This window comes from Flavobacterium gillisiae (genome assembly GCF_900107635.1).
In the GTDB taxonomy this organism is placed as follows: domain Bacteria; phylum Bacteroidota; class Bacteroidia; order Flavobacteriales; family Flavobacteriaceae; genus Flavobacterium; species Flavobacterium gillisiae.
The window spans coordinates 57,672-115,342 of record NZ_FNRD01000014.1 but is presented as its reverse complement, the minus strand read 5'-3'; the positions used below and the strand labels follow the sequence as shown (position 1 = coordinate 115,342).

The window sequence follows — 57,671 nt, the reverse complement described above, 5'->3', positions numbered from 1 at the left end:
ATTAATTCAAAATAAAAATATATTTAATCAAACTGAAAAAATAGACAATGAAACGCACAATTAAAAAAGTTGCAGTAATCGGATCCGGAATTATGGGTTCGGGAATTGCTTGCCATTTTGCCAATATTGGTGTCGAAGTTTTACTTCTCGATATCGTTCCTAGAGAACTTACTGAAGTAGAGACAAAGAAAGGATTGACATTAGAAAGTAAAATTGTTCGCAATCGCTTAGTAAATGAGCATTTAAACAATGCTTTAAAATCGAAACCCTCTCCTATTTACAGCCAAAAATTCGCAAACCGAATTACAACTGGAAACACCACGGACGATATGGCAAAAATTGCCGACGTTGATTGGATTATAGAAGTAGTTGTAGAAAGATTAGATATCAAAAAATTAGTATTTGAACAAGTAGAAAAATACCGTAAACCGGGTACTTTGATTACTTCAAATACATCAGGAATTCCTATTCACTTTATGAGTGAAGGAAGAAGTGAAGATTTCCAGAAACACTTCTGTGGGACTCACTTTTTTAACCCTGCACGTTACTTAAAATTATTCGAAATTATTCCTGGTCCACAAACTTCATCTGAAGTATTGGATTTCCTTACTATATATGGAGAGAAATTTTTAGGAAAAACTTCGGTTGTTGCTAAAGACACTCCAGCTTTCATCGGAAACCGTGTTGGAATTTATGGTATTCAAAGTTTATTCCATTTGGTTAAAGAAATGGGCTTAACGATTGAAGAAGTAGATAAATTGACTGGTCCAGTTATCGGTCGTCCAAAATCGGCTACTTTTAGAACAGTGGATGTGGTAGGATTAGATACTTTAGTTCATGTTGCGAACGGTATCTATGAAAACTGTCCAAATGACGAACAACATGAATTGTTCAAATTACCAGATTTCGTCAATAAAATGATGGAAAATAAATGGCTAGGTAGTAAAACAGGACAAGGTTTCTACAAAAAAGTAGGAAAAGAAATCCTGACTTTAGACTTAGACACCTTAGAATATAGAGCAGCTAAAAAAGCGTCATTCGCTACACTTGAATTAACAAAATCTATTGATAAGCCTATCAATCGTTTTAAAGTTCTTGTAAAAGGAAAAGACAAAGCAGGTGAATTTTACCGCAAGAGTTTTGCAGGTATGTTTGCTTACGTATCGAATAGAATACCTGAAATCTCAGATGAATTATACAAAATCGATGATGCTATGAAAGCTGGTTTCGGTTGGGAAAATGGTCCGTTCGAAATTTGGGATGCCATTGGAGTAGAAAAAGGGATAGCTATTATGAAAGCGGAAGGTCTTGAACCAGCTGCTTGGGTAAATGAGATGCTAGCTGCAGGAAACAAAAGTTTTTACACTGTTAAAGATGGTGCTACTAATTTTTACAACATTCCTACAAAAGCACAAACTAAAATTCCAGGTCAAGATGATTTTATCATCCTGAACAACATTCGCGAAAGCAAAAAAATATGGAGTAACAGTGGTGGTGTGATCACTGACTTAGGTGATGGAATCATCAACTTAGAGTTCCTATCAAAAATGAATACTATTGGTGGTGATGTTTTACAAGCGATCAATAAAGCAATTGACTTAGCCGAAAAAGAATACCAAGGATTAGTTATTGGTAATCAAGCAGGAAACTTCTCTGTTGGAGCAAATATCGGTATGATCTTTATGATGGCGGTGGAGCAAGAATATGATGAGTTGAATATGGCAATCAAAATGTTCCAAGACACCATGATGCGTGTACGTTACTCTTCTATTCCAGTAGTAGTAGCACCACACGGAATGACTTTTGGTGGTGGATGCGAAATGAGCTTACACGCTGATAAAGTGGTCGCTGCTGCAGAAACATACATGGGACTTGTTGAGTTTGGTGTAGGTGTGATTCCTGGTGGTGGTGGTTCTAAGGAACTAGCATTGCGTGCATCAGACTTATTCCATAAAAATGATGTAGAGCTTAATGTATTGCAAGAGTATTTCTTGACTATCGCTATGGCAAAAGTATCAACTTCAGGTTACGAAGCTTTTGATACGGGACTTTTACAACACGGTAAAGATATTATTGTGGTAAATAAAGACCGTCAAATCGCCGAAGCGAAGAAACATGCTTTACTTATGGCCGAAGCGGGTTATACACAACCTATCCGCAGAACGGACGTAAAAGTATTAGGAAAACAAGCTTTAGGGATGTTCTTAGTAGGTACAGACCAAATGGAAGCTGGAAAATACATTTCTGAGCACGATAAGAAAATTGCTAACAAACTAGCTTATGTAATGGCTGGTGGTGATTTATCTGAGGCAACATTAGTATCAGAACAATACCTATTGGATCTGGAACGTGAAGCATTCTTATCACTTTGTACGGAAAGAAAAACATTGGAAAGAATCCAGTTTATGTTAACCAAAGGGAAACCGCTAAGAAATTAGATTTAAGTACCAAGAATTAAGTATTAAGTAACGAGACCTAGAAAAATGCATCAATTTGAAAAATTAAAGATTTGGCAAAAAGCAATGGATATTGCTGTTGATGTTTATAAAGTCACTTCAGAATTACCTTATGATGAAAAATTTAACTTAACACATCAAATTAAAAAATGCGCAGTTTCGATTCCTTCAAATATTGCTGAAGGTTCAGGAAGAAATTCAAATAATGAATTTGTACATTTTCTTGGTATTGCAAATGGTTCAACTTATGAATTAATGACTCAATTGATAATTTCAAAACGCTTAGAGTTAGTTGAAGAGGAAAAAGTTACTCCAATTATCAATAATTTGATAGAAGTCAGTAATATGAATTTTGCACTTCAAAAATCGCTAAAAACTAATAACAAATAACGGTTGGAAAATCTTAATACTTAATTCTCCAATCTTAATACTTTATAACAATGAAAACAGCCTATATAGTAAAAGCATACAGAACAGCCGTAGGAAAAGCTCCTAAAGGGGTGTTCAGATTTAAAAGACCTGATGAGTTAGCAGCAGAAACTATTGAATTCATGATGAATGAATTACCAGATTTTGACAAAACTCGTATTGATGATGTTATGGTAGGAAATGCCATGCCTGAAGCAGAACAAGGCTTAAATGTAGCACGTTTAATCTCGTTAATGGGACTAAAAGTGGAAGATGTTCCTGGAGTAACAGTAAATAGATATTGTGCTTCTGGATTAGAAACAATAGGAATGGCTACTGCCAAAATACAGTCAGGAATGGCACATTGTATTATTGCTGGTGGTGCTGAAAGCATGAGTTTTATTCCAATGGGAGGTTACAAACCAACTCCGGATTATGCTGTAGCAAAAGCAGGAAACGAAGATTACTACTGGGGAATGGGTTTAACAGCCGAAGCAGTCGCACAACAATTTAAAGTTTCAAGAGAAGATCAAGATGAGTTTGCTTACAACTCTCATATGAAAGCTCTAAAAGCACAAGCAGAGGGGAAATTTGACAAACAAATTGTTCCAATCACTGTAGAACAAACGTTTCTTAATGAAAACGGAAAAAAAGAAACAAAGTCATACGTAGTAAACAAAGATGAAGGACCTAGAGCAGGAACGTCAAAAGAAGCTTTGGCTGGACTACGACCTGTTTTTGAAGCTGGAGGAAGTGTAACAGCAGGTAACTCTTCACAAATGAGTGATGGTGCTGCTTTTGTACTTGTTATGAGTGAAGAAATGGTAAAAGAATTAAACCTAGAGCCAATTGCAAGACTAGTAAACTTTGCTTCTGCAGGTGTTGAGCCAAGAATCATGGGAATAGGACCGGTAAAAGCAATACCAAAAGTATTGAAACAAGCAGGTTTAACTATCAATGATATTGACTTAATCGAATTGAATGAAGCATTCGCTTCTCAATCATTAGCAGTAATAAGAGAACTTAACTTGAACCCTGATATTATCAACGTAAATGGTGGGGCAATTGCAATGGGTCATCCACTAGGATGTACTGGAGCTAAATTGTCAGTTCAACTATTTGACGAAATGAAACGTCGTGGTAACAAATACGGAATCGTTACCATGTGTGTAGGAACTGGTCAAGGAAGTGCTGGGGTTTATGAACTTATGTAATTTGATTATAAGATAATAGAGACAAGATTCACTAGATAAGATGTTTTGTTTAAACGACGATTTATAGATATTAGTTTAGGTTCTTCGTTTGAATTGCAAACTCAATTATTGATCGCTTGTCAAAACGAATATCTGTCAAAGGATAAAACTGAAGAAATAGAAAACAAAATAATTGAATTTCAAAAGATGACTATAGGATTCATTAGTAAGTTAGACGCTAGTCTTTCTTCTTGATTCTTTCATCTTTTACCTAAAAAAACAAAAAAAATGAGCGACGTAACTAGAGGAGGTCAATTCCTTGTAAAAGAAACTAAGTGCGAAGATATCTTCACTCCTGAGGATTTTTCGGAAGAACAATTAATGATGCGTGATTCTGTAAAAGAATTCGTAGACAAAGAATTATGGGCACATAAAGATCGTTTTGAGAAAAAAGATTACGCTTATACAGAGGAATGTATGAAAAAAGCCGGAGACTTAGGTCTTTTAGGTGTTGCTGTTCCTGAAGCTTACGGTGGATTAGGAATGGGATTTGTATCAACGATGTTGGTTTGTGATTATATTTCTGGTGCAACGGGATCTTTCTCAACTGCGTTTGGAGCACACACAGGGATTGGTACTATGCCAATTACTTTATATGGTACTGAAGAACAAAAACAAAAATATGTTCCTAAATTAGCTTCTGGTGAATGGTTTGGTGCATACTGTTTGACTGAGCCAGGTGCTGGATCAGATGCTAATTCAGGAAAAACGAAAGCAGTTTTATCTGAAGATGGTAAATACTACTCCATCACTGGACAAAAAATGTGGATCTCGAATGCAGGTTTCTGTAGCGTTTTTATCGTTTTTGCACGTATTGGCGATGATAAAAATATTACTGGATTCATTGTTGAAAATACTGCTGATAACGGTATCTCAATGGGTGAAGAAGAGCATAAATTAGGAATTCGCTCTTCATCTACACGTCAAGTTTTCTTTAGCGAAACGAAAGTTCCTGTTGAAAACATGTTGTCTGAAAGAGGAAATGGATTCAAAATCGCTATGAATGCTTTAAATGTTGGACGTATTAAATTAGCAGCAGCTTGTTTAGATGCTCAAAGGAGAGTAATCTCTTCTTCTGTTAACTACGCCAACGAAAGAATTCAATTTAACACTCCTATTTCACAGTTTGGAGCGATTAGATCTAAATTAGCTGATATGGCAACTAGCTGTTATGCTGGTGAAAGTGCTTCTTATAGAGCAGCAAAAAACATCGAAGACAGAATTATTGCACGTGAAGCAGAAGGTTCTACTCATCAAGATGCTGAATTGAAAGGTGTTGAAGAATATGCTATTGAGTGTTCAATCCTTAAGGTAGCTGTTTCTGAAGACGTTCAAGCGTGTTCTGATGAAGGAATTCAAATTTTTGGTGGAATGGGATTCTCTGAAGACACTCCAATGGAAAGTGCTTGGAGAGATGCTCGTATCGCTCGTATCTATGAAGGTACTAACGAAATTAACAGAATGCTATCTGTAGGAATGTTGATTAAAAAAGCAATGAAAGGACACGTAGATTTATTAGGACCTGCTACTAAAGTAGCTGAAGAATTAATGGGTATACCTTCTTTTGAAACTCCAGATTACTCTGAGTTATTTGCTGAAGAAAAAGAAATGGTAGGTAAATTGAAAAAAGCTTTCTTAATGGTTGCTGGTAGTGCAGTTCAAAAATTTGGAACTGATTTAGACTCTCACCAACAAATTTTAATGGCAGCTTCAGATATGTTGATCGAAATCTACATGGCTGAAAGTACGATCCTTAGAACGGAGAAATTAGCTAAAAAAGAAGGTGAAGATAAAGTACAAGAGCAAATTGCTATGGCAAAACTATACTTGTATCAAGCAGTAGATATCGTTACTCTAAAAGGAAAAGAAAGTGTTATTTCTTTTGTTGAAGGAGACGAACAACGTATGATGCTTATGGGATTAAGACGTTTCACTAAATATACAAATATGCCAAATATTGTAGGTTTAAGAGAGACTATTACTTCTAAATTAGTTGCAGAAAATGCATATTGCTTTTAAGCAAAGAAGATAGTTTTTAGTTAAATTTTATTTGTTAAAAAACCGCAATCATCGCTGATTGCGGTTTTTATTTTTTTCACATTGTCCATTGGTTTGTTTATGGAAATGGTTAAAACCAAATAATTCAAAACATAACCCCAATATCATAAGAATAAAATCTTGGACTAATCTTCATTAGTAAAGCCATGAATATATAGACCGAATTTAACTAGTTTTAAAAAAGACAAACCCGTTAAAATAAAGTCAAACACTTATTAATTCTATTAATTAAAGAGAGCACACTTATGTCAAGTTTGACTTTCCTACTTTACAATCCATAAAGGCACTTCTAGATCTTGATTAAAAAGCTCCTCAGTAACACTTCCTACAAGTAAAGAAGAGAACGTATTTCTACCTTTGTCTCCCACAATTATAAGATCTACTTTGGAAGCTTCGGCTTTAACACGCAGTTTTTCTGCAACCCCACTATCTCTACCTGGAATAATCTCTGTAGTCAAGGTCCCTTTGTATCCAATCTTTTTTATAAATTTCTCATACTTCTCCTTTAAATGACTTTCTATCTTCATGTCAAGGTGTTCTTTTGGAATGTACGGAGAGAATTGAACTGGCACACTGTATACGTGTACTGCTTTTACTTTAGCCCCAGTGGTACTCTGCAAGTTTTCAGCCACTTCAAAAACCTTATGAGAAGCACTTGAAAAATCTGTTCCAGCCCAAATATTGCTAATCACCGGTTTCGCACCTTTAGGTATAGAAAGTATATTACATTTAAGCAAACGCAGTAATTTTCCGCTCACCACTCCAGTACCTTTTATTTTATTTTTATTTCCGATTAAAGCAAGCTGTACCTCATATTTATTTACAATATAATTAATCAGCGATTCTGAATATGGGTCCTCTGAAATCAGAACTTCCCACTCGGCTGAAGATGTAAACTTTTCTTCAACTTTTTCATTTAACTCATCCCCTATTATTTCGTCAAGGTTAATGTCCTTTAACTGCTCTTCAAATAATTCTGAGATTTCATATTTTTTGATATTATGTACAAAGTACACTTTTTTAACCTTAAGAGTATCTGCAATAAATGATGCATATTCAATTAAAGTGTTATCAATATCTGAAAGGTCTAAAGCGACCAAGATGTTTTTAATTTCAGTCATTAGTAGGATTATTTAATTTGTTGTGGTGATTAGTGTTTTGTTTTTTAACGATGTCAGAAACAATTTCCTCGTAATTTTCAAGTTCTTTTTGGGATTCTCTCTTCTTAAGTTTGTTAAAATCTTCATTTAAACCTTTATAAAGTGAAAAGCACATAACTATTAAAATCACTGCAAATGGCAATCCGGTTACAATTGTGGCCGTTTGAAGCGCCTGTAATCCTCCACCTATTAAAAGAACTGCAGCTACACCACCTTCAGCAAGAGCCCAAAATATTCTTTGTCCTACCGGTGCATCAATTTTTCCTCCAGAAGTTAAATTATCTACCACCAAAGATCCTGAATCTGAAGAGGTAATAAAGAATCCGGCAATTAAAATTACAGCGATAATGTTAAGATAAAATGAGAAAGGATAATCTTCTAAAAACACAAACAAGGCAGTAGCAACGTTATCATTTACTGCTTTTACAATAGTATCGTCTCCAAGAAGCACTTGATGTAATGCTGTACTTCCAAAAGCAGAGATCCATAAAAAAGTCACAAGTGACGGTACTAATAAAACTCCTAAGATAAACTCACGTACCGTACGCCCTTTAGAAATACGAGCAATAAACATTCCTACAAATGGAGACCAAGCAATCCACCATCCCCAGTAAAAAACGGTCCAAGCGTTTTGCCAATTCGTTCCTGTGTAACTTTCTGTCCATGTAGCAACTTCAAGAAAGCCAGATAAGTAACTCCCTGTATTTTGTACAAAAGATTTAAAAATAAAGATGGTTGGTCCTAATATCAATACTATAAGAAGAAATAGCACTGCTACTCTCATATTCCATTCACTCAAAACTCGTACTCCTTTATCTACTCCCAAAACAACTGAAACAGTAGCAATTGATGTTATTACGGCAATTAAAATGATTTGAGTTTGTACACCACTATCTATTCCAAATAAGTGCTGTAATCCTGCTGCAATTTGTTGAACTCCCATTCCTAAAGAAGTAGCTAGTCCAAATAAAGTCGCCAGTACAGCAAAGATATCTATGGCATCTCCAATTTTTCCGTAAATTTTGTCTCCCAAATAAGGATAAAAAATTGATCTGATGGTAAGTGGAAGACCACGAGAATAGGTGAAATACGCCAAGGACAAACCTACCAATGCATAAACTGCCCAAGCGTGAAAACCCCAGTGTAAAAATGTAAATTTCATAGCTTCCTTGGCTGCTTCAGCAGTTCCGCCTTCTGCCATCGGTGGACTAAGAAAATGATATACAGGCTCTGAAATACTCCAAAACAATAATCCAATTCCCATTCCCGCACTAAATAACATTGCGAACCAGGAAAGTGTTTTAAATTCCGGTTTTGCATTTTGCCCTCCAATCCTTAAATGCCCAAATTTACTGAAGGCCAGATAAATCATAAATATTAGAAAAACATTTACACTTAGTATAAAAAACCAGCCTGCTTTATTTGCAACATAATTCTGCGTTGCTGTAAAAAATTGTTCTGCCCCGTCTTTAAACATTAGGGTTAATGCTATTATGATAATGATTGTAATCGCTGATGTAAAAAACACAGGCCCATTTACTTCTAACCCAAAAATGGATTTTCTCTCATCACTTCTTATAATTTTCTTAGCCATAAATCATCTTGTTTTTTGATGTAATTTAATTTCTTTGAGAGTTCGAAACTCTCCATTTATATATAAAACCTAAAAATAGTGCCCAATATTAATCTTAAAACTTATTTCACAAAGGGCTTTTGTATTGCCTTTGAAAAATTGTTTAAAAATTTTCGCTAAACCAGATGGGAACGTACACCTATTCTTCTAACAGAGGCTAAAACTCGTTTCACATTCACCTAAAAATCAGTAAATAGCGCGCTTTTATCTGCATCAAAGCAAATCATAGTACCTAAAATGGCTAAATGCCCTTGTAGGTCTAGCAAAAAAATAACTTTAAATGAGTAAATGATTAAAGATCTTTAATCGGTGTCAACCTGTTTAATTAAACAGTCTTAAAAAAGCAAAATATTGGAATGCAAATTTAGTAAAAAAAGAGCCGTTACAACCCATAAATAGACATTAGAAAAACTCACAGAGAATACCATAACTATAGAAACAGAATAATGAACAATTTACATTTATTCTATTAAAAAGTTCATTAATAACAGTTAACGCGCTCGTTACAAAAGTACTTTATAACCCAATTTGAGCAATAAAAAGTATTAATACCAGGAATAAGCACACTTATAAAACGCCAAAAAGAGAACGTTACTACTTATTTAGCGTACAAATAATAATCAAAATAGAAATACTTACGACTGTATATAAGTAACCATTTATAAATACACACAATTTGTGAGATAATCCTAATAAAAATTTAATAGTGATTTAATTTATGGATAGTAATTTTATACGTAATTTTATATAATAATTGTAACCCACATACTATCATGAAAAAAATCATACTTTCAATCGCGCTTATAATTGCTGTAATTATTGGTTGTAAAACCAACAGCGGCTCCAGTGATGCTAAAAAATTAATTATTGCTTTTGAAGCAAAAAGCAACAGTAACGTTTCTGGTACAGCCACTTTTATTGAGAAAAATGGCAAAGTTACTTTCGTAGCTAAATTAGCAGGGTTAAAACCAGGAATTCATGCCATTCATATCCATGAAAAATCTGATTGTTCAGCTGCAGATGGAAGTTCAGCTGGCGGGCATTGGAACCCTACCTTCAAAAAACACGGAAAATGGGGCGTGGGCGAATACCATAAAGGAGACATAGGGAATTTCACGGCTGACACTAAAGGTAATGGAACGATAACTATAACTACAGATCAATGGAATATTGGTTCAGGAGATCCTACAAAAGATATTTTAGGCAAAGGATTAATTGTACATGAAGGATCTGATGACTTTGTATCGCAACCTTCTGGTAATGCCGGAGCAAGAGTAGCATGTTCAGCTATCATCAAGTAATTTACTAGTATAAATATGCCTATACTTATTTTAAAATAACGGTAGGCATATTTTATTTTTATTTAATCCCAAGACAATAAAATAACATAGCTTTGTACTATTAAAAATAAACAATGATTAACCCTTCAGCATCCGGTTGGATAGATAAGTATTTTTCAAAACAAAAGAACAAGGAACAAATTGTTTACGAGAGTCCTGCTTTGTTTTACATCAATATTAGAAAAACAGGATTCATATACGGTCATATTGTTTCTTTTGAAACCACCGTTCCTATAACAACGAAGGGCTGGGTTCAAAATGAAATCCCAAAGGTCGCTTTGTTAAATACACTTTATGCTATTTATGGATTAAGTACCCGTGACAACAATCCAGATAATTTTCTATCTAAAGCCTTAGACTTCTATAATGAGATGACTCCTCAAGGGTATAATTTGCTAAAAAAAATATTGCCTGATAGTCCGCCTTCTTTAAATTTGGAAAAAATAATTGATGATCGAGTTCAAACTAACATTGACATCATCAGCAAAAACTTTTCTCATATTGTAACGAATGCTTTACTTTTTATAGATGTTTTGGCTTTTCGCCAATATTTAATTCATGGTCAAATACCCGAGAAATATCTAAAAAAAATAGAAGAAGCAGTCATTAGCATTGTTTCTCTTGCTTTAAAAACCAAATCCAATAAATCCAAGTATGACGATTTATTAAATAAGTTGTTTGAAGCCTCAGTACGCTATAGCAAATTTTCAAAAGTAAGTGTTCAAAATCTGGAAGAACTCAATCTGAAATATTTTGAATCTGAATTAGAGAAATATTATCTAATTGATATGGCGGGAATGGCACTGTGGAGTGATGGAAAGATTGAAAATGAAGAAGCTTACTTTTTGCACAAATTAGCAGAATTGATTTCAGTTCCTGACTCCTTTGTAACGGAAAGCATCAACAATACCGATGCTTTTATCACAAAACATAAAAGCAAAATTCCTTATTTCAACTATTCGAATCCAGTTAAACATTTTTATGACCAAACTACTCAAAGTGTAATCACATTAATTACACGAAACAAAAATCGATTGGTCAAAGAAATTGTTCAAAGTAGAGATTTAATGATTCTTTTAGGAATCTCTACAAGGAGAGACTTGGATGAAAGAGAAAAGAAAAAGGTAAAAAAGCAGCTATTGGAAATTTGCAAAACCATTCCGTCCCTCACTATATTTTTGCTCCCTGGAGGTAGCTTGCTATTGCCTATCCTTATCAAATTTATTCCAAAATTACTTCCTTCGGCTTTCAATGAAAATTCAGATATAGATATAGATTAAATAAAAAAATCGCCCTAAGGCGATTTTTTTTATTTTTAGAACTTCAATTGAAAAACTTCATCCAACTCTTTGTTGGAACTAATATTTACATTTAAGTCGGTTACAAAACCTGAGTTTAAACCGTAAACCCAACCGTGAATACTTAAATCTTGGCCGTTTTTCCATGCAGATTGAACGATTGAAGTTTTAGATAAATCAAAAACTTGTTCTTTAATATTAATTTCAACAAAAGCATTGAAACGTTCTGTTTCATCTTCGATAGAATCTAAATAGTCATTATGTAAACGATAAACATCTTTAATATGACGAATCCAGTTGTCGATAATACCAATAGACTGATTACCCATAGCCGCTTTAACTCCACCACATCCATAATGTCCACAAACAATAACATGCTTTACCTTTAATACATTAACTGCATAGTCTAGTACGCTTAGCATATTCATATCAGAGTGAACAACCATGTTAGCAATGTTTCTATGTACAAAAACTTCACCCGGTTTAGCACCGATAATTTCATTTGCTGGCACACGACTGTCTGAACAACCAATCCATAATAATGGTGGTGTTTGCCCTTTAGCCAAATCTGCAAAATAATTTGGATCTACAGCTAATGCTTTTTCAACCCATTCTTTATTATTTTCTAATATTTTTTTATAAAAATCACTCATTTTTCTTTATGTTTTAAAATTTATAACTAGCTCTATAATTTACTAAAATTAAGAGTATTAATTAATCGTCAATTTTTTTTGTTTAATTATTTTCTAAAGTCTCAGTAGCTACTTCTTTTTTTACCATTTTTCTTTTTGCAACATCATAATAATGTTCAAAAGAAACATGATTAGCACTATCAGGTGAGTTTTCTAAATCGTATGCTTCTTTGAAGCCTTTAAGTTTTACTTTAATGTTCTCTTCTTTAGCACGGGTTTCTTTAAACTCTTTAATCAAATCTAAAATATCATGCGCAATATAAACAGTGTCAGCAGCATTTATAATTACTTTAGAATTTTCTGGAATATCATTTAATGTGCTTTTTATAGCTGCTTTATTTAAAAAAGAAACTTCTTGGGCTAAATCAATATGAATAATATCTCCATCAACATACTCCTCTTTTTTAAAGCTATAAGCTCTTTTAAGATTCCCTTTTAAGATAAAAATAATACTAATTACGATACCTAACGCTACTCCTTTTAATAAATCAGTTGTAACAACCGCAACTAAAGTAGCTACAAAAGGTATAAATTGGTATTTTCCTTTTTCCCAAAAATGTTTAAAAGTAGCTGGCTTAGCTAATTTATATCCTACTAAAATTAAAATTGTAGCCAGTGTTGCTAATGGTATTTTATTAAGAATAACTGGAATAACTAATACACTTATTAAAAGTAAAACTCCGTGAATGATAGCAGACATTTTTGATTTTGCACCAGCTGCATTATTAGCAGATGTACGTACTACCACAGATGTCATAGGTAAACCACCTATTAATGCACTCACAATATTACCAATACCTTGTGCTTTAAGCTCTACATTAGTATCTGTATATCTTTTTTGATCATCCATTCTATCAGAAGCTTCAATACATAATAATGTTTCGATAGAAGCGACTATGGCAATGGTCAAACCTACAACCCATACTTTAGGATTTGTGAAACCTGAAAAATTAGGTGTAACTATGATTGACTTTAGTTCATCAAAAGAGGTAGGAACTGGCAACGAAACTAAATGTTCTTTAGATATTGCTAATGAGCTTCCTGATGAAATGAAAATTTCATTTAAAATAATCCCAGCGACTACAGCAATTAAGGCACCTGGAACTAATTTCAACTTCTTTAAAAAAGGTACTTTATCCCAAGAAATAAGAATGATTAAGGAAACTACCGTAATTACAATAGCACCTAATTGAACGTGATTAAAAACTTCAAATAATGAAGAGAAAGAGTTACCGCCATTTGCTTGCACAAAAGATTGATCTCCTTCAAAATCAGCATCATAACCAAAGGCATGAGGTAATTGTTTTAGAATAATAATAAGTCCAATTCCGGCAAGCATCCCTTCAATTACATTTGTTGGGAAGTAATTAGAGATACTACCTGCCTTTATAAACCCTAAACCAAGTTGAATAAACCCTGAAATTAAAACTGCCGTTAAAAAAATATCAAAAGCACCAAAATCAGTGATTGCTGTTAATATAATAGCTGTTAAACCAGCTGCTGGTCCAGAAACACTAAGGTGTGATTTACTTAAATACCCTACTACAATTCCACCAATAATACCGGAAATAATTCCTGAGAATAAAGGTGCACCAGAAGCCATCGCAATTCCTAAACACAATGGGAGCGCCACCAAAAAAACCACTAAACCAGATGCGAAATCAGATTTAAGGTTGGCAAAAAGATTAATTTTCTTTGTCATAATACTACAATAATTTATACGTAAACTGTTCACAACATTTTTAAATGAAACAGTTATTTTTTTAAAAAATACAATCGGAAGTATTAAGCCAAGTTAGGTGGAGGGGAAAATATAGTGGCCGAAATCTTATCGTGTTTAGAGAGATTTACAGAATGGATAAGGCTTGATTTATTATGCTTTCCCAATAAGAATCCAAGTTCTATTTCAGTGTGGTAAGCAAAAACTTTAACCTCTTTTTGAGTATGTTCCTCTTCAGATAAACTAAAAAAAACAGAGGTGTCGCACGACTTCTCTATCATCGTCACTATTGCTGGCGTTGCTAGAAAAGCTATAAATAAGAATAAAAAAATGCGAGCTATAAATTTCATTATTACAAAAGTATGATTAAACTTCTCAATTTGGAACTAAGGAGAAATAAATTTGTTAAAATTTAACATTTACAAAAAAACCAAAATAATATGTAACTACTATTTTGGTTTTTATATATTAATAAACTGAAAAGGGAATCTGTTATTCTTCTAACCAAGCTTGCATCATCCAGATTGTTTTCTCTTGCTCAGCAATAAAGTCACTCATCATGGCATTAGAACCTTCATCATTAACCAATGCTGCTTTATTTAAAATTTCTCTTTCTAAAATTAATAGATGAGACAATGAATTCACAATTAGGTGAACCGCTTTTTCATCATTTGAAATATTTTTACCAACTTCTATTTTATTGTGCTTAATATAATCTTCAAATGTATGCAAAGGAGTACCTCCCAAAGTTAAAACACGCTCTGCTATCATATCAATCTTCAATTGTGAATCATTATACAATTCTTCGAATTTTACATGCAAATCAAAAAAACGTTTTCCTCTAATGTTCCAATGAATTCCTCTTAAATTCTGATAGTAAACTTGATAATTGGACAATAATGAATTTAGTTCACTGATTATTATTTCTGTTTCTTTTACTGGTAGACCTAAAATATTTGTTTTCATGTTTTTATTTTTAACAAAGTAACCAAGAAAAGCACGAAATACACTATAAATTAAATTGATTGTTTTTATATTTGCATTGTAAAATACTATCAAAAATGACAATTACTCAATTGAAATACGTCTTAGCAGTTGCTGAACATAAAAATTTCACCTTAGCTGCAGAAAAATGTTTTGTTACGCAACCTACATTAAGTATGCAAATTCAAAAAATTGAAGAGGAATTAAGCATCTTAATATTTGACCGATCTAAAAAACCAATTCAGCTTACTGATATTGGACAAAAGATTGTCAATCAAGCTAAAAATATTGTCAATGAAGCGGATCGTATCCAGGACATTGTCGAACAACAAAAAGGATTTGTAGGAGGGGAATTTAGATTAGGAATAATTCCGACAATCATGCCCACATTGCTTCCTATGTTTTTAAATAATTTTATAAAAAAATATCCAAAAGTTAAACTGATAATAGAAGAGTTAAATACGGAGGAGATTATCACTAAACTTAATAATGGTCATCTGGATGCTGCAATTGCAGCCACTCCATTGATGGAAGAAAAAATAAAGGAAATCGTTTTATATTTCGAACCCTTTGTAGCTTACATTCCTGAAAGTCATCAGCAGTTTAATAAAGAGGAAATTACCATCTCCGACTTAAATCTAGATGAAATCCTTTTACTCCAAGATGGTCACTGTTTTAGAGACGGTATCTTGAATTTATGCAAAAACAATCCAAAAAATGAATTTAGCCATTTTCAAATAGAAAGCGGAAGTTTTGAAACATTAATAAAACTAGCCGATGAAGGATTAGGTACAACACTCCTTCCCTATTTGCATACTTTGGATTTAAAAGAATCTGACAAAGTCAAACTACGTCACTTTGCAGAACCAAAACCAGCTAGAGAAGTTAGCTTAATTTTTCCAAAAAGCGAATTGAAAATGCATATAATTGACGCACTACGAACCACAATCGCCGGAGTAATAAAAGGAGCTATTGTTTTTCAAAACGTACAAATTGTAAGTCCCCTCAAAAGCAAATAAAAAAAAGGAACATCGCGCGATGTTCCTTTTTTTTAGTCTTCATTCAATTATAGAAAGACACACTTTTAAGTCTGGTTTTTCATTCGTAAAGAACAAAAGCCATTTCCTTAAATGGTCAATTTCGTAGGGTAATAAATTTCTAATTGCTTTTTTAAGCTCTTTAATAAAAAGCTCGGGGTTAAAGCTCACTCTTTCAAGTACCTCTTTTGTGTAATCATAAATCATTCTAGACATAACAACAGGGTTTAAAAATTATCTTAATAAAACATATTGTAAATATATTGATTAATGACAATAATCGCAGTGAAAAAGCAGATTAAACGCAATAAACATCGTTTAAATACACCTTTCACAATGTAATTTATTAAAATTCCTACGTCACTAATTTTAAACTAAATAGTGATTGTAGTATACTTTTTACGTTTTAAAGTAAAAAAAAGGAACCTTTCAAGGTTCCTTTTTTTTATTTATGGGTTTACTTTTAATACACATTGCTGTAATTCTGGTTTTTCAATTATAAAGTTAAATAACCACTCTCGCAATTGTTCCATCTCATAAGGCAACAATGTTTTGATCGCTTTTTCTAACTCTTTGCAAAAAAGTATCGGGTCGAAACTCACTCTTTCTAGTATTGATTTTGTGTAATCATACATGATTTTAGACATAATAAATTAAGAATTTATGGTTAAATTTTGATTTTTAACTTATTGTAAAAATACATTTTTTATACTTATCGCTTGTAAATTTAACGTGTAATTTTCATTATTATTTCAACATGCTATAATAATAATAAAACTTACAATTCAATCCACTAAAAAATCAAACTAACTTTCTTGCGCGAAACATTTCTCTTTTACCAGGAGGACCTGCCAGTTTCTCTACCGTAAAACCTACCTCAATCATACTCCTTTTCACAACACCACGAGCCGCATAAGTAACTAAAACCCCATTGTCTTTAAGCGCATCAAACATTTTTTTAAATATGGCAGTACTCCATAAATCAGGTTGTACACGATAACCAAAAGCATCAAAATAGATCAGGTCAAATCGATCCAAATCATTAATCTCTTCAAATAACTGTTTTCTTTTGGTTAATGAAAAATCATTCCCAAAAGTCTCCTTTTCTTCCCATTTGCATTGATGCATATGTTCAAAAACACCTTTATCATCAGTTGCATTCAATTCTTCAACATAATTCATAGAAACCAATTCTTCTGCTGATATAGGGTAAGCTTCTACTCCTACATAATCGATAGATTGATTCATCTTCCTTCCCTCCAAAAATGTAATAAAAGCATTCAGTCCTGTACCGAAACCTATTTCTAAAATTGAAATTTGCTTGTTTTGAAATAATGATAGTCCGTTCTTTATAAAAACATGCTGCGCTTCCTGTATCGCACCATGCTTAGAATGGTAGCATTCATCCCATTCCTTAATTTGTATGGTGGTCGAACCATCAAGTGTCTGTATAATTTCTCTTTTCAAAATACTGTTTTTGAAGGTAATATTAATTTTGTGTTTTTTGTACTTGGTCAAATTTAATAAAATCCGTTATAGTTCTCTCTAAAAACCCCATTTATTGTAAATTCGGCAGAAAATACAAGCTTTTTATTTGATTTTAATAACTGTAAATAAATCACAATTAAAAGCTATAATTAATGTGCTTTTCATAAGAATTTCATTGATTTTTATTTAATTTTGCATGAATTAAAGTTTAATTTGCATTAATAGCATGTTGCAACCAACCGTTAACACTATTTTCAACACTAAAATAAAAACAAAATAATATTATGAGCACAACTCACACTAACAAAATTGATATCATAAAAGCAGCGACTTCAAAAATTAATGAAGTAGATTTTGACAATTTAAGCTTTGGTTCTGTATTCACAGATCATATGCTCGAATGTGACTTTAAAAATGGAGAATGGCAAAAACCGGTCATTAAACCGTACGCACCATTTTTGTTAGACCCTTCGGCTAGAGTTTTTCATTATGGCCAAGCTATTTTTGAAGGAATGAAAGCTTATAAAGATGAAAGTGATGACGTTTGGCTTTTTAGACCTGATGAGAATTACAAAAGATTCAATAATTCAGCTGTAAGAATGGCTATGCCAGAAGTTCCTGAGGATGTTTTTATGAATGGTCTAAACGAATTATTAAAGTTAGATGAAGCTTGGATAAAAAAAGGAAAAGGAAACACATTGTACATCAGACCTTTTATGATAGCAACCGGTGAGGGAGTTATTGCAAACCCATCTGATGATTACAAATTTATGGTTATTTTATCTCCTGCAAAATCGTACTATTCTGGGGAAGTAAAAGTATTGATCGCAGAGCATTTCAGTAGAGCAGCAAATGGTGGAATTGGAGCCGCTAAAGCAGCAGGTAATTATGCTGCACAATTTTACCCAACTAGCTTAGCAAATGCGGCCGGTTTTCAACAGGTAATTTGGACTGATGATGCAACACATACAAAACTGGAAGAAGCTGGTACAATGAATGTGTTTTTTAGAATAAACGACACTTTATTTACTGCTCCTACAAGTGAAAGAATCCTTGATGGTATTACCAGAAAGAGTCTTATTGACTTGGCTAAAAAAGAAGGCATCACTGTTGAAGTTCGCCCAGTTTTAGTTTCAGAACTTGTTGAAGCATCTAAAAATGGTACTTTAAAAGAAATATTTGGCGCAGGTACTGCAGCCGTAGTTAATCCGATTATTGGATTTTCCTATCAAGATGTTTATTATGAATTGCCAAAAACTGAAAATTCATATGCAACGCAATTGAAAGATAAATTAACAAATATGCAACACAAACTGACTGAAGATACATTTGGCTGGACTGTAAAAGTATAGATTTCAGTCCCCATTAATTAACGGGTACTACCTTATATAAAAAAGCGATTTCCAGATTTGGAAATCGCTTTTTTTATAAACTCATTTTTCAGGATATGGATACAGGCTTTATCTAAAACGTAAAACACCTACAATTAAATGTCCACACTCAAGTTTGTTATTCACCCAGTATTTTAGAAAAATCAGGTTTAAAATAATTAGGCCCTTTCATTACTTTGCCGTCCTCACGGTATATAGGATTCCCTAACTCGTCTAATTTACTCATGTTACTGCGTTGAATTTCATCAAAAACAGCTTCTATTTTATGTTGTAATCCATGTTCAATTATAGTTCCACAAAGGATATACATCATATCGCCTAAGGCATCTGCTATTTCAACTAAATCATTATTTTGAACCGCCTCCAGGTATTCTTCATTTTCTTCTTTCATCAAATGATATCGCAGCGTGTTCTTACTTTCTCCTAAATTGGCGATTGGTGTTTCACTATGCCCTATTTTAAATGCCGTATGAAACTCTTTAACTGAATCGATTTGCTTTTGCATAATTTTATTTGATTAAATGAGATCGCAAATTAGCAACTAATCACAAACAATTGATTAAATTTGCCAAAAATAATTTACACTATGTTTAGCCAAGGACAATTGATATTTGCAGTCTGCTTTTTTGTTGCTTTTGTTATTGCAATGATATTTGCTTATCGAAAAGATATAAAAATTCACAAAGAATTTTACAAAGGAAATTATAAGATATTAATAGGCTTCCTTGTTTTTATTGGGCTTCTATTTGTAATAAAAGTTTATTTCAAACGTTAATCATACTTTTTAAAACAAAAAATGCCCGCTTCTCAGCGGGCATTTTTTTATTCATTTAATTCTAATTTTCTAGCGGTAAAAAGCTAAAGTCTTTAGAATAGTTCAACATTTGCTCTGCAAAAGTTTTTGGTTGTTTTACATCAATAGAAATAATATTTCCTTTTGAATCTACGTTAGGAACCAACACCGGATTTACAAAACCGCTATAAGGTGCTGAAGGGAATTTTTTATTACGTTCTAATACTTCCGCATGCATCTTTTGATCCACTTTCACACCGTAATTTTCAACTAAAGCCTTACCTGCAGCATAATCTCCTTCGGATTTTATACGTTGTACTTCGCGTAACAATTGTCCGAACAAATCATGCAACTTCTCATAATCTGTAATATTGAAATACGTTTTTCCATCGCGGCTAATTTTTTCAATTACATTGTCTTTCTTTCCTTTTTCGAATGCCCAAGCACTAACCCATTGGCGATTTCTCATGTGTGCCTCTTCAATATCAGCTCCTAAGTCTAAACGTACTAATTGCGTCATTAAACCATTTCTAATATAACTGTCATAAGACTCCATTCCTGTCTTTTTCCAATCGTCAACTAAACCTAATTCTTGAATTTTAGGATTATACAAATAAAACAATCCAACTAAGTCAGCTCTTCCCTCTTCCAGAGTTGAAGCATAGCTTTTCAATGTTTCTCTAGGAGTTCCTACACCAGGATTAATTTGCCCTGAAGCATGTCCTACTACTTCATGTAAAGCGGTATGCAACTTATCCCCTATTTCTCCATATTTTTTTGCCAAAATAATTTCTTCTTCATCATTTGCAAATTCTTCTAACTTACCTTTTCCGGCAGCTTTAGAATATGCATCGATTATATTTCCTAAAGAAACTGATTTAGAACCATGTTCGGCACGAATCCAGTCTGCATTTGGAAGGTTTACTCCAATAGGTGTACTTGGTGACGCATCTCCAGATTCTCCAGCTACAATCACTGTTTTATAAGAAACACCAACTACGTTTTTCTTTTTATGTTGTTCCATTAATGGAGAATTGTCTTCAAACCACTGTGCGTTTTTAGAAACCTTTTCCATTTTTTTGGACATATCGAAATCCTTAATTTGTACAATTCCTTCATAAGAACCTCTATATCCTAAAGGATCATTATACACTTCTATGAATCCGTTTATGTAATCAATGTTCCCTTCAGTAGCTGATAACCAAGCGATATTATAATCATCCCAAGTTTTTAAACTTCCTGTTTTGTAGTACTTGATTAACAGTCCTAAAGCATCTCCTTGTTTTTTATTTTCAGCAACACTTTTTGCTTTTTTCAACCAAAAGATAATTTTTTCGATTGCGTCGCTATACATGCCATCACACTTCCACACTTTTTCTTCTAACTGTCCTTTTGCGTTTCGAACTAATTTAGAATTCAATCCATAAGAATAAGGTTTAGTAGAATCTGGACTTACTTTTTTAGCATAAAAATCTTCTGCTTCTTTTAGTGAGATCCCTTTGGCATAGAAATTAATCGCTGAACCTTCAAGTAACCCTTTCGACTCATCAAGATTAACTCTTTTAGAATCTTCATCATTAAAAATAACGGCAATTACCGCAGACTCTAATTCAGTTTTGGTTGCTTTCATCACAGTCTCAAGATAATCCTTTGAAAAATCAGGTTTGATCTTATCACTCGAATAATGGTGATGAATTCCATTTGAAAACCAAACTCTCTTTAGATAAATTTCAAAATTTTTCCAATCTGCAGTCGCTTTATCTCCATTGTAATTTTGATAGATATGCTCTAATGCAGTTCTGATCTTTAGGTTGTATTTATAATGTTGATCCCACATGATATCACGCCCCGAAGTTCCTGCCTGAGTAAGAAAATAAACTAGTTTCTGCTCCTTAAGAGTCAGGTCTTCCCATCCTGGAATTTGATAACGCAACACTTTAATGTCGGCAAACTGTTCCACAAGATAATTAAAAGGCTCATTCTCTGCTGCTTTTACTGTTGTTGCTTCCACTTTTTGAGCATTACAAACAACAGAAACTGCTAGAGTCATAAAAAGACCCGCGGTTTTAAATAATTTCATTATTATTAATTTTTAGATGTTTAATAAATTATAATTCCTCAAATATACATATTCTTTAAATAAAATATAAAAATCAGGGTTCATAATGCTTCAAATATCAAATGGGAATAAAACATTTTCTAGGAACTATTTTCATTATTTTATTTATTAGCCGTACTATTACATTTAGAATCATTTAGATATAGTCGTGGTAATCTAATTATTAAATAACTCGAGAAAAAAGTACTCCTACATTAAAAATTAGCATTTCCATAATTTTTATATGATTCGTCTTAGATATTAATAAAAATTCTAACTTTACCACTGAAAACAATTAATCTATTATGCGGATTTTAAAATATATTTTTCTTTTACTATTACTTAGTATAGTGGCTCTGTCCATCTTTATTGCAACTCAAAAAGGCAATTTTTCTATCGAAAGAAGCAAAATCATCAATTCACCAAAAAGTGCCGTATTTAACTATGTAAACGATTACAGAAATTGGGCTGACTTTGGTTCTTGGACCACTGAAGATCCAGAGATGAAAATAGTATATCCGCAAGTAACTGTTGGTAAAGGAGCGTCCTATTCTTGGGAAGGAAAAGATGGACCAGGAGAAATGCGAACTCTTTTTGTCAAAGAAAATGACAGTATAGCTCAAAAAATGAATTACAATGGAACTTCTTCGTCCGTTTTCTGGAGTTTTAAAGACACCGTTGGTGGTACAAAGGTCACATGGAAAACTACTGGAGAGATGAGTTTTCTTTTTAAAGTCTACACTGCTTTAAATGGTGGAGTCGACAAAGTTATTGGAATAATGTATGAAAAAAGCCTAGCGAATTTAGACAAATCACTTGATTATGAAATAAACACCTTTTCAGTAAAAGTAAACGGACTATCAAAAAAACCTCAAAGTTTTTATTTAGCTCAAACTTTTACAAGTGAACTATCTAAAATCAATAAAAACACTAAAATAGTCATCCCGACTATAATTGCATTTTGTGAAGAGAATGAAATTGATGTAAATGGAAAGCCTTTTGTAATTTATCATACGTATGATGTGGTAAAAGGATTAGCTAAAATTTCGATCTGCGTACCGATAAAAAAGGAAATATTCATTAGTTATGGGAGCGACATGGTTTCTGGAAAACTGGAAGCATCCGAAGGGGTAAAAACAACTTTAACAGGAGACTATTCGCATATCAAAGACGGATATGACAAGGCTCTAGCGTTTCTTAATAAAAACCTATTAACTCAAGACCCACTAATTTCACATATCGAGATTTATTCAATAGGTAAAAATGAAATGAAAAATCCATCTAAATGGGTTACTGAAGTTTACATTCCCGTTTTACCGAAAATCGCACCTGTAAAAGCGTACACTCCTGCTCCAGTAAGAACAACTGTTGTCGCTCCAGAAGCAACGCCTGTAAGTTCAATTGTACCCGCTAAAGTTATTAAGCCGGTAGTGAAACCAACAATAAAACTTACCGAACCAAAAAAACTACCTACACATAAAACTACGGAGGAAGAAACTTCAGAGTTTTAATTTTTTTTTAGTTGTTGATTAAACCTATTTCATAATTTCCTATCTAACTATATAAAAGACAACTTTGCAGGAAGAAGAGGAATTTATACAACAGTTATTGAACCCAAAAACGCAAAACGAGGCGTTTCAAAAACTCTTGTTAACCTATCAAAAGCCTCTATACAATCACATTAGGAACATCATCTTAAATCATGATGATACTGATGATGTCTTACAAAATACATTTATTAAAGTATTTCAAAATTTAAAAAATTTTAAAGGAGAAAGTAAGTTATTTTCTTGGATGTACCGCATCGCCACAAATGAAGCCCTTAGTTTTTTAAGTCAAAAAGCTAAAAAAGGAGGGGTTTCATCTGAAACATTACAAAACAAAACTATTGACAACCTTAAATCCGATAGCTATTTTGACGGAAATGAAATCCAAATAAAGCTACAGAAAGCGATTGTTACCCTTCCGGAAAAACAGCAGTTGGTTTTTAAAATGAAATATTTTGAAGAATTAAAGTACGAAGAAATATCAGAAATATTAGGTACTTCAGTGGGTGCATTGAAAGCTTCCTACCATCATGCCGTAAAAAAAATAGAAGCATTTGTAACCTCAAATTAAACCTTTTGTCTAAAATCAAGTCCAATATATGTTATGAAAGCATTTAAATTAGAAAACGAGCCGAAAATTGAGTCTGGATTTAAAACTCCAGAGCATTACTTTGAAAATTTTTCAGAAAAGCTAATGCATAAATTACCTGAAAATGAACCAAAGGTAATTTCTCTTTTTCAAAAAAATAAAAAGACATTCATAATGGTTGCCGCTGTTTTAATTATAGCACTACTTATTCCTGTATTTTACACTAGTACTGTTAATGTAAATAGTAAAGAAATAGACACAGCCACCTTGGAAAATTATTTAAGTTACCAATCCAATATAAATCAATACGATCTAATTAATGGTTTGGAGGCTGATGAAATTAATAATATCAACACTACCATTGCTTTAGAAGATGCAACTATTGAAGATATATTAGTGAGCAATGGTAATTTAGAGCACCTTATAATAGAATAAATCTTGTGAAAAAGTATAATAAAAAATCATAAACAATGAACATCAAAAAAATTATCCTAATACTTCTCTTATTGACTTCCTTTAGTTTTTACGCACAAGACTCCGGAATGAAGGACAAAAAAGAGCAAATCAAAGCACTAAAAGTGGCCTTTTTGACTACCGAATTAGACTTAACAACTCGTGAAGCCCAAAAGTTTTGGCCTATCTACAATACGTTTGATGATAAACAATTTGATATTAGGTATCAAAAAATGAGAGATTTTAAAAGCCGAATGAATGATAGTGCTTTAGATTCCATGAGTGAAAAAGAGGCAAGTACATTGCTTACCCAAATAGAAAGCGCAGATGAGGAATTATTCTTATTACGAAAAAAATTCACCAAGGATTTAAAAGCAGTACTACCTGCTGTAAAAATTATAAAACTTAGAAAATCTGAAGAAGATTTTAATAGAAAATTATTGCATCAATATAGAAATTCGAAAAAATAGCACAATACCACATTAAAACATCTAAAACCCTACTCCATGCATCGTAGCATAGAATAGGGTTTTATTTTAGAAAATGAATCCGAATCATTTTATTTTTACCCGCAGCAATTGCAGTATGGTTGTCTAAAAATCGAATGGTAAACAAACTCGGATCAGAAGCTAGTTGTTTCCAGGTATTCCCACTGTCATAAGAGTAATAAAGTCCGGATGCACCTACGCTAACTAATGATTTTCCGTTACTATGTGGAACATATTGCACACAAGAAGCATATCCAAACCCTTGATTTTCGGCTATGAGCTCCCAGGTTTTACCTCCGTCAGCAGTTCTCGCTTTATTTCCTGAATTTTGATTCAGTGCCTCATAATCACCTCCTGCAACAAACCCTCTTTTGGCATCATAGAAGTCGGCTGTAAAAATTCCCGCCATGGCTTTCCCTTGTACAATAGGTGTATTATATACTTTCCAAGTATTCCCTTTATCAGCAGAATAGAATACTCTGGCTTTTTGCCCCCCTGAAACAATCCAAGTATTATTTCCCTTTATCACAATATTAGTATTACTTGCTGCAAAAGCAGCTTCCCCTTCAACAATTTTAGGCAGTTTGTCCGCCGGAACTTTATTCCAGGTATTCCCGCCATCTCTGGTTATAATAATCGAAAGACAATCAGTTATAGGGTCGCCCATTGCAATTCCTTCGTTTTTATTCCAAAATTGCATACTGTCGTAAAAAACCTTTGCATTATTTTCCTGGTACACTAAGCTTGTTTTTAAGTCCGTCTTAGAAACTTTATAAAGCAAACCCGGATTAGCAACACTCAACAAAAAGATATTTTTTGTGGTTTGAGCAATACTTCTAAATTCTAATTTTAAAGTATCCATCGTTATTTTACGCTGAATTTTTTCGTTTATTTTCAAATCATAATAACCAAATCTAGAATTATTCGCTGCAAACCAAATTTTATTTCCATCAGTGCTAATGGCTCTAATACTAATATTATCTTGAAACAGTGTATCTATATTCACTGTTTTAAAAATAGTCTTATCAATACCCATGCCTACATAACCTTTTGTTTTACAAGAAGTTAAAAAACATAAACCCAGTACTACTAAAAAAATATTTCTCATTTCAATCCTTTTATTTGAAGCTAAAATACAATTTAATATAGTAATACCAAATGGTCTTAAAATTTATTGGCACAGTAATTGGATAATCAGTAAATGTTAAACATAAATACACATACTATGAAAACTAAACTATTATTATTAAGCCTGATAACCTCAGTTTTTATAGTGCAAGCGCAAGATAGAAACAGGGTTAGTGCGATGACAAATGAAATTAGTGATAATTTAGATTTGAGAGCCGTTGCTGATATTTTTGGAGATTCACGAGATCTTCAGGAATTTGAGAGACAATTAAATGACCCTGAACTACAAATATCAAATTTGGATTTAAACAACGATAACGAAGTTGATTATTTACGGGTTATAGAAACCGTGGAAAATAGAACCCACGTTGTTATAATACAATCTGTCCTTGACCGTGATGTTTATCAAGATGTTGCAACGATCGAAATAGAAAAAGACAGATACAATAAGGTACATCTACAAGTTGTAGGTAATGAGTATATGTACGGTCCAAACTATATCTACGAACCCGTATATTATAGAACTCCTGTTATTTATGCTTCATTTTGGTCGTACAATTACAGACCATATGTTTCTAACTGGTATTGGAATTATTACCCATCGTACTATTATGCGTGGAACCCATTCCCTGTGTTCAGATATAGAAATAATATCCAAGTTAGTTTGAATGTATACAACAACTATAATTATGTGAATTACAGAAGAAGTAACCAAGCGGTCGTAATTTATAACTCTAGACGTTCAAATGGTTATGAAAGACAGTATCCTAATAATAACTTTTCAAGAAGAAACGCCAATGTTTCTAATCGTTATGAATTAGAACAAAGAAGAGGTACTCGAAATGTAGGATCTAGAAACGAAGTTGGTTATTCTCAAAACAGAAACCAATCATCAAGAACTACAGAATCACGCAGAAATACAAATGAAAGAGATTATTCTCAAAACAGAAGTACAACTTCAAGAGAAGCTGCACCACAAAGAACAACAAATCAAAGAGCTAATTCTCAAAACAGAAGTACAACTTCAAGAGAAACTGCGCCACAAAGAGCAGGAACACAAAGAGACTATTCTCAAAACAGATCAAATCCTTCAAGAGAAAATGCCCCACAAAGAACTGAAACGCAAAGAGACTATTCTCAAAACAGAAATAACACTTCTAGAGAATCTGCTCCACAAAGAACTGATGCGCAAAGAAGCAACGCTCAAAACAGAGTTAATCAATCTCGAGAAAGTGCACCACAAAGAACTCAAACGCAAAGAGACTATTCTCAAAACAGAGCAAACGCTCCTCGAGAAAGTGCTCCTCAAAGAACTCAAACTCAAAGAGGAAATTCTGAAAAGAGTGCTCCACAACGAACCGAATCAGGTAGAGATAATTCTTCCAGAGGAAACAATAGAAGATCCTAAAAACAGTGAAATACAATGATTTTAAACACGCTCAATTGAGCGTGTTTTTTTTATGTCTTTTTCTAAATAAACAAGCCTATTTTATTTAAAAAGAGTAAATTTGACGAGTTTTTAAAAGTACTACATGAGCACATCGCATAAAAACCTACATTCAAAATTATCTTTAGGTGGATTATTGATTACATTGGGAATAATATATGGTGACATTGGGACATCCCCTCTATATGTTATGAAAGCCATTCTTGGTCAAAGTATTATTAATGCAGATATTGTTTTAGGAGGAATCTCAGCAGTCTTTTGGACCCTTACTTTACAAACTACCATAAAATACGTTATCATTACTTTAAGTGCCGATAATCATGGTGAAGGAGGAATCTTTGCTTTGTATGCCTTAGTTAAAAAAACAAAAATTCAATGGTTAATCGTTCCCGCCATTATTGGTGGTAGCGCACTACTTGCAGACGGAATTATCACCCCGCCCATTTCTGTGTCCTCTGCAGTCGAAGGAATTAAAACCTATTACCCTCAAATAAACACAATTCCTATTGTTATTGGTATCCTATTCGTACTATTTAGCATTCAACAATTCGGAACAAAATTAGTAGGTAAGTTTTTTGCTCCCATGATGCTTATCTGGTTTAGCATGCTTGGAATCCTTGGTTTGATCCAAATCACAAAGCATCCTGAAGTTTTTAAAGCATTTAACCCTTACTATGCTTACCATTTATTATCGATTCACCCAGACGGTTTTTTCGTTTTGGGCTTTGTATTTCTATGTACAACAGGTGCCGAAGCATTGTATTCCGACATGGGACACTGCGGAAGGAAAAACATTCGAATCAGCTGGATTTTTGTAAAAACTACTTTGGTCTTAAATTATTTTGGACAGGCAGCTTTTTTAATCCATCATGAAGGAGAAACACTGACAACCTTGGGAGGGCCAAACGGTAATCCGTTTTATTTGATCATGGCAGACTGGTTTCAACCTGTCGGTATTGTAATCGCAACACTTGCCGCTGTGATTGCTTCTCAGGCACTTATTAGTGGTTCATTTACATTGATAAACGAAGCCATGCGATTAAATTTTTGGCCAAAAGTAAAAATAAAATATCCTACTGAACTAAAAGGACAATTGTACATCCCTTCAATAAACTGGTTATTGTTTTTTGGGTGTGTTGGAATAGTTTTGCATTTTGAGGAATCGGGAAATATGGAACATGCCTACGGTCTGGCCATAATCTTGTGCATGATAATGACTACTATTTTACTTAATTTCTACTTAATCATGAAACGAGTAAAATTATATTTTATCATCCCCCTAATCACAACCTATCTATTGATTGAAGTTAGTTTTCTAGTGGCTAATATCACAAAATTTTCAGAAGGTGGTTATGTAACATTAATTATTGCCCTCGCTTTAATTTCGATTATGACTATCTGGTACTTAGCCAAAAAAATCAGCAAGAGTTACACAAAAATTGTAAAAATTGAAGATTATAAAAAAGTATTGACCGAATTAGGTGCCGACCTTTCGATTCCAAAATATGCGACCCACTTGGTTTATATGACCAATGCAAATCGTGTGGACGAAATTGAAGAAAAAGTAATGTATTCCATTTTACAAAAAAGACCAAAAAGAGCCGATATCTATTGGTTTGTTCACGTGAACATATTATCTGAACCCTATAAAACCGAATATAAAGTAACAGAAATCATTAAGGATGATTTATATCGCGTCGACTTTAATTTAGGGTTTAGAGAGCCTACAAAAATAAACCTGATGTTCAAGGAAGTTATCAAGGATATGGTGAAAAAAGGAGAGGTAGATATTACAAGTAGATATGAATCTTTGAGTAAAAACAATATAATAGGTGATTTCAAATTTGTATTGTCTGAGAAATTCCTTTCAAATGACAGTGATTTAAGATGGCATGAAAAAATAATTATGAACTCTTACTTCTTTATTAAGAAATTAAGTTTGTCTGAAGAAAGAGCCTTTGGACTTGACAGTAGTTCTGTAAAAATAGAACAATTCCCTATGGTGCTTCACGCTCCTGAAAACATTGGTTTAACAAGAGTTAAGTAACTATTCCTCTTTAAAAATTTCAAAAACACTGCTCTTAGAGCAGTGTTTTTTGTTTTAAAAAAATATAAAACCAACATTCATTATTTAAAATTTAACTTTCGACCAATTAATAGTACCTTTGCACCTCAATTATTTAAAATGAGATTACACAGAAATTTAGTTTATACCACCATTGATTCCCTAAATGCAATATTTAACGAAGGGGAATATGCAGATAAAGTGGTTGCAAGAGCCTTAAAAAAAGACAAACGTTGGGGAAGCTCTGACAGAAAATTTGTTGCCGAAACCATCTATGAAGTAGTACGATGGAAAAGATTATATGCTGAAATTGCAGAAGTAAAGGCACCGTTTGACAGAGACAATATCTGGAGAATGTTTTCAGTATGGGCTGTATTAAGAGGATATCCAATCCCTGATTGGCGTCAACTAGAAGGAACTCCAGAAAGAAAAATAAAAGGTCGCTTTGATGAATTATCTAAAGTGAGAGCCCTTAAAGAATCTATTCCAGATTGGATGGACGAATTAGGAGTAAAAGAATTAGGTGAAAAAGTTTGGGCTAAAGAAATTACAGCTCAAAATCAACCCGCCAAAGTTATTCTAAGAGTTAATACGCTAAAAACGACTAAAGCGGAATTAAGAGCGATCTTAATGGACTTAGACATTGATACTGATTTACTAAAAGATCAACCGGATGCTTTAGTACTTAAAGAAAGAGCTAATGTTTTTATGACAGACGCGTTCAAGAAAGGTTTCTTTGAAGTTCAAGATGCTAACTCGCAACTTGTGGCTGCTTTCCTTGATGTAAAACCAGGAATGCGCATTGTGGATACATGTGCAGGTGCCGGTGGTAAAACATTACATATCGCTGCTTTAATGGAAAACAAAGGGCAACTGATTGCAATGGATTTATACGAAAGTAAATTAAAGCAGTTAAAAATAAGAGCAAAACGTGATGGTGCTTTTAATATTGAATACCGTATCATTGATAGCACTAAAGTAATCAAGAAACTACACCAAAAAGCGGATCGTGTATTGATTGACGCCCCTTGTAGTGGACTTGGAGTTCTTAAAAGAAATCCTGATGCTAAATGGAAATTGCAACCTGAATTTATTGACAATATCCGTAAGATACAATCAGAAGTTTTAGAAAGTTATTCTAAAATTGTAAAACCAGGAGGAAAACTGGTATATGCAACCTGTTCTATATTACCTTCTGAAAATCAAGATCAGATCGCTAAGTTTTTAACTACTGATATTGGTAAAGAGTTTACATTCATTAAAGATCAAAAAATTCTCGCTCATGAATCTGGTTTTGATGGTTTTTACATGGCTCTTTTAGAAAGAAAAGAAGAAGTTTTAAAACCTAAAGAATTAAAAGCTGCAAAAGAAACAGCGGAAGAAAAAGAATAACACCTTTTACCTTCTATACACAAAAACGCCTTCAAATTGAAGGCGTTTTTTATTAGAAAATAATTTAAAACAAAAATCCTCAAAAAGTAGCTTTCTACATTCGAGGATTTTTTTATAATTGCTGAATTCAAGTTATAAATACTACTATTTTATTTTTAAAGATACTGCAATAAAACATAGCACAAACTTGTCATTCCGACGAAGGAGGAATCACCGTTAGCTGAGCAGTTTGATGAGATTGCTTCGCCTGTTCGGGTAAACCCTCGAGTCCTTCTTCGTCGGAATGACAAGTAAACATTTTAGATTCAAAGGATGAATAATTTCATTGCATCTTCTAAGCTAAGATCGATGTATAGCTCAATCTATCTTCTTTGTTCTTTTCTCTACTCTCTTTTCTATAGTTTAATCGTTCATCGAGATTAAAAACTCTTCATTGTTTTTAGTTTGTCTGAAACGGTCATTTATAAAACTCATAGCTTCAACAGGATTCATATCTGCAAGGTATTTTCTCATGATCCACATTCTCTGTAAGGTCTTTTGATCTAATAATAAATCATCACGTCTTGTACTAGAAGAGGTTAAATCAATTGCTGGGAAGATACGTTTATTAGCGATTTTTCTATCCAATTGTAATTCCATGTTACCGGTACCTTTGAATTCTTCAAAAATAACTTCATCCATTTTAGAACCAGTTTCTGTCAATGCAGTGGCAATGATACTCAAAGACCCACCATTTTCAACATTACGAGCAGCTCCAAAGAATCGTTTTGGTTTCTGTAGCGCATTAGCATCTACTCCCCCACTCAATACTTTACCTGATGCAGGTTGTACCGTGTTGTATGCTCTGGCCAATCTCGTAATGGAATCTAAAAGAATCACAACATCGTGACCACATTCCACTAATCGTTTTGCTTTTTCAAGCACGATATTAGCAATCTTAACGTGTTCTTGAGGTTCTCTATCAAAAGTAGAAGCAATAACTTCTCCACGCACACTACGTTGCATGTCTGTAACTTCTTCTGGACGTTCGTCAATCAATAAAACAATAAGATAAACTTCAGGGTGATTAGCAGCAATTGCGTTAGCAATTTCTTTCAGCAACATGGTTTTACCCGTTTTTGGCTGAGCCACAATCATACCACGTTGTCCTTTTCCTATTGGAGAAAACAAATCAATAATACGAGTTGAAATCGTACTTTGTCTTGCCGCCAAATTAAATTTCTCTGATGGAAAAACAGGTGTTAAATGTTCGAATGAAACTCTATCACGAACGACCTGAGGATCATGTCCATTTATTTTCAATACTTTTACTAATGGAAAAAACTTCTCTCCTTCTTTAGGAGGACGCACCACTCCCTTAACCGTATCTCCAGTTTTAAGTCCGAATAATCTGATTTGAGAGGTTGATAAATAAATATCATCTGGTGACGCTAGGTAATTATAATCTGAAGAGCGCAAGAAACCATAGCCATCAGGCATCATTTCAAGAACACCTTCACTTTCTATTATTCCGTCAAATTCAAAATCAGAATCCCTAAAATTACTTTTCTTACTTTTAAAATTTGGGTTTTGATTTTGTTTATTTAACTGATTTGGATTTACTTTTTTTACAGGCGCTACAACTTCTTGCGTTTCGGCAGAATCATTTGCAACAACCTCTTCCGTTTCCTTGTTTAGTTCCTTTGCTTCTTCTTTATCCTTTTTTAAAGCAATTTTCTTTTCGTATGCTGATTTATTAAACTTAATAATCTTGCCTACTTTTTTTTCTGACACTGAAGATTCATTTCCTGATTCAGCCTCATTTGCAGCTTCTACTTGAGCCTGAACTTCTGCAGGAACATCAACCTTAGCTTGAAGATCTGTGTCTACTGGAGCTTCCTCATTATTAGAAGGAGTAATTTTTGCTTTTTGAATGGCAGCTTTTTTAACGGGAACGATACGAGCTCTTTTAGGCTTATCGTCCTCGACAATGGATTCCATTTGTAAATCTAAAGCTGGCTCAACTTTAGTCGTTTGATGTTCTAAAATCTGACCTATTAAGGTTTCTTTTTTAACACCGTTAAACTTTATGGTTTTAGCTGCTTTAGCTATAGCTTGAAGCTCAGAAAGCTTCATTTCTTTTAATGCAGAAATATCAAACATGAATGTTCTATTGGTTTAATTAATTTGGATAATACTAAAAAGATAGGTAGTAACTATATCATTATGAATTGACCGCAGTATGAAGTGCTTACGGTACTCTTATGCAATAATACGAATAAAATTTAATGATACAATAGTATTTTAAAAAAAGAAAATATATTTTTGTCAAACAAAATTCACAAAATGATACAAAGAATTCAGACGATATATTTATTTCTTGCTTTTGTAGTGACAGGAATATTACCTTTTTTATTTCCGCTTTGGACCATGAGCGACGGAAAGGATTATTTTTTTATGCAAAATGAGTTTTATGTTATACTTTTGGGTTTAAGCACGACGATTTCAATTGTTAGTGTTGTTTCCTATAAAAAAAGACAAAATCAATTTGTTATTGGCAGATTGAATATAATTTTAAATTTAATTTTATTGGGATTATTTGTATATCGTTCACTAAACGTATCTGGAGAAACAGTTCTTGTTTCTGAGAAAGGTATTGGGATGTTTCTTCCTATTGTTGCTATCGTATTATTAGTACTAGCTAATAAGGCCATCAAAAAGGACGAAGATCTTGTAAAATCTGTGGACAGATTGAGGTAGACCCATAACATTAGTTTATTAGTGCGAAGAGAACCCGAATGTAAATTCGGGTTTTTTTGTGCCTATAACTGAGAATAGCGCAACAAATAAAACTGTTTAAGTAAATTATTGTCCTTTTTTTTTCTAATTTTGGTCTAACCCTCTACGGCATGAAAGATAAAATACGAATACACCTTGCAGACGATCATCAAGTACTAATAGACGGTATGCGTACGCTGCTAAATACGGTCCCTAATTTTGAGGTCATCGGGTTTTCTTTAGACGGTACCAACCTTTATGATGAAGTAATTAGCAATAAGGCAAATATTCTTATCCTGGACATTAGCATGCCAAATAAAGATGGAATAGAAGTAATTAAAGAGTTTACCAAAAAAGGATATCCGTGCAAAGTAATAATCCTATCTAGTTATGATGACTTGAAGATTATTCAGGAAGTCATGAAATTAGGCGTGAGCGGCTATTTGACAAAACAATGTGCCGGAGAAAATATTGTGGAAGCTATTCAAGCTGTTGCTAACGGAGAAGAATATTTTTGCAATACTGTTAGAGAAAAAATATTCAATACCGCAACAAAAGACAATTCAAAATTAAACAAGGAAAACCCAATCGTAGATTCCATTTTAACGGGGAGAGAACTTGAAATCATCATTTTAATTGCATTAGAACATAGTGGAAAAGAGATTAGTGAGAAATTGTTTATTAGCACTAATACCGTCGAAACACACCGTAAAAACATCATGAAAAAGCTAAAAGCAAAGAACACAATCAGCTTGGTTAAGTTTGCTCTTAAAAACAAATTGATTAAATCATAAGTTTATTTATTTTTCATAATCTGTAGTTGTCTATGCTTTTAAAAAAAAAACCGTTATTAATTCTTTTATTACTGCTTACTGCTTGTACTAGTATATTTGCTCAATCTAATCTAGTTGCCAAACAAAAAATAGCAGATATAATTAGCGAAGCAACGCTTCTTATGAAAGAACAGAAGTACGAGAAATCATTAATAAAATCACGAATTGCCTTAACAAAATCAATCCAAATTAATGATGATTACTTAATAGCAACTTGTTATAACACTATCGCAGCTAATTTCGACGAATTAAGTGAGTTCGACAAAGCTTTTTTCTACTATCAAAAAGGACTTGTATATGCTAGCAGAACTAACAATAGTGAATTAAAAAACTGGCTCTACAACAATCTAGGAAACATCTACTGTTTTGATAAAAAAGAGTACAAAAAAGGGATTTACTATTATAAAAAGTCACTTGATTACAGCAAAAAAATTGGCGATTCAGTACAAATTGTTTTTACAAATCTGAATATAACTTGGGCCTATTTTGACATTGGCGACTTCAACTCAGGCTCTCCGCACCTCAATTTTGTCAATAAATACCATCCTAAATTTGGCGATGAATCAACAATTGTTGCCTTAAATATGCTTAATGGAATGTATTATGGCTACAGAAACGAACCTAAAATAGCCACTTCTTTCTTTGAAAAAGCGATCTTACTAGGGGAAAAAGGAAACGAAAAATCAGATCTATCATTTACACATCAGGAATATTCTAAGTTTTTATTGAAAAATGGCGACTTTGAAAAAGCATATCAAAATTTAGAAGCCTATAATACCATCACAGCAAACCTCAATTATGAAGAGAAGGTAAAAAAAATCAATGTTGCTGGAATCAATCTCCAAGTAGATGAATACAAAAGAGAGGTTGATAATATCGAGACAAAATACAAAACCAAGGAGCAGCTACTGATAGAAAAACAAACCAAGAACAAGCAAATAAGTGTTATTATTATCTCATTACTGCTATTAGCCATCATCCTTTTCTACTTTTTCTTTCAAAACACAAAACTGAAACAAAAAAACAAACTCAACGAAATTCAAAGTAAAATTCAGGAAAATATCATTAATGCATCCATCAATGGTCAAGAGCTGGAACGGAAGAAAATTGCCAACTTCCTGCATGACAACATCAGCGCTTTACTATCATCGGCGGGTTTACATTTGAGCGTATTTAGTTCGAAGAATACTATCCAATCAGAAGAAATAGCAAAAACAAAAGCCATCTTAAAAGAAGCCCATGATAAGGTACGTGATTTGTCCCACGAACTTTTACCTTCATTGCTGGCGCGTTTTGGCCTCTTTTATGCACTTAATGATTTGTGCGAAAAAAACTCCAATTCCAGTATCCAGTTTGAATATTCAAGTACAATCGATGAAAAAACACGATACAATGCTGAATTCGAAATGAAAATGTATTTTATGATAACAGAGTTATTGAATAACATCAACAAACACAGTGGTGCAAAAAACACAACGCTTAGCCTACAGGAAGTAAACGATCAATTACTAATTCATGTTTGGGATAACGGAACAGGCTTTGACACCAACAAATACAACACTATTGAAGGTTTTGGGCTGAATCAAATTAATGCCAGAATAAACAATATGAAAGGTGAACTAGTTGTACAGTCCAAATTAAATTCTGGTACGTCGATACACATTAAAGTTCCTATTTCACATAGTGCGTAGCTAGACTCGTTTTTCAATTTCAATAATTTCTAAGTCTTTTATTTTGTCTCCCTCTATTACAAAGCGCAACATGGTGCGTACCTGGTGAAACCCACTTTTTCCGCAAGCTCCGGGGTTCATGTGCAAAAGATTATGCTTCTTATCAAACATAACTTTTAATATATGCGAATGCCCACAAATAAATAATTTGGGTGGATTTGCAGCCATCTCCGCTTTCATAGCAGGATTGTATTTCCCTGGATACCCACCAATATGCGTAATCCAAACATCAACTCCTTCACACATAAAACGATTGTGCAACGGGAACTCTAAACGCGCTTTGGCATCGTCAATATTTCCATAAACCGCTCGCAACGGCTTTAGTTTTTTTAAAGTATCAGTCACGGTTAAATCGCCAATATCACCAGCATGCCAAACCTCGTCAGCCTGAGCGACATATTTTAATATAGTATCATCAATATGACTGTGTGTATCAGAAAGCAAAAGGATTTTTTTACTCAAAATTGTATGTTTTTTTTAGGCTTTTGTGTACTTCGGATTTAATTTTCAGGAGCTAATCCAGCTATCCGCTTGTATCTTTTTATTTTTTAAAGAACAAAAATAAAAAGGATACCGCTACTATCTGGGCTAGGAATTTGGGTAAAAATAGACATTCCGAATCCAAATAAAAAATAAGTTTCACCTCAAAAAACAATATGACTTTGGCTCTACTTGAAAAAAATTAAATAAGTACCTTTGTGCCATTAAATGTGTAAACACGATTTTCTCCAGCACAATCTGATTGTGAAGTATAAAGAGGGAAATCTGAAAGTTCAAATGAGGTATTTTATAAAATTAGCATATAACGGAACCCTATACCACGGCTGGCAATACCAACCGAACGCGGCGTCAGTTCAAGAAACACTGAACAAGGCTGTTTCTACAATACTAAACTCTGAAATCAGTATTATGGGAGCAGGACGCACAGATACTGGTGTTCATGCTAAACAAATGTATGCCCATTTTGATTTTGAAACCCCTTTTGACATTCCGAGTTTAGTGCATAAACTCAATTCTTTTTTACCAAAAGATATTTCGGTTTACGATATTATTGCCGTTCCAGACGAAGCCCATGCCCGTTTTGATGCTTTAAAGCGAACTTATGAATACCATGTCAACACTTTTAAAGATCCATTTTTGCAAGAGCAAAGTTGGTACTTTCATCAAAAATTAGATATTGAGCTGATGAATAAAGCGGCAGCGCTGTTGTTTAATCACATCGATTTTCAATGTTTCTCGAAGGTAAACACGGATGTAAACACCTTTGATTGCACGATTTTTGAAGCGAATTGGAAACAAAACAAAAACCAACTTGTATTTACGATTTCGGCCAATCGTTTTTTGAGAAATATGGTGCGTTCTATCGTGGGAACACTTGTAAATGTGGGATTACATAAGATTACACTTGATGATTTTAATACCATCATACTAAATAAAAATAGAGATAAAGCGGGGTTTTCAGTACCGGCACATGGTTTATATCTGACTGAAATAGAATACGATTACATTAGTCCTTAGGACAAAATCCTTAGTACATAGTGATTAATACTTAGCACTGAGGACTTTAATATAAATACATCCATAGCCCTGATGGCAATGGAAATCCTTGAGCGCCGGGGTTCGGCGGTCAAGATTGTAATGAACAGCAGGATTAAGCTCCTAAAAAAAACTGAACTAAATTCAGCTTAAAAAAAATGAAAGCAAAAGCATTCGACACTCGATTATTCAAACGAATATTACAATATACAAAACCGTATCAATGGCGTTTTAACGGCGTAATTATATTTGCCATCTCCTTATCAGTATTTGCAGCGTTACGCCCGTATTTACTGAAGCAAACCGTAGACGGATACATACAAACCGAAGATGCCAAGGGCTTATTATACTACATCACCTTGATGGGTATTGTGCTGTTGCTCGAAGTTTTCTCCCAGTTTTACTTTGTGTTTTGGGCAAACTGGTTGGGGCAAGACATCGTAAAAGACATTCGGATAAAATTATTCAAACACATATTGAGTTTCAGAATGAAATATTTTGATTTGGTGCCGGTAGGTCAACTGGTAACCCGTTCTGTATCAGATATTGAATCCATTGCGCGTATTTTCAGTCAAGGTTTGTTTATGATTATCAGTGACTTAATGAAAATGGTGGTTGTGCTGTTTTTTATGTTCTATATGAACTGGCAATTGACTTGGATTGTGATTGTGGCGATGCCCGTTTTAGTATTTATCACGAGAATATTCCAGCGCAAGATGCAAGTGGCTTTTGAGGACGTTAGAAACCAAATTTCAAATATGAACTCCTTCGTACAGGAACGCGTGACGGGAATGAAGATTGTACAACTGTTCAACAGGGAAGAAATTGAAGCCAATAAATTTAAAGAAATCAATGACAAACATAAAAAGGCGTGGATAAAAACAATTCTTTACAACTCCATTTTCTTTCCCATTGCTGATATTATTTCTTCATTAACCCTTGGTTTCATTATCTTTTATGGCGGAATCAAGATTCTGAATGGTGATAACTTCACCACTTTTGGAGATTTGTTTTCGTACACGATGTTCATAGGAATGTTATTTAACCCTTTGCGCCAAATTGCTGATAAATTCAATGAGATGCAACTGGGAATGATTGCTGCCAATCGTGTTTTTGCCATTATCGATACACAAGATCAGATTCAAGATACAGGGATTGTTGAAGCACCTATATTCCTTGGAAATATTCAGTTCAAAGACGTGCGTTTCAGCTACATTCCTGATGAAGAGGTAATAAAAGGAATTGATTTAAATGTAAAAGCGGGAGAAACTGTTGCTATCGTTGGTTCTACAGGAGCTGGAAAATCTACTATTATCAATTTACTAAACCGTTTTTATGAAATTAACAGCGGTACCATTTGCATCGATAATGAAAATATCGAAAACTATACTTTAGGTTCGCTCCGCAAGCAAATTGCGGTGGTACTGCAAGACGTATTCTTATTTGCCGACACTATTTTCAACAACATAACGTTGAACAATTCTGCAATTACAAGAGAAGATGTTTTGGCTGCGGCCAAGGAAATTGGGGTGCATGACTTTATCATGAGTTTACCAGATAATTACGACTTTGATGTAAAAGAACGCGGCGTAATGCTGTCTTCTGGACAACGTCAATTGATTGCTTTCTTGAGAGCTTATGTGAGTAACCCGAGTATTCTTATTCTGGACGAAGCGACTTCTTCGATTGATACTTATTCTGAAGAATTGATACAACGTGCCACGGAAACTATAACCACAGGAAGAACCTCGATTGTAATTGCCCACAGACTAGCAACTATTATCAATGCTGATAAAATTGTGGTCATGGACAAAGGATTGATTGTAGAACAAGGAACGCATCAGGAATTGATCAATAAAGAAAACGGCTATTATAAAAACCTGTATGATTCACAGTTTTCGGTAGCTAATTAGAATCTTAACCGCAAAGAGCACAAAGGTATCGCAAAGGTTCTATTTTTTTCTTCTATAACGATCGACAATAAACCGTGACGTCTATTTTATACCTTTTTGATTAAATCACTTATTGCATTAAAACAGGACTTCTATGTAATACTATGAAGAATGAAATGACTTCAAAGCAACACATAAAATCTATGTTTCTATGTGTTTAAAAAAATCTAACCACATAGAATCACAGCCATTGTTTATAGATAGAAAAATGGTTAGAACATTATTCCCACACATAGTTTGAGCTCTAATTAAAGCGAAGCGACTTTCTTTATACTCACAAATAATCTATGTTTCTATGTGGTAAAAAAAAACACCAGTATACTTTTTTCAAACTCATAAGCAATGTACATACATGCAGGTACTACTTGTATATTTATTCAATAAAGAACTTATATGACTTATATGTTTTACTGTTTTTTGACATCATTAAACCCAAATTCCTCACTTTTACCCAGCTTCACCCCTTCTTTTACCCCATTACCATCGCATCAAACACACTCTTAATCCTCACTTTTTTAATCTTTAAAACTTTGTTACTCCTAATCTTTCCCAAAACAGAATAAATTCTTAAATTCGCAATTCAAATTAATTTAGAAAACTTATACAAATGAAATACGATATCATAGTTTTAGGAAGTGGTCCAGGTGGATATGTTACTGCCATTAGAGCATCGCAATTGGGTTTTAAAGTAGCCGTAATTGAAAAAGAAAACTTAGGTGGTGTATGCTTAAACTGGGGTTGTATCCCAACAAAAGCTTTACTAAAATCAGCTCAGGTTTTTGATTATCTAAAACACGCTTCTGATTATGGATTGACTGTTTCATCATTTGACAAAGATTTTCCTGCTGTAGTACAACGCAGTAGAACTGTTGCTTCAGACATGAGCAAAGGAGTGCAGTTCTTGATGAAAAAAAATAAAATCGACGTAATCAATGGTTTTGGAAAACTAAAACCAGGAAAAAAAGTTGATGTTACTGACAAAGACAATAAAGTTACCGAATATAGCGCAGACCATATTATCGTTGCTACTGGAGCTCGCTCTCGTGAGTTACCAAGCTTGCCACAAGATGGCGTAAAAGTAATTGGTTACCGTCAAGCAATGACTTTACCTACCCAACCAAAATCGATGATTATCGTAGGTTCTGGAGCGATAGGAGTAGAATTTGCACATTTTTACAATTCAATGGGTACTGAGGTAACTATTGTTGAATTCATGCCAAACATTGTTCCTGTTGAAGACGAAGACATTTCGAAACAAATGGAGCGCTCAATGAAAAAATCTGGAGTAAAAATCATGACCAACTCTTCTGTTGAGAAAATTGATACTACTGGAGCAGGTGTAAAAGCATTTGTAAAAACGGCCAAAGGAGAAGTAATCCTAGAAGCAGACATTTTACTTTCGGCTGTTGGAATTAAAACTAACATTGAAAACATTGGACTAGAAGAAGTAGGAATCGCTACTGACAGAGATAAAATTCTTGTAAACGCATACAACGCAACAAACATTCCTGGATACTACGCCATTGGTGATGTTACACCGGGACAAGCATTAGCTCACGTAGCTTCTGCTGAAGGAATCAACTGTGTGGAAAAAATTGCAGGAATGCATGTAGAACCTATCGATTACGGAAACGTACCGGGTTGTACTTATGCTACTCCTGAAATTGCTTCGGTAGGTTTAACTGAAAAACAAGCGATAGAAAAAGGATACGAATTAAAAGTTGGTAAATTCCCATTCTCAGCATCAGGAAAAGCAAAAGCTTCTGGAACACCAGACGGATTTGTAAAAGTAATTTTTGATGCCAAATATGGCGAATGGTTAGGATGTCACATGATAGGTGCTGGAGTAACTGATATGATTGCTGAGGCAGTTGTAGCTCGTAAACTGGAAACTACAGGACATGAAATCCTAAAAGCAATTCACCCTCACCCTACAATGAGTGAAGCCGTAATGGAAGCAGTTGCTGACGCTTATGGCGAAGTAATACATTTATAAAACAATCAACAGGAAAAGATGCACTGAAGTGTATCCCTACAACAATTACATCAATCCGATTTGTGAAAGCAAGTCGGATTTTTTTATGGGCGTGCCCCAGCTTCCACTCCGTTCCAGCAGCGTCAGGCTGTACGTTGCAATCTTTTATTTCGTTGCACTACATAAAAGGATTTCCACTGCCATCCTTCACGCGAGCACCACACACCACTTATATTTTCACCACTCACCTCTCACTTTTTACACACTCTTTTCTTACCTTTAAAACCAGAAAATCAGCACACTATGAACTGGACAGCAAAACTCATCGTACACAAGACAGAAAAACGTATAGCCGTATATTTTGAAAAAAATGCCGACTTAATATCCCGTATCAAACAAGTAGACGGAGCAAGATGGAGCCAACAAAAAGTGCTTTGGCATATTCCTGACACGATAGAAAACAGAGAGCGTTTCAACATAGCACCACTCTCCCACTCTTTACCATCAATGGAGGGAATAGAGCAAATTGAGAAATTCAAGCAATGGCTGCGTTCTAAACGCTATAGCCAAAGCACCATTGCAACCTATAGCGAAGCCTTAAAATCTTTCCTGGTTTTCTACAGAGAAAAACCAGTTGCCAAAATCACTAATGAAGACGTGATTATATACAACAACGACTATATATTGAAGAACAATTTGTCAGCATCATACCAGAATCAAATCGTGAATGCCATAAAATTGTTTTTTATGACAATCAGAGAAACCAAAATGGAAGTTGACAAAATTCACCGTCCCAAACGATCCAAAGTTTTACCAAACGTTTTGAGCAAAGAAGAAATAAAGTTGATCTTGGATGCGCATAGCAACATCAAACACAAAATGATGTTAAGTATGATTTACAGTTGTGGTTTGCGTAGTGGCGAGCTATTGGCTCTTCAACCCGTCCATATCGATTCAAAAAGAAACATCGTATTACTTAAAAACTCCAAAGGAAAAAAAGATAGGATTGTGCCCTTGAGTCCAAAGATATTAGAAATGCTGCGTGAGTATTATAAAGTATACAAACCCACGGTTTATTTATTTGAAGGTCGAACAACGGGACTGCAATATGATGCACGAAGTTTACAGCTAATAATAAAACAAGCATTACAAAAAACAGGAATCACAAAGCCTGTCACTTTACATTGGTTGCGGCACAGTTATGCAACTCATCTACTAGAAAGTGGCACTGATTTGCGCTATATTCAGGAATTATTAGGACATAATAGCAGTAAAACCACTGAAATATACACTCACGTTAGTACGAAAAGCCTGCAACAAATAAAAAGTCCCTTTGATGATTTGTAAGAAAATAATTAATATATTTGGTAATATATAAAACGAAACAAAACTTCGTATATACACCCAAAAAAGGGTGAATTGGCGAAGTTTTATTTCGCCTATATACTAGTTAGCGGCAAGTGTCGCGCAGAATCGGAGAATTCAAGAACCTAACACACTTTTTAAGAAAACAAAATGAATATAATAGATAGTATTTTTAAGTTACTCAGAATCCGAGAAAGTGATGAAAATATTTTTCTGTTATTGGAAAAATCAAAAGAAGATTATCTTATTATCATTAAAAATATAGAAGAAATATTAAGAGAAGGTAAAAATAATGCGCAAGCCAACGTTGTGGAAAAAATATCAGAAATCTTAATAGAGAAAGATTTTCCTAAATTTAAAAAAGAAATCAATAGCGTTGATATGTGGGGAGGTTCTGGAGCAGTTTGGGAAGTTTACTTTCATAATGAAAACTTACAACGGAAGTTTAATAATCAAATGCTTAAATTAATCGATTTAATGGAAAGGACTAAAATTATAGGTCGTGGAATAAAACCTCTAAAAAAGTTATTCAGAAGATAAACACCAGCCGCTAACAGCGGTTTGCATAAATGGCGAAATATGTGGTAAATTCACGTTTATCTTTCGCAAGATATTTTATCTTAGCCGAAAATAATCGGTTACGAAGTTCGCCACTTCTGCAAGCCGCGACACGTTATAAGCAAGCCTACCAAAAATGCCGCAAAAATAGACTATGAAGAAAAATATTTTAGATTATATCTCTATTAAATCAACTCTAGACGAATTGATAAAATTTGGCGAAACAGAAATTGCAAATAATCTTTTAGATATAATAAATCTTAACGAACTTCCAAAACCTGAAAAGCATAATCTTAAGAAAGACATAACTACTTCCTATTTCGAAATTAATTTATCCAGCGAAATTATTGATAAAATTATTGATTTATTTAGCGAATTAGAAGTTGAAAGCTTAACAGAAAATGGCGAGTCAACAAATTCAACAAATCATTATGTTGAGTTATTAGATAAATGGTTAAAAATTCAAGATGAACAAAATTAAAACCCAACCAAAAACTATTAAAGAGAAAATCTGTATTTTCTTTGTCTTATTAGGAATGACAAGCATAGTGTATTTTATTGCTACGAGTTTAACTAAACAAAGAGAAGAAGAAATTGCATTTATTAATAAAGATTTCTCTTTAACACGTGGAATAATTACAAAAAAATCCGTTTATAAAGGTCGACATATTACAGTCAAGTATAAAGTTGGAGAAAAATTTTACGAAGATAGTGATGGATTTAACGAAAATGATAAAGTTGAAGAAGGCGACAACGTTTTTATAAAATATTCAAAATCGAAACCTGAATTAATGATGACAGAATTTAACGACGAATATGGAAATTAAAATAAAGGCCAGCTTATAACAGCGGTTTCACAAAATGGCGAATTTTGTGGTAAATTCACGTTTATTTTCCGCAAGAAATTTTATCTTTAACGGAAAATAATCGGTTACGAAGTTCGCCACTTCTGCAAGCCGCGACACGTTAGCATCTATGCTACGATTTCGGTTTTAAAATAAATTTTTCTAATTCATTTTTCCAATCATTCATCATTAATTTTAAATGCTCCTGTGATACTATATCTGTTTTCCCTAATTCTAAATTAAAAATCATTTCTTCAATAAATTTAATATCTTGTTTTACTATTTTTTTTGAATTTCTGTTCATCACTTTTTGTTTTAAAACCCGCACAAATGCTAACATACGTTAACCGCTATTTAGGCTTTTGGTTTAATTTAATAATTTGTTTGTGTCTGTAAATATTTGTAATAATCTGAAAGTTTAGGCTTACTTTTCCCTAAACATCGGTTAGCGTCCGCCGTTAGCAGTAAGCATAACACAAAATCGTGATAAAAGATGAAATATAAAATTCTAATACTATTAACTATTTTTTCGATTAGTTCTTTTTCACAATCATTATGTCGAAACGATATTATGAATAAAGAAGAATTAAATCCAAAAAATCAGGTATCCGAATTTTTAAAATATGATTTCTCTGAACTATGGATGAAAAGCGAAAACAGCTCAGTTTATGGGATAATTGGAGATGAATATCAAAGAATCTTAATAAAGTTTCTAACAGTCGAGAAAAATATAAATAACGATAATGAATATTTCGTTTATGGTAAATCTAGTGTAAAGGAAAATCTTTGTGTGTTTGTTGGAAAAATAACAATCATTAAAATTCAAGAATCTAAAAGAAAACATTTTGGTGTAGATGATGAGTTTAAAAATCAAGGTATAAAAACACAAGGTTTACTGACGGCTAAATATGAGTTTTTTGAAGATAAACACCAAAATCATTCAGGTTTTTTTTCAGGAACCTTACAAACAAAATGGTTTTTAGATAAAAATGACAAATTGCAGTATGATGATATTAACTCAGTTTCAGACGGCTATTTTAATAATGCTTTTGTTGGGACTTGGAAAATGTATAATTCTAAAATTGAAAAAATATGTAGATGGGGAGATTACAGAGTTCCAAACACAGACTGTAATTTTGATATAGGAACTGGCGAATTCAATGTTGCACAAAAATACTGGGAAAGAGGTTGGTTAGATATTGTCTTGAAAAACAAGATGCCAAATAGCGCAATTATAAAACCCAAAAAAGTAGAGTTAACAAAACAATGGTGGGAATAAATGCCTACTGCTAACCGCCATTTTGAGCTAGCTGGAATTTAGTGGAATTGCCGTTTCGCATCAAGTTTTCGTTAAGCCGAAAATTGAACGATTACGAACTTCCAGCCATCTAAAAGCACCAAAAACGTTGTTTATCAAATTATTAAGTATCACATTATTGAAAGATAAATCATCATTAAAACAAACAATATGAAATTAATCATTACTTCCATTCTTTCACTTACTATTGGATTCAGTTGTTTAGCTCAAAACAAAAATAACAAGACTACTAATGCGTTAAAAAATGAAACAGCGACAACTATACAATCGGGATATGATGAGTATAAAAAAATTGCTTTAAGTATTTGGGATTATGCAGAATTAGGATATAAAGAAGATAGAAGTTCTACATTGTTACAGACTACATTAAAGGACAATGGTTTTACTGTAGAAGCAGGAGTAGCTGGAATCCCAACAGCCTTTGTCGCAACTTATGGTAGTGGTTTGCCTGTAATTGGAATTTTGGCAGAATATGATGCATTACCAGGTCTATCGCAAGACAATTCACCCATCAAAACAGCAAATGCAAATACCACAAGTGGACATGCTTGTGGACATCATTTATTTGGTACTGGCTCTGTTGCTGCAGGTATTGCCATAAAAAAATTATTAGAGTCAGGAAAATTAAAAGGAACAATTAAAGTATTTGGTTGCCCAGCCGAAGAAGGTGGAAGCGGAAAAGTATATATGGTCAGAGAAGGCCTATTTAACAATGTAGATGTAGTACTACATTGGCATCCAAGCGATGATAATTTGGTTAGTAATTCAAGTTCATTGGCTAATATATCTGCTAAGTTTCGGTTTTATGGTATTGCCTCCCATGCTGCTGGATCGCCAGAAAAAGGGCGTTCTGCATTAGATGCTGTGGAAGCGATGGATCATATGGTGAATATGATGAGAGAACATGTACCGCAAGAAACTCGTATTCATTATGTGATTACAAATGGTGGTAAAGCGCCTAACGTAGTACCTGAATTTGCCGAAGTATATTATTATGTAAGACACCCAGAGAAAACAGTGGTTGTGTCTACTTTTGACCGAATTAAAAAAGCTGCTGAAGGTGCAGCCTTGGGGACAGAAACAAAAATGGACTATGAAATAATTGGCGGTGCACACGACCTGCTGATTAATAAAACGTTGGCTGCAAACATGCAAATCAATTTAGAAAAAGTTGGAGGTGTAAAGTATACTGATGATGAAATAATTTTTGCACAAAAAATTCAATCAACCTTCACGGATAAATACGACCCTATAAATTCTGTAGCAATTGTAAAACCTTTAAGCATTGCAAAAACGCTTGGCTCTACAGATGTAGGCGATGTAAGTTATGCAATACCCACAGTAGGATTAAGAGCTGCCACTTGGGTAGCTGGCACTAGCGCACATAGTTGGCAAGCTGTAGCCTCTGGCGGTACAGAAATAGGTATAAAAGGAATGATGGTTGCTTCAAAAACATTAGCATTTACAGCCATTGATTTATTTACCAACCCTGAATTAATAATAAAAGCAAAAGAAGAATTTATACAAACAAAAGGTGATTATAAATACAAGGCATTGCTTGGCGACAGGAAACCAGCGTTGAACTACAGGGACTAAACAACAAACTTACCAAAAATCCGCACCCACAACAGTTATTTTGAGCTAGCTGGAATTTAGTGGCATTACCGTTTCGCATTAAGTTTTCGTAAAACCGACAAATTAACGATCACGAACTTCGCAACCTCGCAAAGCAGCAAAACCGCGGCAGTACTTTTTAATAACCGCGATTAACAAACTGAAAATATGAAATTTATTTATTGTAATTTATTAATATCAATCCTTTTTATAGGTTGTGCAAATCCACCACAAAAGAAAGACCCAATTCCAGCTCACGATGAATTTACTATAGAGTCTAAACAAGTTGGAGAAAAAAGAACCATTAATGTTTGGACACCGCCAGAATATAAAACAAGTGAAGACTCTTTACCAGTAATGTATATGGCAGATGGTGGTATAATCGAAGAAGACTTTCCGCATATTGCAAATACACTTGCTGAACTTATAAAGTCAAAAGAAATTCCGCCAATGATATTAGTAGGAATTGAAAATACGCAACGCAGAAGAGATTTAACAGGTTTTACCGAAGTTGAAAAAGACAAAGAAATTGCTCCAGTTGTTGGTGGTTCAGCAAAATTTAGAGCATTTATTAAAGAAGAACTTTTTCCTGAAATAAACAAAAGATATAGAACAACAAATGAAAAAAGTATTATTGGAGAATCATTGTCTGGCCTTTTTGTTGTTGAAACATTCCTTTTAACACCAGATATGTTTGACAATTACATTGCATTTGACCCTTCATTATGGTGGAATAATCATTCTTTGGTTAAAACTGCAAAAGAAAATTTAATGAAATTTCCAAAAACAGAAAAACGAATTTGGTTTGCTAGTTCAAGTGCAACAGATATTTCACCATTTACAAAAGAATTATCAGAAATATTAAATACGGAAAATATATCTACCATAAAATGGAATTATTTGCCCGAACCGAAAGAAGAACATAATACGATTTTTAGAGCTGCAAAAGGGAGAGCAATAAAATGGACTTTGGAAAAAAAATAAAACTAATGCGAATTGCCATTACAAGAAATGACGAATAAAGGGTAAAATTCAAATTTTAGTTTCGCAATAAATTTTCGTTCAACAGAAAAACATCGGTTACGAAGCTCGCCACTTTTGCAAGCCGCAACACGTTAGTGGCAAGTTAAAAACCAAAAAGACGTAAAAAAATATTATGAAAAAATTACTTTTTATTTCAACATTACTTTTAGTGATTAATACATTCGGACAAAAACTGACTGGGACGGTTCCTGGTTTAACAATAACAAATCACAAAATTGCATCTGAAAATGATACGATTATTAAAGTCATATATAAAAATGGAATTGAAAATAATAGAAAACCAGCTTATTTTATTAATGGTAAACTAACAAATGAAAGTATTTTAAGAACATTAAATCCTAATGAAATTGCAACTTTTAATGTTGAAAAAAAAAATATTGAAATCGACAATATAAAATACCACGAACAACTTTATATTGTAACCAAATCAACATATAATCCTAAATTAATTTCATTAAATAATTTAAAAGCAAAATATACAAACCTAAAAAAGAATTCAACAGTTTTTAAAATTGATGACGATATAATAAATGCTGAATATGATAATTTTATAGTTGATGAAAAATTTATTTTGAAAATTATTGTAGAGAAGATTGAAAACAAGAATGAAAAACTGAATTTTAATTCCATCAATTTGATTACAAAATCCGAAGAGAATATTAAAAAATCCAAAGAAATAATAATTCGTGGAAAGGATGAATTTACATTAACTAAATAACCAGCCACTAACAGCCATTTTGAACTAGCTGGAGTTTATTGGAATTGCCGTTTTTTATCATATTTTCGTTTAGCAGAAAATACTCGTCTTCGTAAGTCGCAAACTGCGCAAGGCGCGGGAACGTTGGTGGCAATTTTAAAAATCCGTGATTGTAACAAACTATTTTTTTTAAAGTCTAATTAAAGAAAAAGAAAATATGGAAACGAACAGAAGACTTTGGCTGAAAAAAATTGGAATTGGAGTAGCTGGTATTGGACTTACAAGCTTCAATTCATTTGCTTCTCCTCTTGTATCAGAAAATTTTATTAATAGTTTTGAGAATGATGCTAACTTAATTTTTTTACGCTCAAATGAAAACCCTTATGGTCCATCTCCATTAGCAAGGAAAGCATTTGTGGACAACGCGAATATTAGTAACCGATATAATTGGGATGTTGCTACACAACTGATTTCTGACCTTGCAAAAAAAAACAATGTTAAAGACGAAAACATATTGTTAGGAGCTGGTTCAACTGAAATTTTAGATTTGGTTGCAAAATTTGTGTCACTAGACAAAGGAAATTATGTGATTGCAGACCCAAGCTATGATTATTGGACAGGTACATTAGATAATTTAGGTTTAACAAAAAATAAAGTTCCTCTTACAACCGACAAGAAAATTAATTTGAAAGCTATGTTGGAAGCTGTAAACCAAGATACTAAACTTGTTTATATCTGTAATCCAAACAACCCAACAGGAACAGTTTGTGAAAGAGAGGCATTGATAGAATTTATAACCAAAATTTCACAAAATACAATTGTATTAATTGATGAGGCATATTTGGACTTTACTAAACAGCAATCACTTAGCAATATCGTAGATGACCACAAAAATATTATTATTGCCAAAACATTTTCCAAAATGTATGGATTAGCTGGAGCAAGGATTGGGTATGCGATTGCAAACAAAACAATAATCGATAATTTGGCAAATTTGCAATCCAATACAAATAATAGCGTTAGTGTATTATCAAAACTTGCTGCTATAGCTTCGTTGAAAGATGAGAAATTTGTTTCAAATTGCTACTCGCTAAATGAAAATGTAAGACAATATACTATCAGCGAACTCAAAAAATTAAATTGTGAGTGCATTTCTTCTAATACAAATTTTATCTATTTTTCACTTGCAAAATACAACAAGGATTATTTCAAACAATTAGAAGATAATAATGTTGAAGGGGGAAGAGTATATGAAGAGCAAGGCAAATGGACAAGGATAACAGTGGGTAAAATGGACGAAATGAAAAAATTTATTAAAGCAATAGAATAAAAAAACTGCCACCAATACACGTTTTGCGCTATTGCGAATTTTGTGTAAACCGGGCGTTTTTCTTCCGCAAGAAATATTATCTTAGTGGAAAATAATCGGTTCCGAAGCTCGCAACAGCGCAAAGCCGAAAACCGTAATATAAAACTACAAACTCTGTAGAAATTATTTACGAAAGGCTGCGTTTAATTTGTACATCTCGGTGAATTGCAACTTATCTGTTTGTAGTCTCTTTTTATATACAAGTTATAGGACTTGAAGCTAGTCTCAACTACAAGAAAAACTCTTTGGTCACGCCAACCAATTCTTGAGTATGCCCTGGTAATTCTGTTCCTAAATACGGATGTGAACCTCCAAAAACATGATTGGCTTCTAAAATCACATGACTTTTTGCTTTGTTAAAATGTTTCTTTAGTAAATTGAATTCTTCCATCTTCACCGCTTGATCATTCGTACCTTGAATAATCAAATACGGACTTTGGAGTTTTATACCTGCATTAACCAAACTGTATTTTTCTTTGTGGGTTTCTACATCGTCCAAAACGGCGATATCCAAAGGCATCATTTGATTGGTTCTCGCATTTTTAATATACTGAACACCTTCAGCTCTCCACTTGTCCATAAATTTTGAATTCCAAGAGCGATGAAAATCAAACGGACTCGCCCAAGTACAGACTTTCTCAATTTTAGTATCGTATTGCGTGCAATACAATAATGCCGAAACGCCTCCTTTGCTATGACCAATAATGAACATTTTATCCTTGTTAATTATTGGCAGAATTGCTGGTAATTCGTTGACTATAAATTGCTCGACACTCTCAATATCTTCCATTTCCTTTCCTAAAGTATTGATAGCAAATTTATCGAGAGCAGTAAATTCAACTGAATCTTCTAGTCCCATTCCGTTATGCGAGAAATTAAACTTTAAGAAAGCAAAACCATTTTCTACGAAATAGTCGGCAATCATTTGCCAACAACCCCAGTCTTTAAATCCTTTAAATCCATGACAAAAAATGATTACTCCTTTTTGTTCCTGTGATTCAGAATAACTTACGTCCACTGCAAATTTTTGCTGTAATGCTCCTTCGAGAATAAATGTTTTATTTAAGATCATGATTTTTATTTTTAGGCTTGAATAAACTAGCCGAACAAAGATAAGAAGTTGATCGAACTATTGCTTTTAAAAAATCATAGTATTCCCAAACAAGAACGGCAATACCACCATTATCTGGAAGTTAAATCATGTTTTTTTAAATAATTTGATTATTAAATTATACGACCGTTTTGTTATTTAAGACATAATACCTTCTTTCTCGTTTATTCCATCTATCGCTATAATCAAAGACTTCCAATTTCATTTACGAAATACATTTTCATTCTACCAATATTTTTAACTTCAATTTCGCCACGGTACTCACAGCTAAAATTATCTTTTATCAAGGCATATGTATTCTCAGAAATGTTTATTCTACCTTCTTCAGAGTTGGTTTCCATTCGCGAAGCAATGTTTACGGTATCTCCCCAAATGTCATAGGCAAATTTCTTACTCCCGACAACTCCTGCTACCACTGGCCCCGAATTAATACCGATACGTATTTCAAAACGGGTTTGACAATTTGAATCATCTGTTAAAGACCTTTTTACAAAATCATTTATTTCTAGGGCTGCCAAAATCATTTTCTCTGCATGGTCTTTCGTTGGAAATGGTAAACCTCCTGCACACATATAAGAATCACCTACCGTTTTTATTTTTTCTAAACCATATTTCTCCATTATTGCATCAAATTTCGAGAAATAATAATCGATACTTTCTACTAATTTTTCTGGAGGCAAAATGTTGGCATAATGTGTAAAACTCTTAAAATCAGTGAAAAGAACCGTAACTGATTCAAACTTCTTGGCTTCTACTCTACCGTTTTGTTTTAGTTCTTGTGCCGTTTCTTCTGGTAGGATATTTAATAATAGAGTATCTGAACGTTTTTTCTCTTCTTCGATGATGACTTTTGTTTCTTTTATAAATTTATATCGACGGTATAACCCTAAGGCTAACAGAATAATTAAAAAACTAGAAAAACCAATAGCATAGATTAAATTTCTTTGTCTCTTGGTTTTTAGATGTTGTATCTCTTGGTCTTTTTTGAGTAGGTCTACCTGTACTTGTTTTTTGGATACTTCAAAGTTAGTCCTTAAATCAGCCATCTGCTGTACTGCTTTTAGATTTGTAACACTATCTCGGTACGTAATATGGTCTTTATAATATTTTAATGATTTCGCAGTGTCACCCCCTTTTTCATAGAGTTCCGATAGTTTTAAATTCGAAACACTAACTTGTTCTTTCAATCCATATTTTTGAGCTAATTCTAAACTTCTTTCTGCATAATGGACTGCCTTTGGCCAATCGTTCCGTTTTGAATAGATGTCAGCAATATTAATCAGATAATCCGAAATGCCGTAATAATCTTGGTACACTAAGCGTATTGATGGCTTCGGTCATATTTACCATAGCCAATTTATCTTTGCCTTGTTCCGCATAAACCTTACCTATGTTTCCTAAATTATAAGCCGTACCAATCAAGTAATCTGCTTTTTTGAAAAGTGCACCAGATTCGTTAAAATATACTAAGGCTTTATCGTATTTTTTATTTCTAAAGGAGTCATCACCTGCATTTAGTAATGCAGAGGCTAAAGCAATAGTATTATCAGTAGTTCGAAGTAAGGTAATCGCCTTGGTATAATAGAGTTCGGCATTTTTGGTATTCCCCATAACAGAATATACATCTGCGATTGCAGAATAAGAAACTCCTTCGCCTACCGTATATTTTGCTTTAGTGGCTGCTACTGCACTTTTAAAGAAAGCCGCTAATGATTTGTTTAAGTCTCCTGCCAGACGATGTTTGTTACCTTTTTGATAATAACCTCTATGAAGGTATAAATAATTGTTTTCGGCCGTAGAAAGTGCAATAAGTTCATCAGCATAGCGCAGCGATAAATCCAAATCATTTATTTCATTAAAAGAAAGGTTTCTCAATAACTCGAATTTATCGATTTTATTGAGATTTCCTTTCTTATAAATTACTGTAAGGCTATCGGCTATTTTTTGCTCTTGAGCCATGATAATTGTAGACAGCAATAATACAAAGCTGTATAATAGTGAGATTTTAATATAAGGAATATAAAATCTCATGACTACTATGGATTTATTGCTAGTTTTGGATCAATTGGGAAAGATTTAAAGTTATTTCCTGAATCATATACTTTAAAATTTAAAATATACTCATTCAATTTCCCTTTAAGACTATCGTCCTTTTTAACGTTTGCATTTGCGTTTCCAGATCTTCCTCCTGAGCCAGGTATTATAGATACATCAAAAAAATTAACATCTGTACCGTTAGATTCATAGGCGATACTGTCAATTGCAATACTAAATCCTCTATCTGGAGTTTCTCCTTTCCACTTTACATTTTTATCTATAAAAACTGTTGATGTAAAGTTTTCAATAGGTGATCCTGAACCACCATTGTCATCAGATATCGAACAACAAGCACCAATTTGAACCGGCGTGGGGTTTACCAAATTAAAAAGTGTGTTTGCTTGAACAGTTAATGTAATTACTACTGGTTTTGCCATAATTAAAATATTTAAAGGTTAATAAATACAGATTTATTAAAGACCATTAATTAATTTGGTGGGGCAACACAAATAAGATTTGGAGTAGTATGACCTAAAGTGAATAACAAAGATACGGTATGTTTACTAAGAAATTAAGATAGTTTTTCTTAAATTAGTATCTTATTAACGTTTTTAATACTAATAAAAACATGAAAGATGAACACCCTCCTATAGATTGGAAAGACCTACTCAATCCAAAAAACATCTTACTAAACCTAATTGGTGTTTCATTTATGACTTTGGCTTTAAAAGGATTTATGATACCAAATAAATTTTTAGATGGCGGTGTTACTGGTATCTCTATTTTACTTCATGAAATTACACATATCTCCTTCGCATGGCTGGTTATCATTATCAACTTACCTTTCTTGTTTTTAGGCAAAAAATTATTAGGAAATACTTTTGCTTTACACAGCTTACTAACCGTGCTGCTACTTGCGCTTGGGGTGACATTTGTTCATTTTGAAGCGGTGACTTCAGACCCGTTGTTAATTGCTTTATTTGGTGGCTGCTTGATTGGCATTGGCATGGGTTTTTGTATACGTGGCGGTTCTGCTGCTGATGGATTTGAGATATTGGCGGTATTGACTACTAAGAAGATCGGGTTAAATGTTTCCGAAGTTATCTTTGCAATGAATACCTTATTGTTTTTGGTTGCTGCATGGTATTTTGGAATGACTACAGCGTTGTACTCCATTGTTACTTATTTCGCGGCTATAAAGTCGCTAGACTATGTTGCAAATGGGCTCGAACAATATACCGCTTTGAATATTATTTCGGGAAACAGCGAGTTGATTAAATCACTAATTGTAAACAAGTTTAAAAAGGGTATTACTATTGTAAAAGGCGAACGCGGTTATTTACCCAAAAGTTTTGATGTGAAACACGATTGCGATATTATTGTAACAATTGTTACTCGTTTAGAGTTATTGCGTATTAAGCAAGATATTCTAAAAATCGACCCTTATGCTTTTATGTACATTCAATATATTAAAGAAGCTAACGGAGGCATACTGCGAAATAGGAAGAAACATTAAAAGAGACAACGCTGCTAATAACTTTATAAAGATATTTTACTTTAATTAAAATAATCTCTTCTATTTTTTGGGCATGCATCCCCGCTCCCACTTCATTACAGCTTGGGCAGGTTTCCCGATAGCTATCGGCCTATTACAATCTTCTCTCTTTATTCCTCACGTTAAAAAAATGAGATTCATAAACTAAACTACTATGGACTTAAATTCCATAGATTTGGTTTAGCAGCCATAAAGTCTGCAAGCTTTAACTTTAGCCACGAATTTCACAAATCTGCACTAATTAATTCGTGCAAATTATTAAAATTCGTAAAAAAACAGTAGCAGAAGCCAAAAATAGAGGCCCTAAAGCAAATAGTTTTAACTATAATTTGAGAGCAATTAAAAAGGATTTTCACCCGAAGCATCGGGGTTATCTCATACACCACAACTATAAAATGAATTGTACTATTTCATATATATAGTAGCTTAATAAATAAGCCTGAAGCATCAAAGTAATTTACAAGTTAATGACAAGCCTAAAACCACACAACTCGTCAGAAAGACCAGCTTTTTTCTTGTTTTTTATTTTAGCATTTGCTTAAATAAGAAATAAATGTAACTTTGTGTTATGGAAAATAATACTTGCATAAGACAACAAGCAGACATTGAACAAATAAATCGTTGCAAAGACACCGTTTTGCAATTAAATGAATCCTTTGACTATTTAGCGAATGGACTTTCATTGGTTGGAAATAACGTAAGACTTAAAATACTTTACCTACTCTTTGAGGAAAAAAGACTTTGCGTTTGTGATATAAGCGATATTCTTGGAATGAACATTTCTGCTATCTCTCAACACTTGCGAAAAATGAAAGACAGAAATCTATTAGAAACTGATAGAGAAGCTCAAACTATTTTTTACTCACTCACTACTGAATACGAAAAATTACTACATCCGTTTTTTGAAATACTTGATAAAAACAAAATAGTAGACGCGATATGAAAAGTGAACCCAAATTAATAGGTGCAGGTTTGCTCACCGCAATTACAGCTTCATTATGCTGTATTACACCTGTTTTGGCTCTAATCGCAGGAACAAGCGGAATTGTCTCAACATTTTCTTGGATAGAACCTTTTAGACCTTATCTGATTGGATTGACAATTTTGGTTCTTGGTTTTGCTTGGTATCATAAACTAAAACCTAAAAATGAAATCGACTGCCAATGTGAAACGGACGAGCTGCCTGCCGGTAAGCCCGGAAAACCAAAATTTATTCAATCAAAAATGTTTTTAGGAATTGTAACGGTATTTGCAGTTTTAATGCTGGCTTTTCCATACAATTCGGGAATATTCTACCCAAACACAGAAAAGCAAATAATCGTAGTTGACAAATTAAACATTCAAACAACGGAATTTAAAATCAGTGGAATGACTTGTGCGAGTTGTGAAGAACACGTCAACCACGAAGTAAATAAACTCAGCGGAATTGTAACCTCAAAAGCATCCTACGAAAATGGAAACGCAATCATTGAATTTGACAGCACCAAAACCAATGAAACTGAAATTGAGAAAGTAATTAACTCAACAGGCTACAAAGTAACCAACAAAAAAGAAAACTAATGGAAATCCAATTAAAATCAGAAATCACTTGTCCAAACTGCGGACATAAAAAAGTAGAGCAAATGCCTACAGAATCCTGTCAATTCTTTTATGAATGTGAGAGCTGTAAAAAAGTATTACGTCCAAAAGATGGCGACTGTTGTGTATATTGTAGTTATGGCTCCGTAAAATGCCCTTCGATACAGCAGAAAGAAAGCTGTTGCTGAAAAGCCAACATCACATTTACTTTCCCCAATACATAAGAGAACATCATCACAAAAAACAAACAAAACAATTCAGTAGTATAAAAATTGTATTTATTAACTTTGCGATCGCTTATGAAAGGAATAACAATCATATTATCGCTGATACTACTTTTTTTGTCAATAAAACCTTGTTCTGACCGTAATAATACGGGAGACCAACACCAAGACGAAATAAGTGTGAACCACAATCATCAAAACGACAGCGATGATTCATGTCCTGTTACTTGTATTTGCGACTGTTGCGGAATGTCTATTACCTCTGAACCACTTATGTCGTTCAATTTTGAAGTAATCACGGAAATTCCAACAACAGTATTTTCTTCTTATCAATCAATCTACCGCTTTGATTTTGATTCTAATATTTGGCAACCGCCACAATTAATTAGCTAGTTAACTGACTATAAAGTCAAAAAAACAATTTAGTTAATCAATTTATATCTTCAATGAAGAAATACATCTTGAGCGCAATGCTCATCATTACAGCGTGCTTTTCATTAAAAGCGCAAACATCAGCCGTGCAAATAAAAGTAATTACAGAAAATGAACCCTTATTGGGTGCAACGGTTTACTTTGAAAAATTAGAAAAAGGGGCAATAACGGATCGTGACGGAAATGCCACTTTTACCGAAATTCCAAATGGACAACACATTAT

At 33.4% G+C, this 57,671-nt stretch carries 57 protein-coding genes (2 of these 57 cut by a window edge); 39 read left to right on the top strand and 18 right to left on the bottom strand.

Annotated features, from left to right (window positions below; genetic code table 11):
• The 6 genes in view from BLV35_RS16925 to BLV35_RS16900 are tightly spaced (at most 50 nt apart) and all read left to right on the top strand, a layout consistent with a single transcriptional unit that may run on beyond the window.
• Positions 1-64 carry the 3' portion of a MarR family winged helix-turn-helix transcriptional regulator gene (locus tag BLV35_RS16925; RefSeq protein WP_091092991.1) on the top strand. The gene continues 404 nt to the left of window position 1, outside the view, so the window shows 64 of its 468 coding nt (coding positions 405-468); its start codon lies beyond the left edge, outside the window; its stop codon occupies positions 62-64.
• A complete protein-coding gene (locus BLV35_RS16920) occupies positions 48-2,438 on the top strand; it encodes a 3-hydroxyacyl-CoA dehydrogenase/enoyl-CoA hydratase family protein (RefSeq protein ID WP_091092989.1) in 2,391 nt (796 codons plus the stop codon). The genes BLV35_RS16925 and BLV35_RS16920 overlap by 17 nt, the downstream gene beginning before the upstream one ends.
• 45 nt (positions 2,439-2,483) lie before the next feature.
• Positions 2,484-2,846: a four helix bundle protein gene (locus tag BLV35_RS16915; protein ID WP_091092987.1), complete on the top strand. Its 363-nt coding sequence runs from the start codon at positions 2,484-2,486 to the stop codon at positions 2,844-2,846.
• Between the two features lie 50 nt (positions 2,847-2,896).
• Positions 2,897-4,078, top strand: a complete 1,182-nt coding sequence (locus BLV35_RS16910; RefSeq protein ID WP_091092985.1) for an acetyl-CoA C-acyltransferase — start codon at positions 2,897-2,899, stop codon at positions 4,076-4,078.
• 45 nt (positions 4,079-4,123) lie between these two features.
• The gene (locus BLV35_RS16905; protein ID WP_091092983.1) at positions 4,124-4,312 is read left to right on the top strand and encodes a four helix bundle protein; all 189 of its coding nucleotides are present in this window, start codon (positions 4,124-4,126) and stop codon (positions 4,310-4,312) included.
• A 33-nt stretch (positions 4,313-4,345) separates the two neighbouring features.
• Entirely contained in the window at positions 4,346-6,136 is a 1,791-nt protein-coding gene (locus BLV35_RS16900) for an acyl-CoA dehydrogenase family protein (RefSeq protein ID WP_091092981.1), read from the top strand.
• 302 nt (positions 6,137-6,438) lie between these two features.
• Here the strand turns inward: BLV35_RS16900 and BLV35_RS16895 are convergent, their stop codons facing one another.
• Complete coding sequence (locus BLV35_RS16895; RefSeq protein ID WP_091092978.1) at positions 6,439-7,296, bottom strand: universal stress protein; 858 nt, start codon at positions 7,294-7,296, stop codon at positions 6,439-6,441.
• Complete coding sequence (locus BLV35_RS16890) at positions 7,289-8,929, bottom strand: BCCT family transporter (protein ID WP_091092976.1); 1,641 nt, start codon at positions 8,927-8,929, stop codon at positions 7,289-7,291. Before BLV35_RS16890 ends, BLV35_RS16895 begins: the two co-directional genes overlap by 8 nt.
• Positions 8,930-9,741: 812 nt before the next feature.
• On the opposite strand from BLV35_RS16890, the gene BLV35_RS16885 reads away from it, so the two are divergent.
• A complete protein-coding gene (locus tag BLV35_RS16885; protein WP_091092974.1) occupies positions 9,742-10,269 on the top strand; it encodes a superoxide dismutase family protein in 528 nt (175 codons plus the stop codon).
• Positions 10,270-10,382: 113 nt separating this feature from the next.
• Positions 10,383-11,588 (top strand): LETM1-related biofilm-associated protein, encoded by a 1,206-nt coding sequence (locus BLV35_RS16880; protein WP_091092972.1) that lies wholly within the window; start codon positions 10,383-10,385, stop codon positions 11,586-11,588.
• Between the two features lie 35 nt (positions 11,589-11,623).
• On the opposite strand, the gene can is transcribed toward BLV35_RS16880, so the two are convergent.
• The 3 genes from can to BLV35_RS16860 form a co-directional block, all read right to left on the bottom strand.
• Positions 11,624-12,259, bottom strand: coding sequence for a carbonate dehydratase (can, locus tag BLV35_RS16875; protein ID WP_091092969.1), 636 nt, complete (start codon positions 12,257-12,259; stop codon positions 11,624-11,626).
• An 82-nt stretch (positions 12,260-12,341) separates the two neighbouring features.
• Complete coding sequence (locus BLV35_RS16870; protein ID WP_091092967.1) at positions 12,342-14,000, bottom strand: SulP family inorganic anion transporter; 1,659 nt, start codon at positions 13,998-14,000, stop codon at positions 12,342-12,344.
• A 510-nt stretch (positions 14,001-14,510) separates the two neighbouring features.
• Positions 14,511-14,984 (bottom strand): Dps family protein, encoded by a 474-nt coding sequence (locus BLV35_RS16860; RefSeq protein WP_091093072.1) that lies wholly within the window; start codon positions 14,982-14,984, stop codon positions 14,511-14,513.
• A gap of 95 nt (positions 14,985-15,079) precedes the next feature.
• On the opposite strand from BLV35_RS16860, the gene BLV35_RS16855 reads away from it, so the two are divergent.
• Entirely contained in the window at positions 15,080-16,021 is a 942-nt protein-coding gene (locus BLV35_RS16855) for a LysR substrate-binding domain-containing protein (protein WP_091092962.1), read from the top strand.
• 39 nt (positions 16,022-16,060) lie between these two features.
• On the opposite strand, the gene BLV35_RS16850 is transcribed toward BLV35_RS16855, so the two are convergent.
• From BLV35_RS16850 to mnmD, 3 genes are all read right to left on the bottom strand, one after another.
• Positions 16,061-16,255: a hypothetical protein gene (locus BLV35_RS16850; RefSeq protein WP_091092959.1), complete on the bottom strand. Its 195-nt coding sequence runs from the start codon at positions 16,253-16,255 to the stop codon at positions 16,061-16,063.
• 233 nt (positions 16,256-16,488) lie between these two features.
• On the bottom strand, positions 16,489-16,686 hold the full coding sequence (locus BLV35_RS16845) for a hypothetical protein (protein ID WP_091092957.1): 198 nt from the start codon (positions 16,684-16,686) through the stop codon (positions 16,489-16,491).
• 154 nt (positions 16,687-16,840) lie between these two features.
• Positions 16,841-17,506, bottom strand: coding sequence for a tRNA (5-methylaminomethyl-2-thiouridine)(34)-methyltransferase MnmC2 (mnmD, locus tag BLV35_RS16840; protein ID WP_091093070.1), 666 nt, complete (start codon positions 17,504-17,506; stop codon positions 16,841-16,843).
• A 305-nt stretch (positions 17,507-17,811) separates the two neighbouring features.
• On the opposite strand from mnmD, the gene BLV35_RS16835 reads away from it, so the two are divergent.
• Complete coding sequence (locus BLV35_RS16835; protein WP_091092953.1) at positions 17,812-18,879, top strand: branched-chain amino acid aminotransferase; 1,068 nt, start codon at positions 17,812-17,814, stop codon at positions 18,877-18,879.
• Positions 18,880-19,036: 157 nt separating this feature from the next.
• On the opposite strand, the gene BLV35_RS16830 is transcribed toward BLV35_RS16835, so the two are convergent.
• Complete coding sequence (locus BLV35_RS16830) at positions 19,037-19,423, bottom strand: pyrophosphohydrolase domain-containing protein (protein WP_091092951.1); 387 nt, start codon at positions 19,421-19,423, stop codon at positions 19,037-19,039.
• An 81-nt stretch (positions 19,424-19,504) separates the two neighbouring features.
• Between BLV35_RS16830 and BLV35_RS19575 the strand changes: the two genes are divergently transcribed.
• Positions 19,505-19,693 (top strand): hypothetical protein, encoded by a 189-nt coding sequence (locus tag BLV35_RS19575; protein ID WP_091092950.1) that lies wholly within the window; start codon positions 19,505-19,507, stop codon positions 19,691-19,693.
• A gap of 61 nt (positions 19,694-19,754) precedes the next feature.
• Here BLV35_RS19575 and BLV35_RS16820 read toward each other — a convergent pair whose 3' ends face one another.
• Complete coding sequence (locus tag BLV35_RS16820; RefSeq protein ID WP_091092947.1) at positions 19,755-21,791, bottom strand: dipeptidyl-peptidase 3 family protein; 2,037 nt, start codon at positions 21,789-21,791, stop codon at positions 19,755-19,757.
• 323 nt (positions 21,792-22,114) lie between these two features.
• Here BLV35_RS16820 and BLV35_RS16815 point away from each other — a divergent pair, with 323 nt between their 5' ends.
• The 4 genes from BLV35_RS16815 (at position 22,115) to BLV35_RS16800 (ending at position 24,868) form a co-directional block, all read left to right on the top strand.
• Entirely contained in the window at positions 22,115-23,320 is a 1,206-nt protein-coding gene (locus BLV35_RS16815; RefSeq protein WP_091092943.1) for an SRPBCC family protein, read from the top strand.
• A gap of 64 nt (positions 23,321-23,384) precedes the next feature.
• Complete coding sequence (locus BLV35_RS16810) at positions 23,385-23,927, top strand: RNA polymerase sigma factor (protein ID WP_091092940.1); 543 nt, start codon at positions 23,385-23,387, stop codon at positions 23,925-23,927.
• A 33-nt stretch (positions 23,928-23,960) separates the two neighbouring features.
• Positions 23,961-24,380, top strand: coding sequence for a hypothetical protein (locus BLV35_RS16805; RefSeq protein ID WP_091092937.1), 420 nt, complete (start codon positions 23,961-23,963; stop codon positions 24,378-24,380).
• Positions 24,381-24,415: 35 nt separating this feature from the next.
• Positions 24,416-24,868, top strand: coding sequence for a sensor of ECF-type sigma factor (locus BLV35_RS16800; RefSeq protein WP_091092934.1), 453 nt, complete (start codon positions 24,416-24,418; stop codon positions 24,866-24,868).
• A 61-nt stretch (positions 24,869-24,929) separates the two neighbouring features.
• On the opposite strand, the gene BLV35_RS16795 is transcribed toward BLV35_RS16800, so the two are convergent.
• Complete coding sequence (locus BLV35_RS16795) at positions 24,930-25,994, bottom strand: WD40/YVTN/BNR-like repeat-containing protein (RefSeq protein ID WP_091092931.1); 1,065 nt, start codon at positions 25,992-25,994, stop codon at positions 24,930-24,932.
• Between the two features lie 117 nt (positions 25,995-26,111).
• On the opposite strand from BLV35_RS16795, the gene BLV35_RS16790 reads away from it, so the two are divergent.
• From BLV35_RS16790 to BLV35_RS16780, 3 genes are all read left to right on the top strand, one after another.
• On the top strand, positions 26,112-27,422 hold the full coding sequence (locus tag BLV35_RS16790; protein ID WP_091093067.1) for a hypothetical protein: 1,311 nt from the start codon (positions 26,112-26,114) through the stop codon (positions 27,420-27,422).
• 124 nt (positions 27,423-27,546) lie between these two features.
• On the top strand, positions 27,547-29,508 hold the full coding sequence (locus BLV35_RS16785) for a KUP/HAK/KT family potassium transporter (RefSeq protein WP_091092929.1): 1,962 nt from the start codon (positions 27,547-27,549) through the stop codon (positions 29,506-29,508).
• A gap of 138 nt (positions 29,509-29,646) precedes the next feature.
• A complete protein-coding gene (locus BLV35_RS16780) occupies positions 29,647-30,918 on the top strand; it encodes an RsmB/NOP family class I SAM-dependent RNA methyltransferase (RefSeq protein WP_091092926.1) in 1,272 nt (423 codons plus the stop codon).
• A gap of 402 nt (positions 30,919-31,320) precedes the next feature.
• On the opposite strand, the gene rho is transcribed toward BLV35_RS16780, so the two are convergent.
• Positions 31,321-33,060 (bottom strand): transcription termination factor Rho, encoded by a 1,740-nt coding sequence (rho, locus tag BLV35_RS16775; protein WP_091092924.1) that lies wholly within the window; start codon positions 33,058-33,060, stop codon positions 31,321-31,323.
• 183 nt (positions 33,061-33,243) lie between these two features.
• On the opposite strand from rho, the gene BLV35_RS16770 reads away from it, so the two are divergent.
• From BLV35_RS16770 to BLV35_RS16760, 3 genes are all read left to right on the top strand, one after another.
• Complete coding sequence (locus BLV35_RS16770; protein WP_091092922.1) at positions 33,244-33,657, top strand: DUF4293 domain-containing protein; 414 nt, start codon at positions 33,244-33,246, stop codon at positions 33,655-33,657.
• Positions 33,658-33,806: 149 nt separating this feature from the next.
• A complete protein-coding gene (locus BLV35_RS16765; protein ID WP_091092919.1) occupies positions 33,807-34,469 on the top strand; it encodes a response regulator in 663 nt (220 codons plus the stop codon).
• 32 nt (positions 34,470-34,501) lie between these two features.
• The gene (locus BLV35_RS16760; RefSeq protein WP_091092916.1) at positions 34,502-36,199 is read left to right on the top strand and encodes a sensor histidine kinase; all 1,698 of its coding nucleotides are present in this window, start codon (positions 34,502-34,504) and stop codon (positions 36,197-36,199) included.
• Here the strand turns inward: BLV35_RS16760 and BLV35_RS16755 are convergent, their stop codons facing one another.
• A complete protein-coding gene (locus BLV35_RS16755; RefSeq protein WP_176980643.1) occupies positions 36,200-36,682 on the bottom strand; it encodes a metallophosphoesterase family protein in 483 nt (160 codons plus the stop codon).
• Between the two features lie 333 nt (positions 36,683-37,015).
• Between BLV35_RS16755 and truA the strand changes: the two genes are divergently transcribed.
• From truA to BLV35_RS16720, 7 genes are all read left to right on the top strand, one after another.
• Positions 37,016-37,756, top strand: coding sequence for a tRNA pseudouridine(38-40) synthase TruA (gene truA / locus BLV35_RS16750; RefSeq protein ID WP_091093065.1), 741 nt, complete (start codon positions 37,016-37,018; stop codon positions 37,754-37,756).
• 176 nt (positions 37,757-37,932) lie between these two features.
• On the top strand, positions 37,933-39,687 hold the full coding sequence (locus BLV35_RS16745) for an ABC transporter ATP-binding protein (RefSeq protein WP_091092912.1): 1,755 nt from the start codon (positions 37,933-37,935) through the stop codon (positions 39,685-39,687).
• Positions 39,688-40,333: 646 nt separating this feature from the next.
• Positions 40,334-41,722, top strand: a complete 1,389-nt coding sequence (gene lpdA, locus BLV35_RS16740) for a dihydrolipoyl dehydrogenase (RefSeq protein WP_091092909.1) — start codon at positions 40,334-40,336, stop codon at positions 41,720-41,722.
• A gap of 282 nt (positions 41,723-42,004) precedes the next feature.
• Complete coding sequence (gene xerA, locus BLV35_RS16735; RefSeq protein WP_091092906.1) at positions 42,005-43,048, top strand: site-specific tyrosine recombinase/integron integrase; 1,044 nt, start codon at positions 42,005-42,007, stop codon at positions 43,046-43,048.
• A gap of 168 nt (positions 43,049-43,216) precedes the next feature.
• Positions 43,217-43,606 carry a hypothetical protein gene (locus tag BLV35_RS16730; protein ID WP_091092904.1) on the top strand — a complete coding sequence of 130 codons (390 nt, stop codon included), beginning with the start codon at positions 43,217-43,219 and terminating at the stop codon, positions 43,604-43,606.
• Between the two features lie 172 nt (positions 43,607-43,778).
• On the top strand, positions 43,779-44,105 hold the full coding sequence (locus tag BLV35_RS16725; RefSeq protein ID WP_091092901.1) for a hypothetical protein: 327 nt from the start codon (positions 43,779-43,781) through the stop codon (positions 44,103-44,105).
• Positions 44,092-44,451, top strand: a complete 360-nt coding sequence (locus BLV35_RS16720; protein ID WP_091092897.1) for a hypothetical protein — start codon at positions 44,092-44,094, stop codon at positions 44,449-44,451. Before BLV35_RS16725 ends, BLV35_RS16720 begins: the two co-directional genes overlap by 14 nt.
• A 151-nt stretch (positions 44,452-44,602) precedes the next feature.
• Here BLV35_RS16720 and BLV35_RS19325 read toward each other — a convergent pair whose 3' ends face one another.
• Complete coding sequence (locus tag BLV35_RS19325; protein ID WP_176980642.1) at positions 44,603-44,773, bottom strand: hypothetical protein; 171 nt, start codon at positions 44,771-44,773, stop codon at positions 44,603-44,605.
• Positions 44,774-45,040: 267 nt separating this feature from the next.
• On the opposite strand from BLV35_RS19325, the gene BLV35_RS16715 reads away from it, so the two are divergent.
• The 5 genes from BLV35_RS16715 to BLV35_RS16695 all read left to right on the top strand — a co-directional run bounded on the left by BLV35_RS16715 (position 45,041) and on the right by BLV35_RS16695 (position 50,472).
• A complete protein-coding gene (locus tag BLV35_RS16715) occupies positions 45,041-45,748 on the top strand; it encodes a hypothetical protein (RefSeq protein ID WP_091092895.1) in 708 nt (235 codons plus the stop codon).
• A gap of 189 nt (positions 45,749-45,937) precedes the next feature.
• The gene (locus tag BLV35_RS16710) at positions 45,938-47,383 is read left to right on the top strand and encodes an amidohydrolase (protein ID WP_091092892.1); all 1,446 of its coding nucleotides are present in this window, start codon (positions 45,938-45,940) and stop codon (positions 47,381-47,383) included.
• A 186-nt stretch (positions 47,384-47,569) separates the two neighbouring features.
• Positions 47,570-48,385 carry an alpha/beta hydrolase gene (locus BLV35_RS16705; RefSeq protein WP_091092890.1) on the top strand — a complete coding sequence of 272 codons (816 nt, stop codon included), beginning with the start codon at positions 47,570-47,572 and terminating at the stop codon, positions 48,383-48,385.
• A 172-nt stretch (positions 48,386-48,557) separates the two neighbouring features.
• A complete protein-coding gene (locus BLV35_RS16700; protein ID WP_091092888.1) occupies positions 48,558-49,163 on the top strand; it encodes a hypothetical protein in 606 nt (201 codons plus the stop codon).
• A gap of 196 nt (positions 49,164-49,359) precedes the next feature.
• Positions 49,360-50,472, top strand: a complete 1,113-nt coding sequence (locus BLV35_RS16695) for a pyridoxal phosphate-dependent aminotransferase (protein ID WP_091092886.1) — start codon at positions 49,360-49,362, stop codon at positions 50,470-50,472.
• Positions 50,473-50,740: 268 nt separating this feature from the next.
• Here BLV35_RS16695 and BLV35_RS16690 read toward each other — a convergent pair whose 3' ends face one another.
• The 4 genes from BLV35_RS16690 to BLV35_RS16680 form a co-directional block, all read right to left on the bottom strand.
• The gene (locus BLV35_RS16690) at positions 50,741-51,583 is read right to left on the bottom strand and encodes an alpha/beta hydrolase family protein (RefSeq protein WP_091092884.1); all 843 of its coding nucleotides are present in this window, start codon (positions 51,581-51,583) and stop codon (positions 50,741-50,743) included.
• Between the two features lie 224 nt (positions 51,584-51,807).
• Positions 51,808-52,938, bottom strand: a complete 1,131-nt coding sequence (locus tag BLV35_RS19570) for an adenylate/guanylate cyclase domain-containing protein (RefSeq protein WP_245712095.1) — start codon at positions 52,936-52,938, stop codon at positions 51,808-51,810.
• Positions 52,898-53,653, bottom strand: coding sequence for a tetratricopeptide repeat protein (locus BLV35_RS19565; RefSeq protein ID WP_245712094.1), 756 nt, complete (start codon positions 53,651-53,653; stop codon positions 52,898-52,900). Before BLV35_RS19565 ends, BLV35_RS19570 begins: the two co-directional genes overlap by 41 nt.
• A gap of 5 nt (positions 53,654-53,658) precedes the next feature.
• Positions 53,659-54,096, bottom strand: coding sequence for a hypothetical protein (locus BLV35_RS16680; RefSeq protein WP_091092881.1), 438 nt, complete (start codon positions 54,094-54,096; stop codon positions 53,659-53,661).
• Between the two features lie 191 nt (positions 54,097-54,287).
• Between BLV35_RS16680 and BLV35_RS16675 the strand changes: the two genes are divergently transcribed.
• The 6 genes from BLV35_RS16675 to BLV35_RS16650 form a co-directional block, all read left to right on the top strand.
• Positions 54,288-55,175 (top strand): YitT family protein, encoded by an 888-nt coding sequence (locus BLV35_RS16675; RefSeq protein ID WP_091092877.1) that lies wholly within the window; start codon positions 54,288-54,290, stop codon positions 55,173-55,175.
• 607 nt (positions 55,176-55,782) lie between these two features.
• Positions 55,783-56,157, top strand: coding sequence for an ArsR/SmtB family transcription factor (locus tag BLV35_RS16670; protein WP_016988433.1), 375 nt, complete (start codon positions 55,783-55,785; stop codon positions 56,155-56,157).
• On the top strand, positions 56,154-56,774 hold the full coding sequence (gene merTP / locus BLV35_RS16665; protein WP_091092875.1) for a mercuric transport protein MerTP: 621 nt from the start codon (positions 56,154-56,156) through the stop codon (positions 56,772-56,774). The genes BLV35_RS16670 and merTP overlap by 4 nt, the downstream gene beginning before the upstream one ends.
• On the top strand, positions 56,774-56,980 hold the full coding sequence (locus BLV35_RS16660; RefSeq protein WP_091092872.1) for a GDCCVxC domain-containing (seleno)protein: 207 nt from the start codon (positions 56,774-56,776) through the stop codon (positions 56,978-56,980). Before merTP ends, BLV35_RS16660 begins: the two co-directional genes overlap by 1 nt.
• A gap of 111 nt (positions 56,981-57,091) precedes the next feature.
• The gene (locus tag BLV35_RS16655) at positions 57,092-57,409 is read left to right on the top strand and encodes a DUF6660 family protein (RefSeq protein ID WP_091092870.1); all 318 of its coding nucleotides are present in this window, start codon (positions 57,092-57,094) and stop codon (positions 57,407-57,409) included.
• Positions 57,410-57,462: 53 nt separating this feature from the next.
• Positions 57,463-57,671, top strand: the beginning of a protein-coding gene (locus BLV35_RS16650) for a TonB-dependent receptor (protein WP_091092867.1). 1,972 nt of this gene lie beyond the right edge of the window; the window shows 209 of its 2,181 coding nt (coding positions 1-209); it begins with the start codon at positions 57,463-57,465; its stop codon lies off the right edge, out of view.

Bases quoted from the DNA above. Each gene is read 5' to 3' on its own strand.
- BLV35_RS16790 (WP_091093067.1), top strand. From the start codon at position 26,112: ATGAAAACTAAACTATTATTATTAAGCCTGATAACCTCAGTTTTTATA.
- BLV35_RS16890 (WP_091092976.1), bottom strand. From the start codon at position 8,929: ATGGCTAAGAAAATTATAAGAAGTGATGAGAGAAAATCCATTTTTGGG.
- BLV35_RS16900 (WP_091092981.1), top strand. From the start codon at position 4,346: ATGAGCGACGTAACTAGAGGAGGTCAATTCCTTGTAAAAGAAACTAAG.
- BLV35_RS16675 (WP_091092877.1), top strand. From the start codon at position 54,288: ATGAAAGATGAACACCCTCCTATAGATTGGAAAGACCTACTCAATCCA.
- BLV35_RS16855 (WP_091092962.1), top strand. From the start codon at position 15,080: ATGACAATTACTCAATTGAAATACGTCTTAGCAGTTGCTGAACATAAA.
- BLV35_RS16920 (WP_091092989.1), top strand. From the start codon at position 48: ATGAAACGCACAATTAAAAAAGTTGCAGTAATCGGATCCGGAATTATG.
- truA (WP_091093065.1), top strand. From the start codon at position 37,016: ATGAGGTATTTTATAAAATTAGCATATAACGGAACCCTATACCACGGC.
- xerA (WP_091092906.1), top strand. From the start codon at position 42,005: ATGAACTGGACAGCAAAACTCATCGTACACAAGACAGAAAAACGTATA.
- BLV35_RS19325 (WP_176980642.1), bottom strand. From the start codon at position 44,773: ATGAACAGAAATTCAAAAAAAATAGTAAAACAAGATATTAAATTTATT.
- BLV35_RS16830 (WP_091092951.1), bottom strand. From the start codon at position 19,423: ATGCAAAAGCAAATCGATTCAGTTAAAGAGTTTCATACGGCATTTAAA.
- BLV35_RS16710 (WP_091092892.1), top strand. From the start codon at position 45,938: ATGAAATTAATCATTACTTCCATTCTTTCACTTACTATTGGATTCAGT.
- BLV35_RS16655 (WP_091092870.1), top strand. From the start codon at position 57,092: ATGAAAGGAATAACAATCATATTATCGCTGATACTACTTTTTTTGTCA.
- merTP (WP_091092875.1), top strand. From the start codon at position 56,154: ATGAAAAGTGAACCCAAATTAATAGGTGCAGGTTTGCTCACCGCAATT.
- BLV35_RS16785 (WP_091092929.1), top strand. From the start codon at position 27,547: ATGAGCACATCGCATAAAAACCTACATTCAAAATTATCTTTAGGTGGA.
- BLV35_RS16730 (WP_091092904.1), top strand. From the start codon at position 43,217: ATGAATATAATAGATAGTATTTTTAAGTTACTCAGAATCCGAGAAAGT.
- BLV35_RS16680 (WP_091092881.1), bottom strand. From the start codon at position 54,096: ATGGCAAAACCAGTAGTAATTACATTAACTGTTCAAGCAAACACACTT.
- BLV35_RS16770 (WP_091092922.1), top strand. From the start codon at position 33,244: ATGATACAAAGAATTCAGACGATATATTTATTTCTTGCTTTTGTAGTG.
- BLV35_RS19575 (WP_091092950.1), top strand. From the start codon at position 19,505: ATGTTTAGCCAAGGACAATTGATATTTGCAGTCTGCTTTTTTGTTGCT.
- BLV35_RS16800 (WP_091092934.1), top strand. From the start codon at position 24,416: ATGAACATCAAAAAAATTATCCTAATACTTCTCTTATTGACTTCCTTT.
- BLV35_RS16860 (WP_091093072.1), bottom strand. From the start codon at position 14,984: ATGAAAACAAATATTTTAGGTCTACCAGTAAAAGAAACAGAAATAATA.
- can (WP_091092969.1), bottom strand. From the start codon at position 12,259: ATGAGTGATTTTTATAAAAAAATATTAGAAAATAATAAAGAATGGGTT.
- BLV35_RS16715 (WP_091092895.1), top strand. From the start codon at position 45,041: ATGAATAAAGAAGAATTAAATCCAAAAAATCAGGTATCCGAATTTTTA.
- BLV35_RS16725 (WP_091092901.1), top strand. From the start codon at position 43,779: ATGAAGAAAAATATTTTAGATTATATCTCTATTAAATCAACTCTAGAC.
- BLV35_RS16720 (WP_091092897.1), top strand. From the start codon at position 44,092: ATGAACAAAATTAAAACCCAACCAAAAACTATTAAAGAGAAAATCTGT.
- BLV35_RS16765 (WP_091092919.1), top strand. From the start codon at position 33,807: ATGAAAGATAAAATACGAATACACCTTGCAGACGATCATCAAGTACTA.
- rho (WP_091092924.1), bottom strand. From the start codon at position 33,060: ATGTTTGATATTTCTGCATTAAAAGAAATGAAGCTTTCTGAGCTTCAA.
- BLV35_RS16880 (WP_091092972.1), top strand. From the start codon at position 10,383: ATGATTAACCCTTCAGCATCCGGTTGGATAGATAAGTATTTTTCAAAA.
- BLV35_RS16895 (WP_091092978.1), bottom strand. From the start codon at position 7,296: ATGACTGAAATTAAAAACATCTTGGTCGCTTTAGACCTTTCAGATATT.
- BLV35_RS19565 (WP_245712094.1), bottom strand. From the start codon at position 53,653: ATGAGATTTTATATTCCTTATATTAAAATCTCACTATTATACAGCTTT.
- BLV35_RS16705 (WP_091092890.1), top strand. From the start codon at position 47,570: ATGAAATTTATTTATTGTAATTTATTAATATCAATCCTTTTTATAGGT.
- BLV35_RS16660 (WP_091092872.1), top strand. From the start codon at position 56,774: ATGGAAATCCAATTAAAATCAGAAATCACTTGTCCAAACTGCGGACAT.
- BLV35_RS16795 (WP_091092931.1), bottom strand. From the start codon at position 25,994: ATGAGAAATATTTTTTTAGTAGTACTGGGTTTATGTTTTTTAACTTCT.
- BLV35_RS16700 (WP_091092888.1), top strand. From the start codon at position 48,558: ATGAAAAAATTACTTTTTATTTCAACATTACTTTTAGTGATTAATACA.
- BLV35_RS16910 (WP_091092985.1), top strand. From the start codon at position 2,897: ATGAAAACAGCCTATATAGTAAAAGCATACAGAACAGCCGTAGGAAAA.
- BLV35_RS16690 (WP_091092884.1), bottom strand. From the start codon at position 51,583: ATGATCTTAAATAAAACATTTATTCTCGAAGGAGCATTACAGCAAAAA.
- BLV35_RS16695 (WP_091092886.1), top strand. From the start codon at position 49,360: ATGGAAACGAACAGAAGACTTTGGCTGAAAAAAATTGGAATTGGAGTA.
- BLV35_RS16760 (WP_091092916.1), top strand. From the start codon at position 34,502: ATGCTTTTAAAAAAAAAACCGTTATTAATTCTTTTATTACTGCTTACT.
- BLV35_RS16915 (WP_091092987.1), top strand. From the start codon at position 2,484: ATGCATCAATTTGAAAAATTAAAGATTTGGCAAAAAGCAATGGATATT.
- BLV35_RS16845 (WP_091092957.1), bottom strand. From the start codon at position 16,686: ATGTCTAAAATCATGTATGATTACACAAAATCAATACTAGAAAGAGTG.
- BLV35_RS16835 (WP_091092953.1), top strand. From the start codon at position 17,812: ATGAGCACAACTCACACTAACAAAATTGATATCATAAAAGCAGCGACT.
- BLV35_RS16885 (WP_091092974.1), top strand. From the start codon at position 9,742: ATGAAAAAAATCATACTTTCAATCGCGCTTATAATTGCTGTAATTATT.
- BLV35_RS16670 (WP_016988433.1), top strand. From the start codon at position 55,783: ATGGAAAATAATACTTGCATAAGACAACAAGCAGACATTGAACAAATA.
- lpdA (WP_091092909.1), top strand. From the start codon at position 40,334: ATGAAATACGATATCATAGTTTTAGGAAGTGGTCCAGGTGGATATGTT.
- BLV35_RS16780 (WP_091092926.1), top strand. From the start codon at position 29,647: ATGAGATTACACAGAAATTTAGTTTATACCACCATTGATTCCCTAAAT.
- BLV35_RS16815 (WP_091092943.1), top strand. From the start codon at position 22,115: ATGCGGATTTTAAAATATATTTTTCTTTTACTATTACTTAGTATAGTG.
- BLV35_RS16820 (WP_091092947.1), bottom strand. From the start codon at position 21,791: ATGAAATTATTTAAAACCGCGGGTCTTTTTATGACTCTAGCAGTTTCT.
- BLV35_RS16850 (WP_091092959.1), bottom strand. From the start codon at position 16,255: ATGTCTAGAATGATTTATGATTACACAAAAGAGGTACTTGAAAGAGTG.
- BLV35_RS16745 (WP_091092912.1), top strand. From the start codon at position 37,933: ATGAAAGCAAAAGCATTCGACACTCGATTATTCAAACGAATATTACAA.
- BLV35_RS16870 (WP_091092967.1), bottom strand. From the start codon at position 14,000: ATGACAAAGAAAATTAATCTTTTTGCCAACCTTAAATCTGATTTCGCA.
- BLV35_RS16805 (WP_091092937.1), top strand. From the start codon at position 23,961: ATGAAAGCATTTAAATTAGAAAACGAGCCGAAAATTGAGTCTGGATTT.